Annotated in this window: 43 protein-coding genes; 26 read left to right on the top strand and 17 right to left on the bottom strand. The window is 32.0% G+C overall.

The features are described from left to right. The 4 genes from BFJ87_RS10705 to BFJ87_RS10690 all read left to right on the top strand — a co-directional run. Positions 1-915: hypothetical protein (locus BFJ87_RS10705; RefSeq protein WP_077404060.1), on the top strand; the 915-nt coding region annotated here is incomplete at its 5' end. A 200-nt stretch (positions 916-1,115) separates the two neighbouring features. After that, positions 1,116-1,427 carry a T9SS type A sorting domain-containing protein gene (locus tag BFJ87_RS10700; protein ID WP_077404048.1) on the top strand — a complete coding sequence of 104 codons (312 nt, stop codon included), beginning with the start codon at positions 1,116-1,118 and terminating at the stop codon, positions 1,425-1,427. 164 nt (positions 1,428-1,591) lie between these two features. Next, positions 1,592-1,924, top strand: coding sequence for a T9SS type A sorting domain-containing protein (locus BFJ87_RS10695; RefSeq protein ID WP_077404045.1), 333 nt, complete (start codon positions 1,592-1,594; stop codon positions 1,922-1,924). Between the two features lie 102 nt (positions 1,925-2,026). Further along, positions 2,027-3,004, top strand: a complete 978-nt coding sequence (locus BFJ87_RS10690; RefSeq protein ID WP_077404057.1) for a LuxE/PaaK family acyltransferase — start codon at positions 2,027-2,029, stop codon at positions 3,002-3,004. 1 nt (position 3,005) lies between these two features. Here the strand turns inward: BFJ87_RS10690 and BFJ87_RS10685 are convergent, their stop codons facing one another. Beyond that, a complete protein-coding gene (locus BFJ87_RS10685) occupies positions 3,006-3,545 on the bottom strand; it encodes a hypothetical protein (RefSeq protein WP_139344234.1) in 540 nt (179 codons plus the stop codon). Positions 3,546-3,597: 52 nt separating this feature from the next. Then, positions 3,598-4,161, bottom strand: a complete 564-nt coding sequence (locus BFJ87_RS10680; RefSeq protein ID WP_077404039.1) for a DNA-3-methyladenine glycosylase I — start codon at positions 4,159-4,161, stop codon at positions 3,598-3,600. 152 nt (positions 4,162-4,313) lie between these two features. Between BFJ87_RS10680 and BFJ87_RS10675 the strand changes: the two genes are divergently transcribed. The 5 genes from BFJ87_RS10675 to BFJ87_RS10655 all read left to right on the top strand — a co-directional run bounded on the left by BFJ87_RS10675 (position 4,314) and on the right by BFJ87_RS10655 (position 11,439). Continuing rightward, on the top strand, positions 4,314-4,952 hold the full coding sequence (locus BFJ87_RS10675; protein WP_077404036.1) for a hypothetical protein: 639 nt from the start codon (positions 4,314-4,316) through the stop codon (positions 4,950-4,952). 458 nt (positions 4,953-5,410) lie between these two features. Then, the gene (locus BFJ87_RS16895; RefSeq protein WP_171974502.1) at positions 5,411-6,028 is read left to right on the top strand and encodes a sensor histidine kinase; all 618 of its coding nucleotides are present in this window, start codon (positions 5,411-5,413) and stop codon (positions 6,026-6,028) included. Continuing rightward, complete coding sequence (locus tag BFJ87_RS10665) at positions 6,018-6,722, top strand: LytR/AlgR family response regulator transcription factor (RefSeq protein ID WP_077404030.1); 705 nt, start codon at positions 6,018-6,020, stop codon at positions 6,720-6,722. Before BFJ87_RS16895 ends, BFJ87_RS10665 begins: the two co-directional genes overlap by 11 nt. Before the next feature lie 128 nt (positions 6,723-6,850). After that, complete coding sequence (locus BFJ87_RS10660; RefSeq protein ID WP_077404027.1) at positions 6,851-10,012, top strand: TonB-dependent receptor; 3,162 nt, start codon at positions 6,851-6,853, stop codon at positions 10,010-10,012. Between the two features lie 74 nt (positions 10,013-10,086). Beyond that, positions 10,087-11,439, top strand: coding sequence for an alkaline phosphatase family protein (locus BFJ87_RS10655; protein WP_077404024.1), 1,353 nt, complete (start codon positions 10,087-10,089; stop codon positions 11,437-11,439). On the opposite strand, the gene BFJ87_RS10650 is transcribed toward BFJ87_RS10655, so the two are convergent. Continuing rightward, the gene (locus BFJ87_RS10650; RefSeq protein ID WP_077404021.1) at positions 11,409-12,050 is read right to left on the bottom strand and encodes a Crp/Fnr family transcriptional regulator; all 642 of its coding nucleotides are present in this window, start codon (positions 12,048-12,050) and stop codon (positions 11,409-11,411) included. The two genes, BFJ87_RS10655 and BFJ87_RS10650, sit on opposite strands and share 31 nt — an antisense overlap. 234 nt (positions 12,051-12,284) lie before the next feature. Between BFJ87_RS10650 and BFJ87_RS10645 the strand changes: the two genes are divergently transcribed. Next, positions 12,285-12,914 carry a thioredoxin family protein gene (locus BFJ87_RS10645; RefSeq protein ID WP_077404018.1) on the top strand — a complete coding sequence of 210 codons (630 nt, stop codon included), beginning with the start codon at positions 12,285-12,287 and terminating at the stop codon, positions 12,912-12,914. On the opposite strand, the gene BFJ87_RS10640 is transcribed toward BFJ87_RS10645, so the two are convergent. From BFJ87_RS10640 to BFJ87_RS10620, 5 genes are all read right to left on the bottom strand, one after another. Next, positions 12,897-13,571: a hypothetical protein gene (locus BFJ87_RS10640; protein WP_245799625.1), complete on the bottom strand. Its 675-nt coding sequence runs from the start codon at positions 13,569-13,571 to the stop codon at positions 12,897-12,899. The two genes, BFJ87_RS10645 and BFJ87_RS10640, sit on opposite strands and share 18 nt — an antisense overlap. 110 nt (positions 13,572-13,681) lie before the next feature. After that, a complete protein-coding gene (gene truB, locus BFJ87_RS10635; protein WP_077404012.1) occupies positions 13,682-14,392 on the bottom strand; it encodes a tRNA pseudouridine(55) synthase TruB in 711 nt (236 codons plus the stop codon). A 12-nt stretch (positions 14,393-14,404) separates the two neighbouring features. Continuing rightward, positions 14,405-15,190 carry an undecaprenyl-diphosphate phosphatase gene (locus BFJ87_RS10630; RefSeq protein WP_013620481.1) on the bottom strand — a complete coding sequence of 262 codons (786 nt, stop codon included), beginning with the start codon at positions 15,188-15,190 and terminating at the stop codon, positions 14,405-14,407. A gap of 3 nt (positions 15,191-15,193) precedes the next feature. Continuing rightward, positions 15,194-15,460, bottom strand: a complete 267-nt coding sequence (locus BFJ87_RS10625; protein ID WP_077404009.1) for a DUF3098 domain-containing protein — start codon at positions 15,458-15,460, stop codon at positions 15,194-15,196. A gap of 44 nt (positions 15,461-15,504) precedes the next feature. Further along, positions 15,505-16,383, bottom strand: a complete 879-nt coding sequence (locus BFJ87_RS10620) for a cell division protein FtsX (protein WP_077404006.1) — start codon at positions 16,381-16,383, stop codon at positions 15,505-15,507. 160 nt (positions 16,384-16,543) lie between these two features. Between BFJ87_RS10620 and BFJ87_RS10615 the strand changes: the two genes are divergently transcribed. From BFJ87_RS10615 to BFJ87_RS10600, 4 genes are all read left to right on the top strand, one after another. Further along, positions 16,544-17,101: a porin family protein gene (locus tag BFJ87_RS10615; protein WP_077404004.1), complete on the top strand. Its 558-nt coding sequence runs from the start codon at positions 16,544-16,546 to the stop codon at positions 17,099-17,101. Between the two features lie 125 nt (positions 17,102-17,226). Beyond that, positions 17,227-20,241 carry a leucine--tRNA ligase gene (locus BFJ87_RS10610; RefSeq protein WP_077404000.1) on the top strand — a complete coding sequence of 1,005 codons (3,015 nt, stop codon included), beginning with the start codon at positions 17,227-17,229 and terminating at the stop codon, positions 20,239-20,241. 163 nt (positions 20,242-20,404) lie between these two features. Further along, the gene (ald, locus tag BFJ87_RS10605; protein ID WP_077403997.1) at positions 20,405-21,505 is read left to right on the top strand and encodes an alanine dehydrogenase; all 1,101 of its coding nucleotides are present in this window, start codon (positions 20,405-20,407) and stop codon (positions 21,503-21,505) included. A gap of 91 nt (positions 21,506-21,596) precedes the next feature. Then, positions 21,597-22,295 carry a zinc metallopeptidase gene (locus BFJ87_RS10600; RefSeq protein ID WP_077403994.1) on the top strand — a complete coding sequence of 233 codons (699 nt, stop codon included), beginning with the start codon at positions 21,597-21,599 and terminating at the stop codon, positions 22,293-22,295. Positions 22,296-22,438: 143 nt separating this feature from the next. On the opposite strand, the gene BFJ87_RS10595 is transcribed toward BFJ87_RS10600, so the two are convergent. The 6 genes from BFJ87_RS10595 to BFJ87_RS10570 form a co-directional block, all read right to left on the bottom strand. Beyond that, complete coding sequence (locus BFJ87_RS10595) at positions 22,439-23,416, bottom strand: transporter (protein WP_245799624.1); 978 nt, start codon at positions 23,414-23,416, stop codon at positions 22,439-22,441. 3 nt (positions 23,417-23,419) lie between these two features. Then, a complete protein-coding gene (locus tag BFJ87_RS10590) occupies positions 23,420-24,448 on the bottom strand; it encodes a cytochrome-c peroxidase (protein WP_171974501.1) in 1,029 nt (342 codons plus the stop codon). Positions 24,449-24,526: 78 nt separating this feature from the next. Continuing rightward, positions 24,527-25,357: an MbnP family protein gene (locus BFJ87_RS10585; protein ID WP_077403988.1), complete on the bottom strand. Its 831-nt coding sequence runs from the start codon at positions 25,355-25,357 to the stop codon at positions 24,527-24,529. Positions 25,358-25,592: 235 nt separating this feature from the next. Continuing rightward, positions 25,593-25,952 (bottom strand): hypothetical protein, encoded by a 360-nt coding sequence (locus BFJ87_RS10580; protein ID WP_139344233.1) that lies wholly within the window; start codon positions 25,950-25,952, stop codon positions 25,593-25,595. A gap of 59 nt (positions 25,953-26,011) precedes the next feature. After that, positions 26,012-26,482, bottom strand: coding sequence for an Lrp/AsnC ligand binding domain-containing protein (locus BFJ87_RS10575; protein ID WP_077403982.1), 471 nt, complete (start codon positions 26,480-26,482; stop codon positions 26,012-26,014). A gap of 48 nt (positions 26,483-26,530) precedes the next feature. Beyond that, positions 26,531-27,904 (bottom strand): saccharopine dehydrogenase family protein, encoded by a 1,374-nt coding sequence (locus BFJ87_RS10570; RefSeq protein ID WP_077403979.1) that lies wholly within the window; start codon positions 27,902-27,904, stop codon positions 26,531-26,533. 79 nt (positions 27,905-27,983) lie between these two features. On the opposite strand from BFJ87_RS10570, the gene BFJ87_RS10565 reads away from it, so the two are divergent. The 3 genes from BFJ87_RS10565 (at position 27,984) to BFJ87_RS10555 (ending at position 30,479) form a co-directional block, all read left to right on the top strand. Next, on the top strand, positions 27,984-28,370 hold the full coding sequence (locus BFJ87_RS10565) for a DUF423 domain-containing protein (RefSeq protein WP_077403976.1): 387 nt from the start codon (positions 27,984-27,986) through the stop codon (positions 28,368-28,370). Positions 28,371-28,438: 68 nt separating this feature from the next. Next, a complete protein-coding gene (gene pckA, locus BFJ87_RS10560) occupies positions 28,439-30,055 on the top strand; it encodes a phosphoenolpyruvate carboxykinase (ATP) (protein WP_077403973.1) in 1,617 nt (538 codons plus the stop codon). A 127-nt stretch (positions 30,056-30,182) separates the two neighbouring features. Then, positions 30,183-30,479 (top strand): hypothetical protein, encoded by a 297-nt coding sequence (locus tag BFJ87_RS10555; RefSeq protein WP_077403970.1) that lies wholly within the window; start codon positions 30,183-30,185, stop codon positions 30,477-30,479. A gap of 73 nt (positions 30,480-30,552) precedes the next feature. On the opposite strand, the gene BFJ87_RS10550 is transcribed toward BFJ87_RS10555, so the two are convergent. Further along, entirely contained in the window at positions 30,553-31,152 is a 600-nt protein-coding gene (locus BFJ87_RS10550) for an MCP four helix bundle domain-containing protein (RefSeq protein ID WP_077403967.1), read from the bottom strand. Between the two features lie 668 nt (positions 31,153-31,820). Here BFJ87_RS10550 and BFJ87_RS10540 point away from each other — a divergent pair. From BFJ87_RS10540 to BFJ87_RS10530, 3 genes are read left to right on the top strand one after another with little or no spacing between them, the layout of a single operon-like run. Then, positions 31,821-32,723: a hypothetical protein gene (locus BFJ87_RS10540; RefSeq protein WP_245799622.1), complete on the top strand. Its 903-nt coding sequence runs from the start codon at positions 31,821-31,823 to the stop codon at positions 32,721-32,723. Positions 32,724-32,734: 11 nt separating this feature from the next. Beyond that, the gene (locus tag BFJ87_RS10535; RefSeq protein WP_077403961.1) at positions 32,735-33,112 is read left to right on the top strand and encodes a DUF2200 domain-containing protein; all 378 of its coding nucleotides are present in this window, start codon (positions 32,735-32,737) and stop codon (positions 33,110-33,112) included. A gap of 57 nt (positions 33,113-33,169) precedes the next feature. Next, positions 33,170-33,856 (top strand): GNAT family N-acetyltransferase, encoded by a 687-nt coding sequence (locus BFJ87_RS10530; RefSeq protein WP_077403958.1) that lies wholly within the window; start codon positions 33,170-33,172, stop codon positions 33,854-33,856. 18 nt (positions 33,857-33,874) lie between these two features. Here BFJ87_RS10530 and BFJ87_RS10525 read toward each other — a convergent pair whose 3' ends face one another. Next, entirely contained in the window at positions 33,875-34,249 is a 375-nt protein-coding gene (locus tag BFJ87_RS10525; RefSeq protein ID WP_077403955.1) for a Fur family transcriptional regulator, read from the bottom strand. Between the two features lie 82 nt (positions 34,250-34,331). On the opposite strand from BFJ87_RS10525, the gene BFJ87_RS10520 reads away from it, so the two are divergent. Beyond that, entirely contained in the window at positions 34,332-35,333 is a 1,002-nt protein-coding gene (locus tag BFJ87_RS10520) for an NAD(P)/FAD-dependent oxidoreductase (protein ID WP_077403952.1), read from the top strand. An 87-nt stretch (positions 35,334-35,420) separates the two neighbouring features. Then, on the top strand, positions 35,421-36,215 hold the full coding sequence (locus BFJ87_RS10515; RefSeq protein WP_077403949.1) for a CPBP family intramembrane glutamic endopeptidase: 795 nt from the start codon (positions 35,421-35,423) through the stop codon (positions 36,213-36,215). A 7-nt stretch (positions 36,216-36,222) separates the two neighbouring features. Here the strand turns inward: BFJ87_RS10515 and BFJ87_RS10510 are convergent, their stop codons facing one another. Beyond that, complete coding sequence (locus BFJ87_RS10510) at positions 36,223-38,523, bottom strand: DNA topoisomerase 3 (RefSeq protein WP_077403946.1); 2,301 nt, start codon at positions 38,521-38,523, stop codon at positions 36,223-36,225. 291 nt (positions 38,524-38,814) lie between these two features. Here BFJ87_RS10510 and BFJ87_RS10505 point away from each other — a divergent pair, with 291 nt between their 5' ends. The 4 genes from BFJ87_RS10505 (at position 38,815) to BFJ87_RS10490 (ending at position 43,301) form a co-directional block, all read left to right on the top strand. Then, on the top strand, positions 38,815-39,816 hold the full coding sequence (locus tag BFJ87_RS10505; protein ID WP_077403943.1) for a hypothetical protein: 1,002 nt from the start codon (positions 38,815-38,817) through the stop codon (positions 39,814-39,816). 215 nt (positions 39,817-40,031) lie between these two features. Next, positions 40,032-41,570, top strand: coding sequence for an RNA-directed DNA polymerase (locus BFJ87_RS10500; RefSeq protein WP_077403940.1), 1,539 nt, complete (start codon positions 40,032-40,034; stop codon positions 41,568-41,570). A gap of 251 nt (positions 41,571-41,821) precedes the next feature. Continuing rightward, complete coding sequence (locus tag BFJ87_RS10495) at positions 41,822-42,730, top strand: hypothetical protein (protein WP_077403937.1); 909 nt, start codon at positions 41,822-41,824, stop codon at positions 42,728-42,730. A gap of 199 nt (positions 42,731-42,929) precedes the next feature. After that, positions 42,930-43,301, top strand: coding sequence for a lipocalin family protein (locus tag BFJ87_RS10490; RefSeq protein ID WP_077403934.1), 372 nt, complete (start codon positions 42,930-42,932; stop codon positions 43,299-43,301). Positions 43,302-43,489 lie beyond the last annotated feature (188 nt).

Here is a 43,489-nt window from a genome sequence, read left to right as displayed (position 1 = left end):
TTTCTATCTGGTACTTTCATTGTGTCTATCGTACAAAATAGCTCTTACATAGCTGTTGCAAACGGTTGTAAAAGTTTTATTAATGGTACTTCTATTCATACTGTTGTTATGACTTCTGGTGAGGCTTCACCTGCTCCTGGTGACTGGGGTGGTTTAGTTGTGTGTGGTAAAGCACCAACAAACAAGGGTACTGCTGTTACTTCTGAAGTTGCAGATTTAACTTATGGTGGTACGGTTGCAGATGATAATTCTGGTTCTATAACATACTTACGTTTAGAGTATACTGGTGCTACTTTTACAAACTCTAAAGAGTTTAACGGTTTATCATTATTTGGTGTTGGTTCTGAAACTACTGTAGAGTATGTTCAATCTTACAACGGTAACGATGATGGTATTGAGTTCTTTGGTGGTACTGTTACTGGTAAATACTTAGTATCTACTAACTCTGGTGATGATGGTATTGATTTTGCTGACGGCTGGAATGGTAACGGAGAATTTTGGTACATCTCTGGTGCTGCTTTTGCTGGTATAGAAGGTTCTAACCTTGCAGAAGAGCCAGCTGGTGTAGATCCTGTAACTACAACAACATTAAGTAATATTACAGTTGTTGGTCCTGTTTCAGAAGGTGCACTTTACTACAAAGAAGGTGGTGGAAAATTCACAATTGACAACTTCTACACTTCTGGAATTGATTTAGGTGTTAAAGTAAAAAGTACGGATGCTCCTGCAGCAACAAGAATTGAAGCTGGTGATTTAGTTATTACTAACATCCAATTTGACGCTAAAGCAACTGGTTTTGTTGAAACTGATTATGCTGGTGCTAAGCAAGACTTCTACACAGAAGGTACTGCAACTGGTGCTGGTAATGGTGCTGCTACGCCTGACTGGGCTACTGGTTGGACAGTTGGTTTATAAGCCATAAAAAATAATTTATAAAAGACCGCCTAAACTAAGTTTAGGCGGTTTTTTTATGCTCCAAAATCACCTTATTAATTATGATGTTTTTTCTTTCTTTTGTTAAAGTTTTTTCTTTTTATCGAAAATGTTAAATTTATTGCAACGTAAAAAGTAACTCTTTAGTATATTTGTAGTATATTTATTGCATACAGCTATATATGAAACACTTATACCTTGTCTTATTTTTTGCATTTTCTACTGTGGTTGCCTTTGGGCAAGACGCTAAAAATGGCTCTGATATAGAAGGTCTAAAGCTTTATCCAAACCCAGTAACTAATGGAAAAATATACATTAGCACTAAGAAAAATGCTCCAAAAAAAATATTAATTTTTGATGTTTTAGGTAACAAAGCGCTAGAAACCAAATTAATTGGCAAAGAGTTAAATTTATCTAATTTAGATGCTGGCGTTTACGTTATTCGTGTTTTTGAAAAAGATAAGGTTGCCACTCGTAAACTAATTATTAAGTAATTATTTGTTGCAGTTCATCCGAGCAACGTATTTTTTAAAATTTTATTTCTTAACAACTTAAAAAAGGCGATTTAACCTACAATAAATCACTTTTCACAACATTAAATATTTTTAAGGAGTTACTTAACATACATTTACAGAGCTAATCCCAAATCAGCAAAAAAATGAAGAAAATCTACATTTTGTTTTTAATGACATTTTGCTTGCTAGTTTCTGCCCAAGAAAAGGCAGCTAACTTTCCTATGCAAAATAGCAATATTCCCCAAATTGCAGATTTTAAACTATACCCTAATCCGGTAGCAGACAGAACCGTTTACATTACAACTAAAGAAAACAGAGCTAAAGACATTGTTGTTTATAACATTTTTGGTGAAGTTGTTTTAAAACAGCGCTTAATTGCAAAACAATTAAATATCTCTAAGTTAATTCCTGGAATGTATTTAATGCAAGTAACAGAAAATAAAAAAACAGTAACACGCAAATTAGTCGTGAAATAAAAATAAAACCCAAACAACCACATAAAGGCCCTAACAATATGTTAGGGCTTTTTGTTTTATACAACTAAGTTGTTGCTTACTTTTGCAGTATTATTTATTACAATGAATACAGAGGCTATTTTTACTACAAAAACCGAAGAAGATTTTAATACAACTGCATTAGAAGTATTTAAATTTCAGTACAACAATAATTTAGTCTATCAGGAATTTTGTAATCATCTACACAAAGATTGTAGCAACGTAATTAATTACACAGATATTCCTTTTTTACCCATTCAATTTTTTAAAACAAAAAAGGTTCTTATAAAAAATACCAAACCACAAATAACATTTAGCAGTAGCGGTACAACGGGTACAGTTACCAGTAAGCACCATGTTGCTAGTGTACAAATATATATAGATAGCTACCTTAAGGGCTTTAAACATTTTTATGGAGATATAAAAGAATATTGTGTTTTAGCGCTATTGCCATCATATTTAGAGCGCACAGGTTCTTCATTAATATATATGGCAGATGACCTTATTAAAAAAAGTGGACACCCAGATAGTGGTTTTTACCTCAACAATATTGATGCCTTAGTTAAAAAATTAGAATTTTTAGAGGAAAAAGGCCAAAAGGTACTTCTAATTGGTGTTTCTTTTGCTTTGTTAGATGTTGCTGAACAATACAAACTACACCTTAAAAACACCATTATTATGGAAACTGGCGGTATGAAAGGTAGAAGAAAAGAACTAATTAGGGAAGAACTACACCAAGAGTTAAAAAATGGGTTTGGTGTTACAGAAATACATTCTGAGTACGGAATGACCGAGTTACTATCACAAGGTTATTCTAAAGGAAACGGTATTTTTAACACACCACCTTGGATGAAAATTTTAACTAGAGATCCTGAAGATCCCTTAACTCTACAAAAAAACGGCAAAACAGGTGGTATTAATGTAATTGACCTAGCCAATGTAAACTCTTGTGCTTTTATTGCTACTCAAGACCTAGGTAAAGTACACCCAAACCAAAGCTTTGAAATTATTGGCAGGTTTGACAATTCTGATATTAGAGGTTGTAATTTACTGGTTTTGTAAATTAATATAAAACCCTGTCAAAATTAGCTGGCAGCATATTTCTTTCTTTTACAAAAGATCCTGATGCCGTAAACCAGAATTCTTTTAGAACTTTTTTACCATCTTTTCTCCCCTTAACAATAAGTCTGTATTGCATATTAGGCTCCATTAAATTCATAAATGCACTTTTAAGTACAGAAGCTTCATCCTCTCTAGATTCTACCGGATATTGCTGATACATTCTTATAATTTTAAATTTATCATAAGAGTATACCAATTGGTTATTTATAGCTGTAAAAGCTTCAAACGGAAAATCTACCTGCTTTATTCTAAACCCAATATTTTGTAAATCTCCATTGTTAGAATACTGCATTTGGTAGTGGAGCTTAACCTTTTTAAACTTGGTAGTATACACAACTTCTTGCGGACCAACTTCCTTATAGTATTTTATTTTTTTTACATCATTACCCAACAATTCTTTAGTATAACTAATTTCTGGGAACTGAGATTTTAAAATTCTGTGTTCCCTTTCTATTTTATTTTGCGCTACAATTGTTATCACACAGAAAAAAAATAGAACAACAGAGAAACCAATCTTTTTTAATTTAAACATACTATACTTCATTATATCTAAAACAACTAATTTCATGATCATTAACCATACCTGTTGCCTGCATAAACGCATAAACAACCGTACTACCTACAAATTTAAATCCTCTTTTTTTTAAGTCTTTACTAATTGCGTCAGACAAAGGCGTGTTTGCAGGTGCTTCTTTATAATTAATTAACGCATTTTTTATTGGCTTGTTGTTTACAAAGCTCCATATGTAGGCACTAAAACTACCAAACTCTTTTTGTATTTTAATATAAGCAACTGCGTTGGTTATAGCAGAGTTCACTTTTAGCTTATTTCTAATAATACCTGCATCTTGTAGCAAAGCATCTATTTTACCTTGTTTGTAATTTGCAATTTTTTTATAATCAAAATTATCAAAGGCTTTTTTAAAATTTTCACGCTTACGTAAAATTGTTATCCAACTTAACCCAGCCTGAAAAGTTTCTAAAATTAAAAACTCAAATAACAAATTATCATCCTTTACAGGAGTCCCCCACTCTTCATCATGATATGCCTCATACAAATCATCTCCCACACACCAACCGCATCTGTGTTTTTCCATAATTTTAATTAGTTATATATTTTAAAGGTATGTAAGTTTAGTAAAAGTTCTGTTATTTAATTTGTTTGGCATTAGTTAAGTCTTGTTTATCGAAACGAGTTGTTATTAATTGTATCTTCTTTTTATTTAGCATAAAATCCAAAACAACTATTATGCAAAGTAAAAAATTTTTAATTATTTTATCATTGGTTTTATTCAATTCTTGTATTATAAAATCTATACATCCTTTTTATATTTCTGAAGCTGTTACTTTTGAAAAATCTTTTATTGGAATATGGAACGACACTAAGAATGGGAAATGGGAAATCATAGCATTAAAGTCGGAATTTGAAAAAGATAAAGAACCTAAATCACAGGAAGACTTAAAAATATATAATAAATACAAAAATGGATATTTTATTAAGTATACTGAAAATAATAAAGAAGCATCATTTATTGGAATAACTTTTAAAATTAATAAGGAGCTTTTTATTGACTTTAATCTACTTGAATATAACAATGAAAAATTAAATAGTCTTGCAAAACTTTCCGTAATTGAAACCCATACTGTAGCAAAAGTTGACATACAGAAAAATGGAAATATTAATATAAAATGGATAGATGAAGATGTAATAACAGATCTTTTAGAAAAAGAACAATTACACCTTAAGCATGAAAAAATTGGTATTCAAGAAAACCTTATTTTAACAGGATCATCTGACCAATTGTTTAAATTTTTGAAAAAATATTCGGAATCAGATATCAAAGACAAGTGGAAAACTAGTAATGAGTGTGTTCTTAAAAAAGAATAATGAGTATTTATAGCACCAATTTTATACGTATAAAGAATCATAACCCATTGTTATTTAATATAGTGGTTTGGGTATTGTGCTATAGTATATTGATTTTTATTTTCAGTAAAGGAAATTTGCCTATAAAAATAGATTTTATTTACAGCTTTGGTTTTCTAGTGTCGGTAGCTATTCCTAGCTTAATAAACTTATACCTGTTAATTCCTTTTTTCTTAAAAAAAGAAAAGTATCTCTATTTCTTTTTACTTTTTGCACTAATTATATTTTTGTTTGCAAAACTTAACACTCTTTTTTTAGAGTCTATATTAGATTACTTTTTTCCCTCTTATTTTTTTATTTCTTATGATACTAAAATAGGCGTTACCAGTATTTTCTTTATCATATTAGCAACCACAACATCACTAAAACTATCTGAAGATTGGTTTTACTTTAATAAGCAACTAAATAAACGTTTGTTAATGAAAAATAATCATATACAAATGCAACTTACTTCATTAAGATCTCAAATTAATCCACATTTTTTATTTAATTCTTTAAATGTTATATACGCATTAGCTTTAGATAAAAAAGATGAAACACAAGACGCCATAATACAATTATCAGATATTTTAAGATATGTTATTTATGACTCTAGTTCAAAAAAAAATTCTTTACAAGATGAAATTACATTAATTAAAAACTATATAAACTTTAATAAATTAAGAACTCAAAACATTAAAAATGTAAAATTGCATATAAATGTAGAAGATAATAACTTTATGCTATATCCAATGTTGCTACTACCACTAGTAGAAAATAGCTTTAAACACAGTGTTACAAATAACACTAACAACTCATTTATTAACATACAACTTAAACAAAAAAAAGGAGTTTTTGAATTTTACATTGAAAATAATAAATCAACAAAAGAAGAGTCTATACCCAACAAATATTCTGGTATTGGCTTAAAAAACATTAAAGACAGCTTAAAGTTAATTTATCCAGAGGAACATAAGTTTATTATAACTGAAAATGAAAAAATTTTTAAAGTAAGCTTATCACTAACTACTTCTAAACCAGAAACTAATGAGTATTAAATGTTTAATTATTGATGACGAACCATCCTCACAACAAGTTTTAAAAAAGTATATAAACAATATAAATTTTTTGGAACTTATTAGCGTATGTAATAATGCAAACCAGGCAATAGAAGAGCTAAAAATTAACTCTAACATAGACTTATTATTTTTAGATATTAATATGCCATTAATATCTGGGTTAACTTTTTACAAATCATTACAAAACCCACCTAAAGTTATTTTTACAACAGCTTATTCTGATTATGCCATAGATGGTTTTGAGCTTAATGCCACAGATTACTTGCTAAAACCTTTTTCTTTTGATAGATTTTTAACTGCCGTTAACAAGCTAGATATTAAAAAAAACAAAATAGCAATTAATGATTTTATTATTATTAAATCTAACAAAGTATTACATAAAGTACTCCCTTACAATATTATTTTTATTGAAGCATCTGGAGACTATGTTAAAGTACATTTAGAAAAAGAATGCATTGTTACAAATATGACTTTCACAAATTTTATAGAGTCACTACCAACTAACTTATTTATAAGAACACATAAATCATATGCCATTAATTTAGACGTAATTAAAAGTATATCTGGCAACCAAATTATTACAGATAATCACAAAATACCCATAGGACAAAAATACAAGGCTAGTTTTTTTGAGTTTTTAGAAAAAACCTCTAAATCATCTGTTATCAGTTAGCTAAAAGTCTTCCTATATTACTAAAATTTAAAGTTAAAGTTAAGTCTATCTTTAATGTTAAAAACTAACATTTTTCAGTTTGTTGCTGCCACTACTTTTGCAGCCAATTAAATAACAAACTATAAAAAATGGAAACAAAATACAAGAATTACTTACGGGTAATAGCTTTATTTATTTTACTAGGAACCTCACTTAACTCCTATGCACAAGCAACAAATGCAACTATTAAGGGCTCTGTAAAAGATAATATTGGAGAACCTCTTATGGGCGCAGAAATTGTGATAAAAGATATTTCTACAGGCTTTATATCTGGTACATTAACAAATGAAAATGGCGATTTTAAATTTCAACAACTCCCATTAGGTGGGCCATATAAGGTTACGGCAAAATACCTAGGTTTTTCAGAATCTGTTAGAGAAGGCATTATGCTTAATTTAAGTGATGCAGTTACTATTAATTTTGAACTGCAAGAATCTTCTACAACATTAAATGAAGTTGTAGTATCATCTAACAGTTTATCTAAAAGAATTGAACAAATTGGTGCCTCTACTAAAATTGGCGCAACGCAAATTAAAAAACTTGCTACAGAAGGAAGAAACTTTACTGGCTTAACTAGTTTATCTCCACTGCAAGGTGGCGGTAGCTATAATTTAAGCGGACAAAGAGGGACATCTACCAATGTAACTATTGATGGTACTAATGCTAGAAACCAACTAACTGCTGGCGATATTGGTAGCGGACCATACACAATATCACAAGAAGCTATTAGAGAATTTGAAGTTTCTACTAATGATTATAATGTTACACAAGGTAGGCAAGCCGGAGGATCTATTTCTGCTGTAACCAAATCTGGTACTAATGAATTTAAAGGTAGCACTTTCTTTTACCACAGAGCAGATGGCCTACAAAGTAAATACAACATTCAAGGTCAAGAGCGTACTGCAGATTTTTACAATTCTCAGTATGGTGTTAGCTTAGGCGGACCTATAATTAAAGACAAGCTTCATTTTTTTGCTGTTTACGAAAGGCAAGATGCCGGAGAACCTAGGTATATTGCAGATATACAAAGCACAGATGACGAAAATAGATTAGGAATAACACAAGACAATTTAGACCGCTACTTAAGTATTGGTAGAAACTCTTATGGCTTGGGTGACCAACAACAAATTGGTCAGTTTGATCGTGAAACGGAAGCAAACAACCTTTTTATTCGTTTAGATTGGCAAATAAATGATAAGCACAGACTTACACTACGTAACTTATATAACAAATGGGACAATCCTTTTAGTGTTAGTGATAACTCTAGCATAGAATTAGCAGAAACATATTCAGATTTTGCATCTAAAGAAAATAGCACTATGCTTTCTTTACGCTCTATGTTTAGTCCTACTGTAACTAACGAGTTTAAGTTTCAGTACCAGCACGCAGAAAGAGCTTATACACCTAGCTCACAACTGCCATCATCTAATATACCAAGAGCAATAGTGCAAGTTACTTCCGTTTTACCAAACGGTAATAACAGTACTAAAAGTGTACAATTAGGTGGGCAACGTTATTCTCCAGAAACTAATGTAGAAAACCAAATACAGTTTACAAATACTACCTACATTAATACTGATAATGCAAACTTTACCTTTGGTACAGATAATATGATTACTTCTTTAGAGACATTACTTTCTAATGAGCAAAATGGTCGTTTTTATTTTGATTCTTTAGATGATTTTGAGAACTTAACTCCGTCTAGATATGCTAGAGAAGTACCTTTACAAGGTTTACCTATTGTTAAACAAACCGTTTTAGATTTATCTTTATTTGCTCAAGTAGATTTTGATATTACTCCAGATTTAAATTTAGTAGCTGGTGTACGTTGGGATGCAACAAAGTTTTTAGACGCAGCAGAATACAATCCGGTAGTAGACCAAGAACTAGGTATACGCACAGATGAAAAGTTAGATGATTACAATAACATACAGCCTAGATTTCAGCTTACATACAACTTAAAAGGAGAAAATAAAGATGTATTTAAATTAGGAGGAGGCGTTTTTTCTGCTCAACCTCACTACTACGCACAAGTAAACAACATTCAAAATAGTGGCACACTATTAGGCGCTATAGATGTTACGGGCAGCAATGTTCCTACGCCAGATTTTCCATCGTATAGAAACAACCCTAATACCGTACCTGGTGTACCTGCTGGTGTTACTCCTTTTTCTACAATAAATGCTGTGGGTAAAGATTTTGAAGTACCAACAACATACAAAGCTAACTTAAGCTATACTCACTTTTTTAGTAGCAAATACAGTCTTGGTTTTAATGCTTTGTTTAGTCATACCAAAAACAACTACACATACCAAGAAGCCAACTTAGTTAAAGAGCCTTATTTTGTTACAGAACAAGGTAGAGAGGTTTTTGTACCTGCAAATACAATTACAGAAAACGGATCTACAGACTGGAAAAACTCTAGAATATCTGACCAAGTTGGTAGAACTTTGGTAATGACTTCTGATGGTGTTTTAGACAACCTTGCTTTTGTATTAGAGGGATCTGCGCAAATTGGTAAAGATGGTTACGTAAACGCAAGTGTTACTTTTAACAGATCTAAAGACAACTCTTCTTACAACTGTTGTGTTGCTAATACCTCTACTTTTTTACCAGTATCTGGAGACCCTAGAGATTTAAATTATGGTTTTGCAGATAACCATTTTGATACTAAATTGGTTGTAAACGGTGCTACACCTACCTGGAAAGGTTTTACATTAGGTGCAAAAGTAATTGGCCAAGGAGGTACTAGATACACTTTTAAAGTAAACAGCAATACTAGTGCTAACGGCGACTTTAACTTAAGTAATGATGTTGCTTACATTTTTGACCCAAATGACCCAAGCACTCCTCAATCTATTATAGACAGCTATAACCAAATATTAAACGACCCAGAAACTCCAGATGGTTTTAAAGAATACCTTAAAGATAGTTATGGTAGTTTTGCTGAGCGTAATGGTGGAAAAAATCCTTTTTCTGCTGTAGTAGATTTAAGATTGCAAAAGCGTTTTGAAACTAAAAACAAAAAACAAGGATTAGAACTATCTATGGATATTTTCAACTTTGCCAATATGCTAAATAAAGATTGGGGACAGTCTCACAACTTTGGAAATAGAAATTTAATGAGAATAACTGGTTTTGATCAAACAAACCAAAACTATAATTATTCTGTACAAACTTCTAGCGGAACAGAACCTATAAACGGAACTCCTTGGAGATTACAATTAGGAGCTAGATATACTTTTAATTAAGAATTTTAATTTTTGTTTAATAGTGGAAGGGTTTGCTGATTAAACGAAGCAAACCCTTCATTTTAAAAAATGATATGAAAAAAATTATATACATACTAAGCCTTATAATTACTGCTCATATTTGCGAGGCTCAAGAAAAGCAAATTACAGAACATGTAATCTTAATTTCTGTAGATGGTTTTAGACCAGACTTTTATTTAGAAGAAAAATGGCCTGCTCCCAACCTAAAAAAAATGGTTAAAGAAGGGGTTTCTGCTAAAGGAGTTAGAGGTATTTTTCCTTCTGTAACATACCCATCGCACACTACATTAATTACGGGTGCTTACCCAAAAGAACACGGTATTTACTACAATAGTCCTTTTGAAGATAAAGGGCAAACTGGCCGTTGGTACTGGGAAAACAACCTTATAAAAACAAAAACACTGTGGACCGCTGTTAAAGAAGCTAACAAAACAAGCGCTAGCTTTCTTTGGCCTGTATCTGTAGGCGCAGATATAAACTATAACATACCAGAATACTGGTATTTAAAAGGAGATTACGGGAGTATTAAACCTATGCGCGATTTTGAAACTCCTAAAGGTTTTTTAGCTGAAATGGAAGAAGAAGTATTAGGAAAATTAAATAAGAATACATTTAATGGCAATTATTTAAACAGAGAAGATAGAATTGGAGAGATGGCTGCTTATACACTTGAAAAATATAAGCCAAACTTTATTTCTATTCATTTATTTGCTGTAGATCATTTTCAGCACGAGCAAGGCAGAGATGGCGAAAAAGTATACACTTCTATTGCAGCAGTAGATAGGGCTATTGGTAAAATTATGGAAGCCTCTAAAAGAGCGGGCATAGAAAATAAAACAACATTTATAATTACTGGTGACCACGGTTTTGTAGATATACATTCTGCTTTAAACCCCAACATTTGGTTGGTAGAAGAAGGTTTAATGGAAGATAAAAAAGATAGAGGAAATTGGAAAGCTGCTTTTCATACATCCGGAGCTTCTGCTTTTTTGATGGTAAAGGATAAAAAAGACAAAAAAACTATTAAAAAAGTCCGCAACAAACTAAATAATTTACCTGATAATATTAAAAAATTATTTAGAGTGGTTAACAGAGAAGAATTAGATAAAATTGGTGCAGATCCAAATGCTGTATTGGCTTTAGCTCCAATACCTGGCATTGCTATGTCTTCTAGAACTAATGGTAACATACTATCTCCTAGAAAAGGTGGCACACACGGTTTTTTTCCAGATTTTAAAGAAATAGAAACTGGTTTTGTTGCTTTTGGAGCAGGTATTAATAAAGGTAAAACTATAGAGAAAATGGGGCTAGAAGATGTGGCTCCTGTAATTAGCCAGTTACTTAAACTAAATTTTACCGCAAAAGACGGTATTCTTTACCCTGGAATTTTATCTAAAGTAAACTGATTATTTTTTAAAGCATTAGCAATAGTTTGACGGGTGGCCCCAATAAGGTCACCCTTATCTTTTTGGGTTAATAAACAATGTATATTATGTACTTTACCCTTAACATCTAAAACATCTATAGTATAAACTGTTTTTAAAAAATTTAATTTACCTATAATAGATCGCTCATTTACTTTACATAACTTTTTTTCTGCTAGGCACCATCTTTTGGTTAAGTAAGCAAAAAACCATTCGGCAGCTTCTGGGTTTTTCTTAACTTCATTTTTAAAAAAGTTTAAATCATAACACCTAACTTTTACATCAACTAAAGTTTTTGCAAATTCAGAAAACTGACCGTTTAAGTACTTTAAATTCCCAAAAAAGTCACCTGTATGCACAATATCATAAGCATACTCATCTCCTTTTTCAGAATACCCTCCTAACTTAACTGCTCCAAAAACAATTTCATAAATGTAATTTTCAACTATAGGCGGCTGATATATGTAAGTATTTTTATCGTAAACAATTTCCGTAACAAAATTTTTCAGCGTATCATCTCCAATTTCCTCTCTTAAAAATTCATATAACAAAAATTTTTTTTGACTTCTAAAATCTGGACGTAAAACCTGCATAAAATTCTATTTATTTTACTAAAAGTCAAATCTATTTTTTCTATGTTAGAAATCTATTATTTAAAGTTTAAGTTTATCTCACATTGTTAACTAAATGTAATGTATAACTGTTAAACTTGTCTTAATAGTGCTAATTGTAAGTTTCTAAAACTTTACACTACCAATATGACGATTATCAGCTTATATAAATAGTTTCTATATTATTTTTGAATAAAAAAAGTAAAGCGTTTAGTTATGAATTCTACAAATACAAAAAACAATACTGTAACTGCATTAATTACCAAGGCAATTTCTACTGCAATGCCTTATACTACATACAGAGAACTTATGCATAATTTGGTTACCAGCAACAAGTCTACCGGTGTTGTACAAACAGATGCTTTGGCAAATTATACTATGCTTAATGATAAGCGTATGAAGCGTTTAGAAAAAACCACTAAATTAACAGATGACACCATAACCAAAATTAAACAAAGTAGTACTAAAATTACCTGGCTTGTACTTACAGAAAGTTGGTGCGGAGATGCTGCACAATCTATGCCCATAATGCAAAAAATTGCAGAACAAAATTCTAATATTGATGTAAAAGTGATTTTAAGAGATGAAAATTTAGACCTTATGAATCATTTTTTATACAACAACACATTATCTATACCAAGGCTTATTGCTTTTAATGAAGAAACACAAAAAGTTATTGGAGATTGGGGTCCTAGACCAAGCACACTTACCAAAATTGTTGAAAATTTTAAAGCCAAAAACGGTAGCTTAACACCAGAATTTAAACAAGAATTACAAGTCTGGTACAATAAAGATAAAGGTTTAAATACTATTGAAGACCTACTACAATTACTTACCTTGAAATAGGTAAGTAATTGTTCCTTTTTGCTTTTCTTTAGAGGAATTGCTAAACTTAGATTGTAATGCATACTCTATGGCATTATCTACCAAACAACCGTTACTGGTACCAGAACTTTTTTTATTAAATTCTGCATCTATTACATTACCTAAATTATCTACAACAATATTAATTACTACCTTACCTCCTTCTATACAAGTGTACGTTGGCGGTGGCAAGTCATAAGCACTTCGTTTTACTAAAGAAAAGGATATAGACGTTTTACGTTTTGCTAAGTTATGAGAAACCTCATCTTTTTTTGCGTCTTTTTCTCCTAATTTTTGCTTGGCCTCTTGGCGCTTTTTTGCTAATTCTTTTAAACTGGCTGCGTAGCCATTTTCAGAGCTTATTAATTTTGAATTTGGATCACTTTCTGCATCAGATTTTGCCTCTTCCATTAATTCTTCTAGCGTTTTTAAAGGCTCTGGATTACCATAAGTTGGTTTTGCCTTTTCATTATACGCCATATGGCTTTTTATTTCTTGCTGTTGGGTAGGTTGCTGTTCTTCTTTCTGCATCTCCTCTAACTCCTCATCTTCTTCTAGCATTGCTAGTTCTACCACATACTCTTCCTCTTCTTTTGCCCCTAAATGTATATTGTATAAGGACAATATAACAATAGACATAGAAAAGAATGTGATTAAAAATGATAAGTATCTACTATCTTTAAACATATAACTAATAACCTTGTTTTTATAAAAATATTTTATTCTTAATCAAAAAAGGTGTTTTATTACTACTCTTTAGGTTTTGGCATACCCAATACTGTGGTATGAAAATCTGCAGGAGTTATTGCATTATCTACGTTAAAATCACCTATTTTGGTTCTTCTTAGGGCAGACAAATATGCGCCACTTTGCAATGCTTTACCAAAATCGTTAGCTAAAGAGCGTATGTAAGTTCCTTTACTACACACTACCCTAAATTCTATTTCTGGTAAATTTATTTTTGTAATTTCAAACTCAGTAATTTCTATTTCTCTAGATTTTACTTCTACTGCTTGCCCTTCTCTAGCGTACTCGTACAAGCGTTTACCATCTTTTTTTAATGCCGAAAAAACTGGTGGTACCTGCTGTATTTTTCCAATAAAATTAGTAGTCGCGGCGTGTATTTGCTCTTCAGTTATATGTTCTGTTGGGTACGTCTCTTCTACTGTGGTTTCCATATCATAAGACGGTGTGGTTGCCCCAATAGTTATGGTTCCTGTGTATTCTTTTATTTGGCCTTGTAGTGTAGGTATTTTTTTTGTGAATTTACCTGTACAAATAATTAATAATCCTGTAGCTAAAGGATCTAAAGTACCTGCGTGGCCAATTTTAATTTTCTTTAAATCAAATTTTCTGCGAATACCCCATTTTAAAGCGTTTACTGCCTGAAAAGATGACCAAGTTAGTGGTTTATCTATTAATAATATCTGTCCTTCTAAAAATTCTTCTTTGCTTGTCACGCTACAAAAAAATTAAATTATTATTAGCGGGTGTACAAAGTAGTGAATTGCCAATATTGCCAACCCAACAACAATACGGTAGTAACCAAACATTTTAAAACCGTGTTTGCTTAAATAACCTATAAATGTTTTAATAGCTAATAAGGCAACCAAAAAACCTACCACATTACCAATAATTAATAAGTTAATTTGCTCTCCTGTTAACGTATACCCTAGCTTGTAAAAGTCGTAACTCTTTTTTAAAGTTGCACCTAACATTGTAGGTACTGCTAAAAAAAAACTAAACTCTGCTGCCACAGTTCTAGATAGTTTTTGAGACATACCACCAACAATACTTGCACCACTTCTGCTAACACCAGGTATCATAGCCAAGCACTGAAAGAAACCAATTTTTAATGCTGTTAAATAAGTAATTTCTTTTTCTTCTGAGTCCGCAAACCAATGGTCTACACGTAATAAAATTACACCACCTATTACTAAGGATATTGCTACCGTAAGTGGGTTTTCTAATAAAGAGTCTATAACGTCACTTAACAACAAGCCTAAAACAACAGCAGGTATAAATGCTACCAATAGTTTTAAATAAAAATCTACACTCTGAAAAAAGCGTTTAAAGTAAAGCACAACCACAGAGAGTATAGTACCTAATTGTATAACTATGGTAAATAATTTTGTAAATTCTTCTTGAGCTATGCCAAAAAAGGAAGACACTATAATCATATGCCCTGTAGATGATACTGGTAAATACTCCGTTATACCTTCTACAATTGCTAAAATAATTGCTTGTAATATGTCCAAAATTTAGTTTTTCTTCTTGTGCGGATTTAACAAAATGGCATACACCTCTATACCTAAACCTATTAGCACCAAAGTTGGCGCAAGGCGAATTCTTCTAAAATTATATATTTCAGGATTAAAAACATTAGGATCATCACTACCACCTCCACTCATTAATACAAAACCAAGTGTAAGAAAAGCAAGACCAATAGCCATAAAAATGTAATTCTTTTTCTGAAAAATAAATTCCTTTTTAGTACTTTCCCCTGTGGTGTTATTATTTTTTTTCATTTTGTAAAAAATTTAATCCTTGTATAATTTTTAACAGTGCAAATCTAATAATATAAATCGTCTGTCCTAAGATTTAAGAAACGTTGTGTAGCTAAAAATGTACTTATAAACGAAATTAATACGCCTAAAACAAAAATTGCAGCAAATAACAGCCCTAAAGTTGTTGGATCTTCAAACAAAGTAAGTTCTGGAAAAAAATCGTTTACGTAATAAATAGTTACAGCCAAACCTATCATTGCAATAAAGGCTCCTAACATACCTAATTTTATATTTGTCCATAAAAAAGGTCTGCGTATAAAACGCTTTGTTGCACCAACCATTTGCATTGTTTTAATAATAAAACGTTTAGAGTATATAGATAAGCGTATAGAACTGTTAATTAACAAAAATGCAATAAATGCAAATATGCCACTAGCTACCAAAATCCATAAACTAATTTTTTTTACATTATCATTTAATAAAGATATCAGAGGCTTGTCATAACTTACTTCTTCTACATAATCTTTTGCTTGTATATTTTCTGCTATTTCTTCAATTTGCGTTGGCGATACAAAGTCTGCTTTTAATTGTACATCAATAGAGTTTTTTAAAGGATTATACCCTAAAAACTCTATAAAATTTTCTCCAATAGCTTCTGTATGCTGTTCTGCGGCTTCTTCTTTTGACACAAAAATGGCTTGCTTAGTATAGTCTGCCATAGCTAAACTTTTTTGCAATTGGTCTATTTCTACTTGTTTTGCATCGTCTTTTAAAAATACAGACACTGTTATCTGTTCTTTAAAATGATCTGCCATTTTTTTTGTATTTAACACCAACAAACCAAGTGCTCCTAGCAAAAATAAAACTAGAGCAATACTAATTACTACAGAAAAATAAGAGGAAATTAATTTCCTTTTTTGGTAACGTTCAAAAGATTTACTCATAACTTATAACAATACGTAAAAATAGTAAAGTAATTTGTAATAATACATTTTAAAGGTATTTGTAATTAGTAATCTACAAAAAACAAGAATAAGCTTATTGTAAATTAACACTTTTTGGCATAGTAGTTGTAAAATCCTACAAAACAAAAAACATATAATTATGAAAAAAACTACCTTTTTACTTTTAGCAGCTCTTTTTGTTTATAGCAGTAATGCCATTGCTCAAAAAATAAATTATGGCGCAAAAGCAGGTTTAAATGTTTCTAATTTGTACGGCAACAATCAAGACAAAAATAGCCTTGTTACTTTTCACGCTGGTTTCTTTACTCAAATCGAAATTTCAGAAAAGCTAAATATTCAACCAGAGCTACTGTACTCTAGGCAAGGTGCAGATTTAAACAGTCTGTACAAAGCAAAATTAGACTACATATCTATTCCTATTCAATTTAAATACAACGTATTACCTAAGTTCTTTTTACAAGCTGGTCCGCAAGTTTCTTTTTTAGTATCCGATAAAGCAATTTTTTATGATGACAATATTGGTACTTTAGATACAGATGCTAAAAGTGTAGATTTTGGTTTTAATACCGGGTTTGGACTCCATTTAGCTGATGGTATTTTTACTGAAGCCAGGTATAATTTTGGTATTAGTACCGTTGCAGAAAACCCAGATATTAAAAACGGCGTTCTACAAATATCATTAGGCTATATCTTTTAAAAAAGACCATTAAACACCTTGCATTGCAGGGTGTTTAAGTTTTTACACACTAGTAAAAGCAATAGTAGGCTGTTTGGCTTGTAATTCTTAAATTTGCCCCATTCTAAATAGCAGAAGACAAGCATATGAACTACGATTTTAAAGAAATTGAAGCCAAGTGGCAAAAATATTGGGCAGAAAACCAAACTTTTAAAGCAGAAAATAATTCTGATAAAGAAAAATTTTATGTTTTAGATATGTTCCCTTACCCTTCTGGTGCTGGGTTACACGTTGGACACCCACTTGGGTATATTGCCAGTGATATTTATGCTCGTTATAAAAGACACCAAGGGTTTAACGTTTTACACCCAATGGGATACGATTCTTTTGGCTTACCAGCAGAACAGTATGCTATACAAACGGGGCAACATCCTGCAATTACTACCAAAACTAATATAAACAGGTACAGAGAACAACTAGATAAAATTGGTTTTTCTTTTGACTGGAGTCGTGAAGTACGTACCTCTAATCCTGATTATTACAAATGGACACAGTGGATCTTTATTCAGCTATTTAATTCTTGGTACAATAACAACACCAATAAGGCTGAAGATATTTCTACCTTAATTCAGATTTTTGAAAAAGAAGGAAACGCAACCGTAAATGCTGTTTCTGATGATGATATTAGTGTTTTTACTGCTGATGAATGGAACGCATTTAACACTAAAAAACAACAAGAAATTTTATTACAATACAGACTAACATACTTAGCAGAAACCGAAGTAAACTGGTGTCCTGCTTTAGGAACTGTATTAGCTAATGACGAGATTATAAACGGAGTATCAGAACGTGGCGGACATCCTGTTATTCGTAAAAAAATGACGCAGTGGAGTATGCGTATTTCTGCTTACGCACAACGTTTATTAGATGATTTAAATACCATAGACTGGCCACAACCTTTAAAAGACTCACAAACCAACTGGATTGGAAGAAGTCAAGGTGCTTCTGTTACTTTTAATGTCCTTGCGAGCGAAGCGAAGCAATCTCATCAAATAGACGTTTTTACAACAAGACCAGATACTATTTTTGGTGTTAGTTTTATGACTCTTGCTCCAGAACATGAGCTAGTAGCAACCATTACTACTCCAGAACAAAAAGCAGAGGTAGATGCCTACATACAAGCCACTGCAAAACGTAGTGAGCGCGAGCGTATGGCAGATGTAAAAACTATTTCTGGTGCATTTACTGGTGCTTACGCAGAGCACCCTTTTACAAAAAAACCTATTCCTATTTGGATTGGCGACTACGTATTAGCTGGCTACGGTACCGGAGCAGTTATGGCAGTACCTTGTGGTGACCAGCGCGACTATGATTTTGCTAAACATTTTAATATTGATATCCCTAATGTTTTTGAAGGTGTAGATATTTCTGAAGAAGCTTATGTAGATAAAGAAAAAACCATCATTGCAAACTCAGACTTTTTAAACGGGTTACCGTACAAAAAAGCAATGAAACTAGCCATTTACGAGCTAGAAAAAATAGGTCACGGTAAAGGTAAAATTAATTACCGCCTGCGCGATGCTGTTTTTAGCAGACAACGTTACTGGGGAGAACCTTTTCCTGTGTATTATGTAGATGGTATGCCACAAATGATAGATGCCAAACATTTACCTATTACATTACCAGAGGTAGAAAAATACTTACCAACCGAAACTGGCGAACCACCACTAGGTAATGCTAACGTTTGGGCTTGGTGTACCAAAGAAAATAAAGTTGTAGACAATAGTGAAATAAACAACGAGACTGTATTTCCGTTAGAGTTAAATACAATGCCAGGTTGGGCAGGTAGTAGTTTTTACTTTAACCGCTATATGGATCCTAATAATACAGATGCCATATTTTCTGATGATGCAATTAACTACTGGCAAGATGTAGATTTATACATTGGTGGTAGCGAGCACGCAACCGGACACTTATTATATGCACGTTTTTGGCAGAAATTTTTGTTTGATAAAGGTGTAGTTCCTAAAAATGAGTTTGCTAAAAAACTGATTAACCAAGGAATGATTACAGGTACAAGTGCTTTTGCTTATAGACTTTTAATGTCCTGGTGCAATGTTGATTTTTCAGATCACGAGCACTTTCACTCTGGAGAGTATTTTACAAATGAACTTTTTATTTCAAAAAAGTTGTGGGATAATATACCAGATAATCGTGTTAAGGAAAATGAGGAAGAGTGGAATAATTATGTTGAAAAAATGATAAAACCCGTCTTGGATATTCCTTTCAATAAATTAAAGTTGATAGTTTTAGAGTTGAATTCTATACACGTGGATATTTCAATCGTAAACTCTTCAAATGAAATAATAATTGGGGAATGGAAAGATAAAAATCCAATTTATAAAGAAGCTGTTTTTCTGGATGATAATGGAAATGTAATGAAGAATAGTGATTCATACATTGTTGGTCGTGAAGTAGAAAAAATGTCTAAATCTAAATATAATGTGGTTAGTCCAGATAGTATTTGTGAAGAATATGGTGCAGATAGCTTGCGTTTGTACGAGATGTTTTTAGGCCCACTAGAGCAATCTAAACCTTGGAACACTGCTGGTATTACAGGTACACACGGGTTCTTAAAAAAATTATGGCGTTTATATTTAGATGATAATGGCGCTAAATTTACAGATGCTGCACCAACTAAAGACAATTTAAAAACATTACACAAAACCATTAAAAAGGTTGCAGAAGATATAGAGAACTTTTCTTTTAACACATCGGTCTCTACTTTTATGATATGTGTAAACGAGTTGTCTAGTCAAAAATGTACTAGCAAAGAAATTTTAGAAGCCTTAGCCATTTTAGTTTCTCCGTATGCACCACATATAGCAGAAGAGTTATGGCAGCAATTAGGACACAGCACTTCTATTGCTACAGCTCCTTTTCCTAAATTTGATGCATCGCACCTTGTAGAAAGCAGTAAAGAATATCCTGTTTCTTTTAATGGTAAAATGAGATTTAAACTAGAGTTACCATTAGATATGTCTAAAGATGAAATTGAAGCCACTGTAATGGCACATGAAAAAACTATAGCTCAATTACAAGGTCGCGAACCTAAAAAAGTAATTATAGTTCCAGGAAAAATTATAAACATTGTAGGGTAAAAATCAAAATAAAACACTTTATTTATCATACACCCCTATTTTTTATAGGGGTGTTTTTATTAAAAGTAATTATTTTAACCTTACACCCCTTAATTTTATCGATTAATTAGAAATACTTTTAATAATTAATTTAATTTAGCACCAAAATCTAAAATAGTTAATTATGATTGTTGGTATTCCTCAAGAAATTAAAAACAATGAAAGCCGTGTTGGTATGACGCCTGCAGGGGTTTTTGAATTGGTAAAAAACAAACACACCGTTTACGTACAGTCTGGAGCTGGCCTAGGCAGTGGTTTTAGCAATAACGACTACCAACAAGCTGGTGCTGCAATTTTAGATACTATTGCTCAAGTGTATGCAATGAGTGATATGATTGTTAAGGTAAAAGAACCTATAGAAGAAGAATACGACCTTATAAGAGAAGGACAAATTTTATTTACATATTTTCATTTTGCATCTAGTGAAGCGCTAACTAAAGCAATGATTAAGCAAAAAGCTATTTGTATTGCTTACGAAACTGTTGAAGACAATGACGGCACTTTGCCACTACTAACTCCAATGTCTGAAGTTGCAGGAAGAATGGCAATACAACAAGGCGCTAAATACTTAGAAAAACCAGTTAAAGGTAGAGGTGTACTTTTAGGTGGCGTACCTGGTGTTGCTCCTGGCAAAGTTTTAGTATTAGGTGCTGGTGTAGTTGGCGTACAAGCTGCTAAAATGGCAGCTGGTTTAGGCGCACACGTCACCATACTAGATGTAAACATGAAACGCTTACGTTATGTTAATGATGTAATGCCACCACATGTTACCACAGAGTTTTCTAACGAGTTTAATATTAGAAAACACATAAAAACACATGATTTAATTATTGGCGGTGTGCTTTTAAAAGGAGCTAAAGCTCCAAACCTTATTACCAGAGATATGCTTAAAGAAATGAAACCTGGTACTGTAATAGTAGATGTTGCTGTAGACCAAGGCGGCTGTGTAGAAACTACCAAACCAACTACCCATGAAGACCCAATTTACATTATAGATGATGTTGTACATTACTCTGTTGCTAATATGCCAGGTGCTGTACCTTATACCTCTACAATGGCATTAACCAATGTAACACTGCCATACACTTTAAAATTAGCCAACTTAGGTTGGCAAGCAGCTTGCGAACAAGACGCTTCTTTGCAAAAAGGGCTAAACATTGTATCAGGTAAAATAGTTTATAATGAAATTCTTGAAGCTTTTGGCTGGGAAGAAGCATTAGCATAAATACAAACAACTGTCAGTAAAATAAACCTCGCTTAATTTGGCGAGGTTTTTGCTTTTAAATTGTTATATTTATTATTTAAAAACACAAACTATGTATACTTATTATATAATTATTGGTGCAGTTGCTTTAGTTAGCTGGATTGTTAGCAACAGACTTAAAAGCAAATTTAAAAAGTACTCTAAGGTACAATTGCGTAACGGAATGAGTGGCGCAGAAATTGCAGAAAAAATGTTGGCAGACAACGGTATTAGAGATGTAAAAGTAATTTCTACTCCTGGTATGCTAACAGACCATTACAACCCAGTAAACAAAACCGTTAACCTTAGTGAAGGTGTTTACAGTCAGCGTAATGCTGCTGCTGCAGCAGTTGCCGCTCACGAATGCGGACACGCCGTACAACACGCTACAGCATACCAATGGTTAACAATGCGCTCTAAGCTAGTTCCTGTTGTTAGCGCAACATCTAGTATGTCTCAATGGGTAGTTTATGGAGGCGTTGTTTTAATGGCTGTTACTGGCGTAGCCGGTGGCATTGGTTTTTGGGTTGCCGTAGCCGGACTGTTAATGATGGGCTTTGCTACACTATTTAGTTTTATTACACTACCTGTGGAATATGATGCTAGTAACCGCGCATTAGCATGGTTAAAAAACAAAAATATGCTTAGCCAAGAAGAATATGCTGGCGCAGAAGATGCATTAAAATGGGCTGCAAGGACATACCTTGTTGCTGCTTTAGGTGCATTAGCATCTTTAGTATACTGGGCTTACCAAGTATTTGGAAGAGATTAATTATTATAAAAACATACAAAAGTAAAAAGGGTGTCTATTTAAAGACACCCTTTTTTATTGGACACAATGCTGTTCTAAAAATTCCCCCAAACCGTTAGAACCAACTGAAGTTAGCGTTGTACATTATGCCCAATTATATTTTACTAAATGTTTACATTAAGATATAGTGATATTCTATTTTTTACCTCAACCTTACCGTTATTTAAATCTTGATCTATTGGCAACATTGTAGTTACCCCTAACGAGTATGTTTTGTAACTAGCCTCTACACTTAGCTTACCAAATAAAACATCACCTCCTGTGTTTAATACAGATAAGCCATAAGACTCATCTTCATCATAATTTTCTCCACTAACACCCAATGCAGGCGTTAATGCAAAATCAGGAGATAAATAATATGTTTTATAAGTATTTATACCATAATTTAATTGGTTACCAAACTGATAATCTTTACTGTTTTTTGTTTTAAACGTATAGTTTACCATTGCAGACATTCCCCAATTGTTATGCGTAAGTCCGTAATTAACTGCAGTAACATAATCCCAACTACCTGTTCCTAACTGAAAACTAGTGTTTACACTACCTGTATTATTAGCCCTGTTAAAACTACCCGTTGGCATTTTTACTCCGCCACCAACTTGTAAAGAGTGCTGTGGACCAACAACCATTATACTATCTTGCTTTGCTAAAACTTTATAAAACCCCAACAATGTAATATCTCCCAAACCATTAATATTTTGAGAAGATTTGTTTGCAAACTCTCTATTATGAAAATGATAAGGAACTATGGCATTCACTAAAAAATGCTTTCCAACAGGCACTCTACCCCAAGCTTGCAGTGTATTAAAGTTTTCATCTATCCAAGGTGAATTATTAAATATACCATCTCTAGACCTATAACTTTGAGATATGTAACGCACACCTGCAAAATTGGTATCTAAACCAGTACCAAAACCCATACTACCACCATTACCACTACAGCCACAAGTATCGCAAAAGTCATCAAAAACATAATACTTTACTGCTGTTGCTGTTTGCAAACTGTCTGTTGGCTCAGTTTTATGTATTGCAAATACATTGCACACAACCAATAGATATGCTATTATTATTAAATTTTTCATATTCTATTTCTCTGAAAATCGTTTGTCCGTTAAAAAAGTATCATCTGTAAGGGTGTTTAAAAAGGCAATAATTGCCACCCTTTCCTCTGCTGTTGTAGCAATACCCAACCTCTCACCACTACGCAATAAAGGATCTAAGGTTTGTGAGTCTACAACTCCACTATTATAAAAATCAAGTACCGCCTCTAAAGTTCCAAATCTACCATCATGCATGTACGGTGCAGTAACCGCAATATTTCTAAGGCTTGGTACTTTAAACTTATAATTATCCTCTACAAAACCAGTTACTACACTCCTACCTAAATCATTAAGCTTGGTGTTGGGTTGCAACCCATTGTTTCTAAAACTACCATCAGAAAATAGCGCTGTAGCGTGACAACTGGCACATTTTTGCTCAAAAAGTGCTAAACCTTGCTGTTCTAACTCTGTTAGTTGCACTTGGTTATTTATGTACTTATCATACCTAGCATCTGCAGAAATCATTGTTACCATAAACTGCGATAATGCTAACAAAAAGTTTTCAGAATTCACTTCTCCATCTTCAAAAGCCTCAGCAAACAGTTTTTTGTAACCAGATTTGTTCTTCAGTTTTTCTATAACATTTTCTAGCGTTTCATCCATTTCTACCTCTGTTGTAATAGGAATTACAGGAAAAAGATCTAAATGGCCCGTTGCACCATCCCAAGCAAAATTTTCTAAAAAAGCCATATTTTGTACAGGAGGCGTATTTCTTGTCCCTTCTAAATCGTTTACGCCATGGCTAAATGTATGTCCGTGATGCGTAAATGCATATTTTTGTTCATGACAAGTACCACATGAAACTGTACCTGTAGAAGACACTGCACCTTCATAAAACAATTTACGTCCAAGCTCAATTCCGTTTTTTGTTAACGGATTATGAGCTAAATTATAAGTTACTTCAGGGAAATGTGCAGGCACCTCTAACTCTACCGGAATATTAGTATACCCATCATCATTGCTCTGGCAACCTATAACTGCCAACAAAACCAAAAAGAAACTAATTTTTTTCATTATTACTAATAAAAAATAGGCGCCACAGGCCCAGCTAAAACCAAAACTAAAACCAGGCCCGTAACACGCTATTACTATTTAGTGACTGCTGTTACCAGCTTTGTTGTTGTGTACATGATCTATTTTAAATGCTAACGGTACATTAGTTGCTACTTTTACTGCACCTTCACCACCCATAATTGCGTTTTCATATGCCTCTAAACTTACCACCTCTGTTGCAGTTAATAGTGCATTTGCATCTGTAATAATATGCACTTCTGGAGCCATATTTTCATTTACAATAATTGCAGAAGATGCAGGAACATCTATAGTAGTTTCTGTGTAATTTGTAACCTCATCACTAGCTCTACCTAAGTGTACCCAGTACTGCTCATCTGTAGTTGAGTTAGATGTATAAGTACCTTCAAAATTTATATACTTGTAACCTGCTGCCCAAGACCATGTCATGTCATACTCGCCAGCAGCATCCCAAAAGTCACCTGCTCCGCTTAATCCCTGGTCGTACTTTTCTTTATCTACACCAATACCAAATTTAACGGCTGTGTATGTGCCAGCAGGCACATTTTCTAAAACTACTTTTGTATTATCTGCCAACTCATCATTAGAATCTTCACTAATAATAAAATAGCTGCTTTCTTTTGGGTATGCATATTCCATACCGTCTTCATCTATCAAAACTATATTACTTACAATGTAATTTAAACGTGATACGGTTAACGCCTCACCATTTGCATTAGCAGTATTAGCATTTCCTATTATTAAATCGTTTCCTGCAAAGCCATTATCAAATTCAAGTGTTACTTGTCCTGGATTTACATTATCCATTTCTCCATCATCATCAGAAGAACAAGATGCTAATGCTAGTAAACTAAAACTTACCACTATCGATTTTAAAAAATTTGATTTCATTATATTTTTTTTACTGTTTCTTAATTCTATTTTGTGTGTTTGTATTGTGCGTTTAGGTAAAAAACATCAAACCATTAAGCCATAAACACCTCTTAGCAAAGAGTGTTTATATTGATTTTTTTATTAAACAAACTGGAATATTGTTAAGTTATGGGTTGATAAAAAACAACACAGAGATGTTATGACTTTACATAGACTGAAAAATCATATTCACATTAAACTTAACTAATAAAACTTACGAAATAGGAGGACGTAAAAGACTAAAAACCGAATTAAAATGATAGTTACTCTCTGCAGAAAGTATTTTATGCTTTTTTTGTGATAGAAGTTGTGTGTTCACAAAAACATCTTGATTATTTTGATGAAACAACAACTGAAATTCTGATTTTACAACACCTTGCTCATTGTGCTCCTCTTGAGTAGATTTCTCTATAGATTTCATTAGTGCACACTTACCATTACACTCTAACTCTGGCTTGTCTTGATTTATACACAACACTTTAGAGATATAATCATAATTAACCACATACTCCATAAACGGGAATATTGGCTTTATACAAATAACAATTGCAATTATGAGTAAGGTCTGTTTCACGCCGCAAATTTAGCATTAAAAAAAATTAAAACCAGAACAATTGTCATAAATAGCTACAATTATATTTGTATTTGCCTATCTATTTGCTGGTCTAATGAAATAAAAGTTTCTGTTCTAGAAACACCCTGTATTTGTTGTATCTCTTTATTTAACACGTGCATAAGATGCTCATTATCTTTACATAACACCTTTATAAGTATAGACCAATTACCCGTTGTATAATGACACTCTAATACTTCTGGTATTTTCTCTAATTCTTTAACAGCTTTTGGGTTACTCATTGCTTTATCTAGAAATATACCAATGTAGGCCATTGTAGTGTAACCTAAAACTTTAGGGTTTATAACAAACTTAGAACCAGACATTAGGCCTGATGTTTCTAACTTACGTAAACGTTGATGGATAGCAGCGCCAGAAATTCCTATTTTACGAGCAATTTCTAAAATGGGCTTACGAGCATCTTGCATAAGATACCTTATAATTTTTTTGTCTATGCCGTCAATTTTTATTCTATCGTTATCAAATTTCATAAGTCTAGTTATAAATTAACTGTAAAGATACCAATATAGCTTTAAATACTAACTATTCATTATTACAGAATTATAGCCCTTGTACTCTGTATTATACTCTTTAAAAACAATGCCAAAATCTTCTAATTCTTTTAAAATTGGAGCATACACCTCTTTAGTTATAGGTATTTGTACACCGTAAGTTTTTATTTTGTTATTTAAAATTAATAATGCGGCCATAGCAACAGGTAAACCAACGGTTTTTGCCATAGCCGTATGCGTTTGGTTTTTACCTAAGGCAACCATATTAGAATCTATTTGCTTGTTTTCTCCGTTAAGACTGTAACCAAATTTATGGTACATAACAATCATATCTTTATCGTCCTTATCTAGTGTCCAGCTTTGTTCTAAAATTTGCTGTAGTATTTGTGCTGGCGTCCCATTTTTAAGTGTTATAAATTTAGTATCATCAAAAAGGTGTAGTTCTAACAACTTACCCCACATTACATCATCCTGATCTATTTTTAAGTAATGACGTAGCTTAAGCTCTACAGAATCTGTTGGCGAATAGGGTAAAAATAAATTTGTAAATGCCCTGTAACTCATATTCTCAGAGTTTTCTATCGTATAGCTATCATCTGTCATCCCAAGTTCTACAAACATATTCCACGCTTTAGAAAAACCAACTCTACGCATTGTGCCCCTATATAGCGTAAGCACATCTTGCAAGCCATACGCTTCTCTATATTTTAAAGAGTCTCTATTGGCATACCCTTCAAACCTACCAAAACCCTCTACATTAAAAAACTCTGTTCTTCTAAATAGTTTATTATAAGGTATGTATTTGTAAGTACCTTCTTGTATAAATTTTGCGGCACCACCTTGCCCAGCAACCACCACGTTTCTTGGGTTCCAGGTAAATTTATAGTTCCATAAGTTAGTATCACTCTCTGGCGCAACCAAACCACCAGTAAAAGACTCAAACAGCAACATTTTGCCACCCTTTTCTCTAATAGTATCTATTACCTGCATAGCACTCATATGATCTATTCCGGGGTCTAAGCCAATCTCATTCATAAAAACAAGCTTGTTGTCTTTTACCTGTTTATTTAAACCAAGTAACTCATCACTAACATAAGATGCTGTAACCAAATGCTTTTTAAAATTAACACAATCTTTAGCTACTTGTATATGTAAACTTGCTGGCAACATAGATATTACTAAGGTGGCCATTTGCACCAATTTTTGCCTTTCTTCTATATTAAAAATATCTAAACCAACTACGCTACAAGCCGGGTGATTTGCTATATGTGGCGCTATATTTTGTGGTTGTAAATCTGCAATAGTAATATGTAAGTTTTCTGCTGCAGCTTTTTCTAGTAAATAATCTAATAAATAAGCGGTAGATTTTCCGGCACCTAATACAAGTATTTGTCTTAACATATGTTTTATTACTTTTGGTTGTGATACTGATACAATGATCAGTTTTGTTACATTTATAAATTTACAAACGTTTTTTGTTATGAACAAAACAATTTTAAGTGCTGGAGTATTTTTTGGCTTTACTGCAGTAATTTTTGGAGCCTTTGGTGCACACGGATTAGAGAATTTGGTAGATGCCAAAGCAATAGCATCATACAAAACAGGGACGCAATACCAAATGTACCACGCACTTTTATTGTTGGTTTTAGGTGTACTACCAAAACTTACTGCAAAGCATAAAAAGCAAATTTTTTACGTTTTGGTTACAGGTATTTTTCTGTTTAGTTTTTCTATATATATTTTAAGTATTGATACAATTTTAGGATTTAATGCAAAATCTATAGCACTTGCAACTCCAATTGGTGGATTATTTTTAATAATTGGATGGTTTTTATTGGGTTATCGTATTTTTAAACATTTTAACTAAACATTTGACAATTAAACTACATAACTGCAAATTTTTTTTAGCTTTGCATTAACAAAAAAACTAAAACTATGAGCACTTATAGTCCAGACACGAAAACGATTTCGTTGGAGGAATATGGTATTAAAAGCACTGACATTAATTATCAATTATCTCCGTCAGAATTGCACAAAATAACTTTAGATAAAGGTATGGGAAAAGAGGCTTCTTCTGGAGCTTTGGCAATAAATACTGGCGAATTTACTGGTAGATCTCCTAAAGACAGATTTATTGTAAAGGATGACATAACTGCTGATAAAGTTTGGTGGGGAGATATTAACATTCCTTTTGCGCCAGATAAATTTGATGCACTTTATAATAAAGTGATTGATTATCTAAACAAAAAAGAACTTTATGTAAGAGATGCTTACGCATGCGCTGATAAAGATTACAAGTTAAACATTAGGGTTATTAATGAATTTCCTTGGTCAAATATGTTTGCATACAACATGTTTTTAAGACCAACTACAGAGGAGTTAAAAAACTTTGACCCAGAATGGACCGTTGTAAACGCTCCTGGTTTTATGGCAGACCCTGCTGTAGATGGTACACGCCAACACAATTTTGCAATTTTAAATTTTACTAAAAAAGTTGCTTTAATTGGTGGTACTGGTTACACAGGTGAAATTAAAAAAGGTATTTTTTCTGCTTTAAACTTTATTTTACCTGTTTACAAAGACACATTGCCTATGCACTGTTCTGCTAATGTTGGTAAAGACGGTGACACTGCTATTTTCTTTGGCTTATCTGGCACAGGAAAAACTACCCTGTCTGCAGATCCTAACAGAAAATTAATTGGTGATGATGAGCACGGTTGGACTAATGAAAACTCGGTTTTTAATTTTGAAGGTGGTTGTTACGCTAAAGTAATTAACTTATCTGCAGAAAACGAACCAGAAATATTTGGTGCCATTAAAAAAGGTGCTATTTTAGAAAATATTGTAATGGATGATAAGGGTGCTGTAGATTTTGCAGATACCTCTATTACTCAAAATACAAGAGTAAGTTACCCTATTTACAATATAGAAAACATACAAGAACCATCTATAGGTAAAAACCCTAAAAATATATTTTTTTTAACAGCAGATGCTTTTGGTGTACTGCCTCCAATATCTAAGCTAACACCTGCACAAGCTGCTTACCACTTTATATCTGGTTACACTGCTAAAGTTGCTGGTACAGAAGCTGGTGTTGTAGAGCCTGTACCTTCTTTTTCTGCTTGTTTTGGCGCTCCTTTTATGCCATTACACCCAACTAAATACGCAGAAATGCTAAGTGCAAAAATGCAAGAAGCTGGCGTAAATGTTTGGTTGGTAAATACTGGCTGGACTGGTGGGCCTTACGGTATTGGTACACGTATGAAATTAAAGTACACACGTGCTATGATTAATGCTGTATTAAATGGCGACTTAGGTTTATACTCTTATGATAAATACCACATACACTCTGTATTTGGTGTTGCACAACCAAGAGAGTGTCCTGGTGTACCTACAGAAGTACTTAGCCCAAGAACAACTTGGAATAACGATGAAGAGTACTACAAAACTGCTTTTAAATTATCTAACGCGTTCCGCGAAAACTTTAAAAAGTTTGAGTCTTACGCTAATGAAGAAATTAGAAGAGGTGGCCCGCAACGCTACGCCTTTTAAGCATAATACTGTACTTGGTACAGTTTAATAATTTTAATTACAAAATCCAGAGGAGCTAGCTTCTCTGGATTTTTTTATTAAATTTAAGAGTAATAATAGACCACTGAAAACGCAATAAAAAATAAATATGGGGTTTGGAGCAGGACACATTCAGGATATGAATAATCGGATGAGACAAAACCGTGCACAACGCCCATCTAAAAGGGGGAAATTTAAAGATGATAATCGTAAAACTATCTACTCTAAAGAAGCAAAATCTCATCACCTAAGCTTTAAAACGTTACCTAAAAAGGAAATGTATAAATTAAAACTTAAGATTCGTAACCGTGCTAAGGCAGAACAAAAAAGAGACCGAATTATTCTTTGGGTTTTATTTATTATTGGTCTAGTTTTATTAATTAGATGTATCAAATTTTTAATCTAAAACTACGTACAACAAAACATTTGGAGACAACATTCCAAAAAAAAGTCTAAAAAGCAGCAATTTACAAACTAACTCACTTCTTTTCTTTGGGGTTATACATTACAACAACTTGAATAATAATTGCTAAAAAAACAAGCATATAAATTTCTATTTGTGTAAATAGCTCTACCGAATCTACTGCTCGTTTACTAATAGACATTTGCCTGCTACCCTCATTTAATTGTATTTTAGATAAATCATTAAGGTTATTTTTTAAACTATTTATAGCGCTACTTACTTTAGATGTACTGTTATAACTAGAGTTTATAAACTTAGTTTCTGCATTTTGCAACACTTTAACGTTACTTTTAAAGTCGTTAAATACGGTTGCTTCCTTTGGAGTTAATTTGGTTTCTTCAAATCTAGAAATTAACGACTGTAAATTATCGTTTACTTTTAAATTACGGTTTTCATAAAAAGTACTATCCAATGTTTTAACCGCAACCTCTTTTTCTTGTACCAACTTTAACTTTTCAAAAATTAAATCGTTGGCTATTAATCTGTCTTCATAAATGGTTACAACAGAGTCTCTAACCCGCACAAAATTGTTTTTATCAATTAAGTTTGTCATTATTATTAAGACAAAAATCAATAAAATCCCTAGAATCCATTTAAACTTGGCATAAAATCCCATAATAGTTATTATTTGCTGTGTAAACTCTAAGTGGTGGGTGTGTTAAGTTTATCTTACTAAATAAATATACTAAAAAAATTAATATATAAACACGCAAATTAGACTTGTATAATTTATTTATTAAAAGTACTTGCACTAAAATGTAAAAGCTGCATATAATAAAACAAAGTATTACATAGTAACTTATTATAAAAAGTAATTTTTGCCTAAATATTTAGCAATATTAGTAGCAACAAAAAGACTCCTAAAAAAACGATAAAAAAGGTATTTAGTATAAATTATAAATGTTTTTTTTATTTTAAATGCTAATTTCAATTTTTGACAAACAGTTTTAACTCATTAATATGAATACAAAAAAGCTATTAATTATTTCTTTTCTATTCTCCTTAATTGGCGGTATAGTAATTTTTATAAAATTGAGCTATTTTTTTTGGCAATCAGAGTTAGACTACTTAATATATTTAGGTATAATTATACTTGCAATAGCTGGTTTGCTAGCTTTATATACTTGTGTACTTTCCTCTTTACACTTATACAACACTAACAAATTTAATTGGACTTGGGTGTTAAGTACTGTATTAGCAATTTTTAACGCCATTATATTTATATATTATTTGATACAAAAAAATAAACCGCATCAACTAATAAAAAGTTAGACTTTTTGTTTTATGAAAAAACTATTACTATATATATTTTTAGCTACATCAATTTGCAATGCGCAACAAATGAAAATGAAGAATTACAATAAAACCGATTTAGAAAAATTAAATTTAACTGGAAAAGTAAAAAGTATAAAAGAGTATACTCAAGTTAAAAGCAATAACAAATCTCCTATTTTAAATACAGAAAAAGAGTTTAATTCAAGTGGGTTTTTACTAAAGGAAACCGTTTATTCTTATGGAAAAATATATAGCATTACAAAATTCAATTATCTAAATAGTAAATTAGACAGCGAAACTGAAAAAATACTTGGGCCTAGCGGCTATACAACGGTAAAAAAATATTTTTACAAAGAAAGCGAACTAGAAACCAAAACTTTTGAGGATGATGAATTGGTAGAATCATCCATTACAAAAACGGATAAAAACAACAATATTATTTACACAAAAAATAATAACCATTTGTTTGGTACCTATTGTGAGAAAAACTACGAGTATAACCAAAAAAAACAATTAACTACACTAATAGAAAATTGCTACAACCAAGATGGTAAAAATTACAGTAATACCGTTACTTATACTTACTTAAATGGTGTAGTTTCAAAAATGAAGCATACCAACACGGTTGCAAATGATAACGCCGGGTTTGTAGAACATTACACTTATGACGGATCTAAAAATTGTATAAAAACAGAGGTTTATGTAAACAATGTTTTAGAAAGCAAGCAGACTATGGCCTACCAAAACGGTTTGTTGCATGAACATCGTTTTTTTGAGAAAGGAAAAGAAACAAAATTTATAAGTTATGCGTATGATAGTTTAAAAAACAGTAGTTCTAAAACTGTTAATGAGGTAGGATCGGTAGCAACCATTACTACAGAACACACATACCAGATAGCCTATTTTAATTAAAAACTTAAATTATGAAAGTCACCACCAAAAAAAATGAACAAGTTGCAAATATGATTTTTGCTTCTATTTATCCTCACTATTTAAGTAGAATAGAAAAAAATGGGCGAACTAAAGAAGAGTTAGACCAAGTAATAGAATGGTTTACTGGTTTTAACGCTACTACCTTACAAAACCTTATTGATGAAAAAGTGACGTTTAAAACTTTTTTTAACAAAGCTAAAATTAACCCTAATGAGGATTTAATAAAAGGTGTTGTTTGTGGTTACCGTATTGAAGAAATAGAAGAAGAATTTAAACTGTACAAACAGTGCAGGCAAATGGAAAAATTGATAGATGAATTGGCAAAAGGGCGTAAAATGGAGAAGATTTTACGCGAAAAAAAGAAATAATTTTACGCAGTAACACACAGCCAAAAAACGCTTTATTTAAATGTAATTTTTTTACTAATGCCTACACTAGAAGATCAACTAAAAAACCCTGTTTGGTATTCTTTACAAGAAACCCACAAAAAATTTGCAGTTACATTTAACAATGTAAAATTTTACAATCCCGAGGTATGCCCATTTGGTGCTTTTTATGATACTAGTAGTACTAAAAAAGCCGCTAACAGCTACGCACAAACTACAGATAAATTTTTTTTTGTATCGGAAGCTGAAACTCCATTAATAGACGACTCAACCCTTTTTTTAGAGAAAAAAGTTGAGGGCTGTCAAATGGTTTTAAATACATTAGCAGACGTAAAAATAACCGAAGAAATTGTGTTATTAGACGAGACTTTTAGTGATGAAATTTATAATTTAGTTTGGCTAGTTATGCCTGGTTACTACAGAAAAAGAACCTTTGAAATGGGTAAATACTTTGGCATATTTAAAAGTGGAAAACTGGTTTCTATTGCAGGGCAACGTATGCAAACAAATCTTTTTACAGAAGTTAGCGCTGTTGTTACACACCCAAGTTACACTAGGCAAGGATTAGCAAAACAGCTAATTGCACACAACACCAAAGAAATTTTAAAAGAGAACAAAACCCCTATTTTACACACCAATAAAGGAAACCCAGCAATAGCACTTTATCAAAAATTAGGATACACACTAACAAGAGATATGAATTGGTGGTTGTATGCTAAAAAGTAGTATGCAGCACTATGTAAACTACATACAATTTTTACAAGTTCCGGTTAAAATACAATTTGCACTAGCTACTGTATACCCATTTGGTGCGGTATATTCTACAGGAATTTTTAAACACTCTATAGTATCACAACTGGTACACCTAAAATGAAAGTGAGGCTTTACCTCCTCCTCGTTTTTACATTTTTTACAAATTGCAAAGTATTGCTTGCCGTCTTCAGCTACAATTTTATGAACCACTTCATCTTCACAAAACCTATTTAATACCCTATAAATTGTAGCCCTATTAATAGCTATACTTAACTGTTTTTCTATAGCATCATGACTAAGTGCTTTTTTAGCATTTATTAGTAAATTTAATACTGCTTCTTTAGTTGGCGTATTTCTTCTGTTCATTTTATTGCGATTGTATCGCAATAATACAAAAATTAATATATATTTGTTTTTAATTGCAACATAGTTGCATTAATAATTAAGTATGATAAGGAGAAATGTTATAAAAGCTTTGGCTATTGGTGGTTTACATATTACCATACAAAACCCCTTATGGAACCTTTTTAAAAACGTGTATAAAATGAGTAAAACAGATTTTGATGTAATAATTATTGGCGGAAGTTATGCAGGATTATCTGCTGCTATGGCCTTGGGTAGATCTTTAAAACAAACTTTGGTTATAGATGCTGGTAAACCTTGCAACGCACAAACATCACACGCTCATAATTTTTTGAGTCAAGATGGCAGTAAGCCTGGTGAAATTTTAAAAATTGGAAAAGAACAACTAGCAGCCTACAACAGTGTTACCCACCATAACGGATTTGTGGTTAATGCTAAAAAAAACAAGGCTATTTTTAGTGTAACTACAGACAATGAAAACGTATTTACTGCCAAAAAAATAATTATTGCCACAGGTATTAAAGACTTATTGCCCAATATACAAGGCTTTTCTTCTTGCTGGGGTATATCTGTGATACACTGCCCATACTGCCACGGTTACGAGTACAAAAACAAAAAAACAGCTATAATTGCTAACGGAGAAAGGGCTTTTCATTTGGCATCATTAGTAAACAACTTAACTAATAACAGTACAATTATTACTATGGGCAAAAATAATTTTAGTGATGAAGAACTTACAAAACTTAAGCAGCACAACATTAAAATTAATGAAAAAGAAATTGAAACCATTGTGCATACAAACGGACAGTTAGAAAAAATTGAATTTAAAGACGGAAGCTCTGAAAATTATGATTGCGCTTATGCAGATGTTCCTTTTAAACAAAGCACAAATATTGCAGACCAATTAGGTTGTAAACTCACAGAAAACGGACATATTGAGGTAAACCCTATGCAAAAAACTACAGTAGATGGCGTGTATGCTTGCGGAGACAACAGCTCTAGACTACGTGCGTTATCTAGTGCAGTTTATACTGGTAACTTAGGTGGTGCAATGTTAAATAATGAACTCACTCAGGAAAACTTTTAACTATTTTAACCAAACAGAAAAACCTTAGGCAACAAATTAGTCCGTAATAGCGTCTATTAAGTAAACAAACCAACTAAGACCAAAGTTATGACTAAAAAACAGTTCTGGAGCCAGCTAATACTTTTTGTATGTGCTTTACTTTTTATTTTAATTACAAGAGAGTACCTCTTATACTTATTAATAAGTAAAAAAATAGAATCTTACATTATACACACACTTGTAAATGTATGTGCCAATCTTGTATTAATTGCTGTTTCGTTATTTTTTATTCGTAAAAATGGTTTATTACAGGTATCAGGATTAAAAAAAAGAAAATTAAAAAAATGGTATTTATTATTGTTTCCGTTACTATATCTAGTGCTGTTAAACCTTGCCATAATAGATGTTGTAAGCATAGATAATTTGTTGCCTAACGTTTTTATATTTTTAATTTACTCTATTTCTATAGGCTTTGCAGAGGAGTTAAGTATTAGAGGTTTTATTCAGTCGCATTTCATAAACTATTTGGGTAACACAAAAAAGAATATTATAGCATCGGTATTTGCCTCTTCATTGTTTTTTGGAGTTATACATTTATTAAATTTTGATAGCGGATTATACGGCGAATTAACACAAGTACTATACGCCACATTTATAGGCATTATGTTTGGGTTTTTACTAGTAATAACTAAAAGAATATACCCATTAATTATAGTACACGCAATAATAGACTTTGTTGCAGATTTAGATGTGGTTGGTCTGCCTATAAAACAAAAAATTGCCGAGGCTACATCTTTAGAAAATGCCATACTTATTACCCTACTTGCCCTACCTTGCTTAATTTATGGGTTGTTTTTAATGAAAAAATACAAGCTTACAGAAGCTACTGTTAGCAATGCTTAAAAAAGCACTACTTTTTGTTTAACAGTGTATAAACAAGTTCTTTAGTTAAGGTTTTACCTGCTGCTTTTTCTCTTAAAACACTAAAAGGGTATTTAAAAGTACAGCCTGTTTTGTAACCACTACAACCATAGGCTGTTTTGCCTTTTAATACTGTGCCGGTTTTACATTGCGGACACGGCATAGGGTTTGGCACCGCTGTTTGTGTTTGTTTTGGTGCTATTTTTTTTTCTTCTAACACCAACTCAAAATTATCATTAAAACGCAACAAACCTTCTTTGGTACCATTGTCTGTTTTAAAACCTTTTAGGTTAACAGTACAACCTTTATCTAGCAGTCGTAAATACTGTTTTTCAGATATTTTTTTATCCATATACACAAAAGGCAATACCATTTTACACCCTGTTTTATAGGCACTACAACCGTAAGCAGTTTTGCCCTTTAACAATACACCTTGTTTGCATTTAGGGCACGTTTTACCCTGTACAGAGGTAATTTTCTTTTCTTTTTCAGGTTTTGCAGCTTTTTCTGTGACTGCATGCGAAATTTTAATGTGTTTTTTTTCAATACGAACCTCATACACCAAGTCATCAATCATTTTTTTCATGTTGTTTATAAAAACACCTGCATGAAAATTTCCGCTTTCTATTTCTTTTAACTGTTTTTCCCACATACCAGTTAGCTCGGCAGAGGTTAACAATTTATTTTTTATAATACCAATAAGTTGTATGCCTGTTTGTGTTGGCAGCAACTGCTTTTTTTTACGCTCTATGTATTTACGCCTAAAAAGTGTTTCTATAATATTTGCTCTGGTAGACGGTCTTCCTATACCGTTTTCTTTCATTAGCTCTCGCATTTCATCATCATCTACCTGCTTGCCTGCTGTTTCCATAGCACGTAGCAAACTAGCCTCTGTGTACTGTTTTGGTGGCTTGGTTTCTTTTTCTAAAAACGAAGGCTCATGAGGTCCTTTTTCTCCTTTTACAAAAGATGGTAATATGCCTTTTTCGGGCTTATTTTTAGTATCCGGATTTTCAAAAACTACACGCCAGCCTTTTTTTAGTATTTCTTTACCTGTGGTTTTAAAAGACACTGTATCTACCTTACCTAAAACTGTGGTGTTAGCCACCTCACAATCTGGATAAAAAACAGCAATAAAACGTTTGGTAATAATATCATACACCAACTGTTGGTTGTGCTGTAAATTTATTTGCACACCAGTAGGTATTATAGCGTGGTGGTCTGTTACTTTTTTATCGTTAAAAACCTTAGCAGACTTTCTAATTTTACCCGCCAAAACAACTTGCGTTAGGTTTTGGTAATTGGTAAGCTTTTGTAAAATTCCGGCAACTTTAGGGTAAATATCATTAGGTAAAAAGGTAGTATCTACCCTTGGGTAAGTAACTACTTTTTGCTCGTATAATTTTTGTACTATTTTTAAGGTTTCGTCTGCAGAAAAACCAAATTTTGTATTGCAATAAACCTGCAAGCCAGTAAGGTCAAACAACTTAGGCGCATATTCCTTACCTTTTTTTTTGGTGGTAGAAACAATTTCAAAATCGTTTTCTTTTACTTTTGTCGCAAAAGCTTCTCCTTCTTCTTTCTTTAAAAACCTTCCTTTTTCGCAATTAAACAGTGTATCTCTGTACAAGGTTTGCAGCTCCCAATATGGTTGCGGTTTAAAATTTAGTATTTCATGGTACCTAGTTACAATCATTGCCAAGGTTGGTGTTTGCACACGCCCAACAGACAACATTTGCTTGTAACCACCGTGTTTTACGGTGTACAAACGTGTTGCATTAATGCCTAAAAGCCAGTCTCCTATAGCCCTAGAAAAACCAGCGTAGTATAAATTGTCATACTTAGTGGCTGGTTGCAGTTTTTCAAACCCTTCTTTTATAGCCTCTGTAGTTAAAGAAGATATCCATAGGCGTTGTACTTCTCCTTTATACGCTGCCTGATCTATAACCCAACGTTGTATAAGTTCTCCTTCTTGCCCAGCATCACCGCAGTTAATTACTACAGTAGCTTGGTCAAATAATTTTTTTACAATTTTAAACTGTTTTTGTATGCCAGACTCTTGTACTACTTTGGTTTTAAACTTACTGGGTAGCATTGGTAAGTTGTTAAGGTCCCAACTTTTCCAATGAGGTTTATAGTCGTTAGGCTCACAAAGTGTGCATAAATGGCCAAAAGTATAGGTTACTGCATAGCCATTACCCATAAAATACCCATCATGTTTTGTATTTGCCCCTAGTACAGTGGCAATTTCACGGGCAACACTTGGTTTTTCTGCAATACATACTTTCATAACAAGGTGTAAAAATAGGATTTTATTGGTGGAAGTATTTACAGTTAAGGCATAAAGAAATTAACAAAAAAATTAGGTACAGTTTTTAGTCAAAAAGTAGGTGAAAAAAACCAACTATACTAAAAAATATACCAATTACACATTTCCGTAATTGCAGCACAATAATTAGTTTTATATTGTAGGAAAATTAAACAACCAAAAAACCAACTGCTAAGCCAAATGTGCTTTTACACAACCACATAGGCGAAATAAACGTTAGTAATTGAGTTTATATGTAGTTAGCAAAAATTTATGAGCAACATCCAAACATCGATAATTGAAAAAGTAAAAACCGAATTAAATATCACGGAAAACGTAGATGCTTTTGGACTTTATGACATTCTTTTTAAAAGCAGAAATATTGCGCACCCAGATTTGGTCGGAACTGAATTAAAAAGCGAGGCTACCGAAAAATTTAAAAGACTAAATGAATTACTTCAAGAATTAAAGGTTCATTTAGACGGATTAAAACTTACAAAATCGCCTCAAGAGTTAGTGTTATTTCAAAATAACTATGAGTCTGTAATTGATAAAAGTCAGATATTAGAACTTGAGAAAAAAAACAAACATCTAAAACTTGAGTTGTCATTAAAAGAAGATGAAGTTGACAGACTAAAGAAAATTATCACAAAATCACAAGAAGACAAATCAGAGGAATTGAATACTCAACTCAAAAATCTCTATGAACCGAAAAATTCAAGTTTTCTGGTTTTAGGTATTTCCGCCTTTCTTCTACTATTTATTAATATTGTATCGCAAATAACAGACTTGAAAGAATCTATAACCGAATTAATACCATTCAACATTGTTTATTTAAATTATTTTTTATTTGGACTTTTGGTATTCATAGGTTTGAAATTATACTTTAAGAATTGGCAATTAAAAAAGATAAGAAATATTGCGGAAATCTTAAAGTCATCAAAAACAATAAGTGATTTTTTTGCCTATAATGGTAAAGAACACGAAGATTATTATAAACGAAAATATTTTTTAGAAAGCGATTTAGAAAACTTTATAAACAGCAGGTATTCTAATCAAAAATATCGAGGATATGATTACAGGTATCGTGGAGAAAAGAGCTTATATAGGTATCAATACAAAAGGTTAGTTGGTAATATTAAATCTTTATTTTCAATAAATGACCAGAAAAGTTTAAACTATTTGAGAGATATATTTATCTATAATTTATTGACTAAAGGACATATAAGATTTGGCAAAACAGATAATCTTGATAGAGAATTTATTGCGGAATAAAACTTTTGCTAACAACGTATATAGCGCATAGCTGGTTAGTTGATTAACCGAAGTTAAGGCATATTTGGAAAGTCGCCAAATTTTTAAATTTGACGATTTCCAATAAAAAAGATAAATAGTGAAATTTAAAAATCTGGCTTGTGCTTAACCGAATAATTATCGCTAATTTACACGCTACAAACCATATACAAGAACGTTACCACCAATTAAAAAAAATGCAACTACCAAGAAAACATTTCTTAGAAACAAAAAAACTTTTAAAAAAAGTTCCTACTAAAAAAGTTGCAAAATGGCTATTAGAAGAAGGTTATTTTCCCGAACAATATATTGTCCCACCAACATTTAAAGTCTCTAAATTTGATTTAAACACTAGACCATTTACTGAAGTAGATACTTCTGGTACTAATCCGAAATTTGATGTCAAAAAAAGTGAGCTAATAAATGTTTCGTTTCCTAAAACACAATTAACAGATAGGACATTTGGCATTATTGAACCTAAAATTTATCACGATATGGTTTGGTATCTAATGAACGAATGGGATTTAATAACAAATCATTTATTTAATTCAAAAAACAAAATCTATTCCTATAGTTTCCCAATTCCTGTTACCAAAAAAAATGAAGGAGAATTAGGGAATTTAAGAGCTGGAAGAATGATTTATGAGTTTTTGGAAATGGCTGAAAATGATTTAGTTGCCGAAGCTTTTAATTATAAATATATTTTAAAAACAGACATAAAAAACTTTTATCCTTCAATTTATACACATAGTATAGCTTGGGCAATTCATACTAAAAAAGTAATTAGGACTAGTGGAAATAGAAATTCATACGATAAATTTTTAGGGTTAAAACTTGATAAACTAATACAGTATGCTAATGATGGTTGCACGAATGGAATTCCAATTGGTCCCGCAATTTCAGATTTAATAGCAGAAATAATTTTGTCTGCTGTGGACACAGAAAGTTCCAAAGAAATAGATAAACTAGGAATTTATTTTTTAGCAGTTCGATTTAAAGATGATTATAGAATTCTGTGTCAAACAAAAGAAGATGCTAACAAGATAATTAGAATACTTCAAAAGCAACTAAAGAATTTTAATTTAGCATTAAATGACGACAAGTCTGAAGTAAATGAATTGCCTGAAGGCTTATTTAGAGAATGGACTGCTGATTATCAACAATTTTCATTAAGATATAAAAATAAAATAAGTTATAATCGATTCGAAAAATCTTTAAGAGGAACTTTAAAAGTGGACAAACAACACAGAGGAACTGGAGTGGTTGACCGATTTTTAAGTGAACTTTCATCCAATTCATTCAAACTAAAGCTAGAATTCAATGAAAAGAATTTAATGAAGGCAATTAGTCTGTTACTTTTATTAAAAGAACGTAGATATAAATCATTCCCTCAAATTCTTGCAATAATTGAAAAAATAATCATAAAACACTCTTCAAATAAGTCAGTAATGACAAAAATTGAAAAAGCAATTGAAAATTTGTTTAATGAGAAAATGAAAAATATTGAGGACAATCAATATGACTTAATTTGGTTAATTTATTTCATTAAATCTAATGACCTTTTTTCAATTACATTTCCGAGAAAAATAAAATCACCACTAATCAAAAGTTTGAAAGCTAATCGAAGTGAATTTTTTAAACCTTTACCAAGTGGAATAAAAATTTTTGACACAATAAAAAAGAAAGGAAGTAATAAACCTATGCTTGAACATTTAGCGATATTTAAGAAAAAATAACTGGTGGTAACAAAGTAGTGTGGTAAAAAACAAGTAAAAATTCACTAATTTTTAACTAAAGTGCTTCTGTAAGAATCATTATATATTAGTCCTGATTTTGCAATAGTAAAGGCCTAGTCTTTATCTGTTTAAGAACTCCTATATACCGGACTAGCAGATTTTCTATTTGGTATTTATTTGCTAAATTACGTACTAAACCGCGCAGTAAACCATACACAAGTACGTAGCCAACAATAAAATTTAAACAAATTATGGTAGAATCTAATAATAAAATTGACTTATCAAAATTCACCTTTTCTTCGGGTGCTGAATTATTAAATGGAGAAGTAATAATGATTTCTCATCCTTTTGGTATGGATCCTGAAAAAAACCCAAAGAGCGTATTTTTAATTAGAGATAATAAAGGAAATTGGTCTAACGCTGGTAGTGTAAGTTGGCTTCCCGAAGGTATATCTAGTAATGTAAATGAGGATAAAATATTTTTAACGCACTGGGGCGGATCTTGTTTAGAATTTAATAAAGCTGATACTATTTTCTCTAATGTTTATAAAACTGAAGATGATAAAAACGATCCTCCCAGTGAAATTAGATTTTCTAAACTAGTTGATGGAGAATTATATGTTGGAGGAACAAATAGATTTATATTTAAACAAGTAAATACAAGTTGGGAGGAAATTAGTATTGAAGCTATGAAAGGTGAACCTATGCCGAGTAGTTTTGAAAATATTACAGGATTTAATTCTCAAGAATTATATGCTTTTGGATGGGAAGGAGTAATATGGACAAATAAAGGCGGTAAATGGTCTGAAATAGAAACACCAACCGATGACATTTTATTAGATGGAGATGTTTTTGATGACAAAGTTTATATTGCTGGTCAAATGGGAATAATTTTGGAAGGTAGAGGAAGTCAATGGACGGAATTGGAAAGTGAAGTCTCTGATGATGATATAGACTCTGTTTGCACATATAATGATGCTATTTATTTCTCTAATAACTTTAATATTCTTAGGTTAAAAGATGGTGAACTTGAAGTTTTTGTAGAAAGTACACCTGAGTTTTCGACATTTAAACTATTTAAAGGTCCAAGTGGACTTTGGTCTGTATCAGATAAACATTTAGCTCTGTATAATGGAAAAGAATGGAAGTTGATGAATTAAGAATAAAACTGTTGGTAACACCAAATAAAATTAATTGCTATTTATAACCTACTTACGAATCCCGAAATGTAGGGACTAGCAAATTTCTATTCGGTTTTTAGTTGCTAACTTTAGAGCTTAAACCACGCAACAAACCGTATACAACAACCTTGTTAGTAATTTAATTTAACAAGAGCCATTAGTGCATAAATAAAATAAGATGAGAAATACATTAAAAATACTTGCTATAACTAGTATTACCCTATTATATTCTTGTTCTAACAAATTGGAAGAAAAAATTACCAAAAATTGGAGAGTACAAAAAATGGAAAAAATGACACCCGTAACTTTAAACAACTACGTTCCAATAAAGGTTGATATAAACTCCAAAATGTCGTACAACTTTATGCCCCAAAATAAGGTTAAATTAATAACACAAATGGGATCAAGTATGCAAGGTACATGGCATATTAATGATAGTATTATAAGCATCTATATTAAAAAAGAGAAAAAAGAATTAAATATTTTAAAATTAACTGATAACGAATTAGTTTTGGCTTCAGAAAAATTTAAATTTTATTTAAAAAATTAGTACTCCGTTATTAAAACAGCTGCAACGCCCCAAGCATAAAATTTAGTGCCAACAAGTAAAAAGTTAAAACAGAATATTATATTTACTTGCTGTAAAACAAGACTAATAAATTGAACTTAGATAATAATTTAATATTGTTATTTAGTGCAATGTGGTCTTTTAATAGCTTAATTTTATTTCTGTATTTT

It is taken from the genome of Cellulophaga omnivescoria, from assembly GCF_001999725.1.
GTDB lineage: Bacteria > Bacteroidota > Bacteroidia > Flavobacteriales > Flavobacteriaceae > Cellulophaga > Cellulophaga omnivescoria.
Note: the sequence above shows the minus strand (reverse complement) of the source record. Positions and strands in the feature narration are given on the sequence as shown.

What these genes read in the sequence shown, in the direction of transcription:
- BFJ87_RS10490 (WP_077403934.1), top strand. Translation starts at nt 42,930, where the DNA reads ATGAGAAATACATTAAAAATACTTGCTATAACTAGTATTACCCTATTA.
- BFJ87_RS10680 (WP_077404039.1), bottom strand. Translation starts at nt 4,161, where the DNA reads ATGGAAAAACACAGATGCGGTTGGTGTGTGGGAGATGATTTGTATGAG.
- BFJ87_RS10660 (WP_077404027.1), top strand. Translation starts at nt 6,851, where the DNA reads ATGGAAACAAAATACAAGAATTACTTACGGGTAATAGCTTTATTTATT.
- BFJ87_RS10505 (WP_077403943.1), top strand. Translation starts at nt 38,815, where the DNA reads ATGAGCAACATCCAAACATCGATAATTGAAAAAGTAAAAACCGAATTA.
- BFJ87_RS10575 (WP_077403982.1), bottom strand. Translation starts at nt 26,482, where the DNA reads ATGAAATTTGATAACGATAGAATAAAAATTGACGGCATAGACAAAAAA.
- BFJ87_RS10675 (WP_077404036.1), top strand. Translation starts at nt 4,314, where the DNA reads ATGCAAAGTAAAAAATTTTTAATTATTTTATCATTGGTTTTATTCAAT.
- BFJ87_RS10565 (WP_077403976.1), top strand. Translation starts at nt 27,984, where the DNA reads ATGAACAAAACAATTTTAAGTGCTGGAGTATTTTTTGGCTTTACTGCA.
- BFJ87_RS10655 (WP_077404024.1), top strand. Translation starts at nt 10,087, where the DNA reads ATGAAAAAAATTATATACATACTAAGCCTTATAATTACTGCTCATATT.
- BFJ87_RS10590 (WP_171974501.1), bottom strand. Translation starts at nt 24,448, where the DNA reads ATGAAAAAAATTAGTTTCTTTTTGGTTTTGTTGGCAGTTATAGGTTGC.
- BFJ87_RS10600 (WP_077403994.1), top strand. Translation starts at nt 21,597, where the DNA reads ATGTATACTTATTATATAATTATTGGTGCAGTTGCTTTAGTTAGCTGG.
- BFJ87_RS10520 (WP_077403952.1), top strand. Translation starts at nt 34,332, where the DNA reads ATGATAAGGAGAAATGTTATAAAAGCTTTGGCTATTGGTGGTTTACAT.
- ald (WP_077403997.1), top strand. Translation starts at nt 20,405, where the DNA reads ATGATTGTTGGTATTCCTCAAGAAATTAAAAACAATGAAAGCCGTGTT.
- BFJ87_RS10585 (WP_077403988.1), bottom strand. Translation starts at nt 25,357, where the DNA reads ATGAAATCAAATTTTTTAAAATCGATAGTGGTAAGTTTTAGTTTACTA.
- BFJ87_RS10530 (WP_077403958.1), top strand. Translation starts at nt 33,170, where the DNA reads ATGCCTACACTAGAAGATCAACTAAAAAACCCTGTTTGGTATTCTTTA.
- BFJ87_RS10620 (WP_077404006.1), bottom strand. Translation starts at nt 16,383, where the DNA reads ATGAGTAAATCTTTTGAACGTTACCAAAAAAGGAAATTAATTTCCTCT.
- BFJ87_RS10500 (WP_077403940.1), top strand. Translation starts at nt 40,032, where the DNA reads ATGCAACTACCAAGAAAACATTTCTTAGAAACAAAAAAACTTTTAAAA.
- BFJ87_RS10640 (WP_245799625.1), bottom strand. Translation starts at nt 13,571, where the DNA reads ATGTCTATTGTTATATTGTCCTTATACAATATACATTTAGGGGCAAAA.
- BFJ87_RS10665 (WP_077404030.1), top strand. Translation starts at nt 6,018, where the DNA reads ATGAGTATTAAATGTTTAATTATTGATGACGAACCATCCTCACAACAA.
- BFJ87_RS10645 (WP_077404018.1), top strand. Translation starts at nt 12,285, where the DNA reads ATGAATTCTACAAATACAAAAAACAATACTGTAACTGCATTAATTACC.
- BFJ87_RS10625 (WP_077404009.1), bottom strand. Translation starts at nt 15,460, where the DNA reads ATGAAAAAAAATAATAACACCACAGGGGAAAGTACTAAAAAGGAATTT.
- BFJ87_RS10615 (WP_077404004.1), top strand. Translation starts at nt 16,544, where the DNA reads ATGAAAAAAACTACCTTTTTACTTTTAGCAGCTCTTTTTGTTTATAGC.
- BFJ87_RS16895 (WP_171974502.1), top strand. Translation starts at nt 5,411, where the DNA reads ATGAAAAATAATCATATACAAATGCAACTTACTTCATTAAGATCTCAA.
- BFJ87_RS10495 (WP_077403937.1), top strand. Translation starts at nt 41,822, where the DNA reads ATGGTAGAATCTAATAATAAAATTGACTTATCAAAATTCACCTTTTCT.
- BFJ87_RS10525 (WP_077403955.1), bottom strand. Translation starts at nt 34,249, where the DNA reads ATGAACAGAAGAAATACGCCAACTAAAGAAGCAGTATTAAATTTACTA.
- BFJ87_RS10595 (WP_245799624.1), bottom strand. Translation starts at nt 23,416, where the DNA reads ATGAAAAATTTAATAATAATAGCATATCTATTGGTTGTGTGCAATGTA.
- BFJ87_RS10515 (WP_077403949.1), top strand. Translation starts at nt 35,421, where the DNA reads ATGACTAAAAAACAGTTCTGGAGCCAGCTAATACTTTTTGTATGTGCT.
- BFJ87_RS10540 (WP_245799622.1), top strand. Translation starts at nt 31,821, where the DNA reads ATGAAAAAACTATTACTATATATATTTTTAGCTACATCAATTTGCAAT.
- BFJ87_RS10535 (WP_077403961.1), top strand. Translation starts at nt 32,735, where the DNA reads ATGAAAGTCACCACCAAAAAAAATGAACAAGTTGCAAATATGATTTTT.
- BFJ87_RS10510 (WP_077403946.1), bottom strand. Translation starts at nt 38,523, where the DNA reads ATGAAAGTATGTATTGCAGAAAAACCAAGTGTTGCCCGTGAAATTGCC.
- BFJ87_RS10695 (WP_077404045.1), top strand. Translation starts at nt 1,592, where the DNA reads ATGAAGAAAATCTACATTTTGTTTTTAATGACATTTTGCTTGCTAGTT.
- BFJ87_RS10570 (WP_077403979.1), bottom strand. Translation starts at nt 27,904, where the DNA reads ATGTTAAGACAAATACTTGTATTAGGTGCCGGAAAATCTACCGCTTAT.
- BFJ87_RS10610 (WP_077404000.1), top strand. Translation starts at nt 17,227, where the DNA reads ATGAACTACGATTTTAAAGAAATTGAAGCCAAGTGGCAAAAATATTGG.
- BFJ87_RS10550 (WP_077403967.1), bottom strand. Translation starts at nt 31,152, where the DNA reads ATGGGATTTTATGCCAAGTTTAAATGGATTCTAGGGATTTTATTGATT.
- BFJ87_RS10650 (WP_077404021.1), bottom strand. Translation starts at nt 12,050, where the DNA reads ATGCAGGTTTTACGTCCAGATTTTAGAAGTCAAAAAAAATTTTTGTTA.
- BFJ87_RS10690 (WP_077404057.1), top strand. Translation starts at nt 2,027, where the DNA reads ATGAATACAGAGGCTATTTTTACTACAAAAACCGAAGAAGATTTTAAT.
- BFJ87_RS10555 (WP_077403970.1), top strand. Translation starts at nt 30,183, where the DNA reads ATGGGGTTTGGAGCAGGACACATTCAGGATATGAATAATCGGATGAGA.
- pckA (WP_077403973.1), top strand. Translation starts at nt 28,439, where the DNA reads ATGAGCACTTATAGTCCAGACACGAAAACGATTTCGTTGGAGGAATAT.
- BFJ87_RS10700 (WP_077404048.1), top strand. Translation starts at nt 1,116, where the DNA reads ATGAAACACTTATACCTTGTCTTATTTTTTGCATTTTCTACTGTGGTT.